The following is a 54,545-nucleotide window of genomic DNA, read 5'->3' as shown; positions in this document are numbered from 1 at the left end:
CTCGAAAGCCTCGAAGGCAAAAAGGGCCAGCCTCGCCTGAAGCCGCCTTTCCCGGCCGGCGCGGGGCTTTATGGTTGCCCCACGACGGTGAACAATGTCGAAAGCATCGCGGTCGTTCCGACGATCCTGCGGCGCGGCGCGGCATGGTTTGCCGGGATCGGCAATCCGAAGAACGAAGGCACCAAGCTTTTCCAGATTTCGGGCCATGTGAACAAGCCCTGCGTTGTCGAGGACGCGATGGGCATCCCGTTCCGTGAACTCATCGACAAGCATTGCGGTGGTATTCGCGGCGGCTGGGAGAACCTGCTGGCCGTCATCCCCGGCGGATCGTCGGTGCCGCTCGTGCCCGCCGCCATGATCATGGACGCGCCAATGGACTTCGACGGCTTGAAAGCGGTCGGCTCGGGGCTTGGAACGGCGGCGGTCATCGTCATGGACAAGTCCACCGACATCGTTCGCGCCATCTCGCGCCTGTCGTATTTCTACAAGCATGAAAGCTGCGGCCAGTGCACACCTTGCCGCGAAGGCACCGGCTGGATGTGGCGCGTCATGGAGCGCCTGCGCACAGGTGACGCCGACATCAGCGAAATCGACCTGCTTCAGGAAGTCACCAAACAAGTCGAAGGCCACACGATCTGCGCGCTCGGTGATGCAGCCGCCTGGCCGATCCAAGGGCTGATCAAGCACTTCCGTCCCGAAATCGAGCGCCGCATCATCGAGCGTGGCGGCCCGGCTTTGCTGGAGGCGGCCGAATAACATGGGCATTCTCGCCGATATCGAACTTGCCAACGCGCGGGAGGACGACCTGCTGCCGATGACAGTAGACGCGCTGGTCGACACCGGAGCGACCCATTTGTGCATTCCGCAGCATGTCGCGCATCAGCTTCGGCTCCCGGTACTTGACCGCCGGGAAGTCACTGTGGCTAACGGCGCGACCGCGATGGTCGATTATGTCGGGCCGATCAACGTCAGGTTCGCAAACCGTCCGCGCCTGGTTGGGGCGTTGGTCCTTGGCGATCAGGCATTACTTGGTGCAATTCCGATTGAAGATATGGATTTGGTCATCAGCCCTTCGCGGCAGACTGTCACGGTCAACCCAAACAACCTCAATATGGCCATGTCGCTTGCGATGGGCGTCCGCTATCCGACGACGGCCGGGTGATGCTGCGCTTGATCAATCTTTTCAGGCCAGCAGGGCTCGCGATTGCGGCAACTCTTGCGCTCGTATTGTTACCCATCAGTCATGCGGGGGCGACCAATGCGGCTGACAAGGAAAAAGAAGTGCGCAGCATAATGTACGATTTCGCTACTTGCGTGATCAAGAAAAACCATCGCCGTGCTGCTGACGCTATCATTTCGAATGTTAACAATACCGAGATGCTGAAACGCTATTCTGATCTGGCTGATGGTAAATGCCTCGGCGCTGTGGCTGGCAATGTGCAATTGTCCTTCGTGGGCGACCAGTTCAGCTATGCGCTCGCAGATGCCTTGGTCAATGCCGATTTCGCGGTTAGCGGGCCTGTGGACTTTGCAAACAAATTGCCACTTGCGCCACTTTCTCGAACGATGAAGGCCGAATTCGAGGCATCGTTGGAAAAAGAAAAAAGCAAACGGATGCGCGTCAAGATGGAGGAGAATTTCAGGAAGAATCAAACCTTGACATGGCTCTCCAGTTACGGCGAATGCGTCGCGCGTCAGAACCCCCCTGCAGTTCGACTTTGGTTGCTTACCAAGCCAAGTGGTCCCGAAGAACTCAGCAGGATCAACGTGCTACGACCGGCCTTCGCGGCCTGCATGGACAAGGGCACCGTCAGTTTTGGTAGAGTCGTTATGCGTGGGACTGTGGCTATCAATTATTACCGACTGGCGATGGCGACGCCGCAGCCGGTATCGGGGAGCGCCCACTAATGCCTAAACTCACAGTCGACGGCATCGAAGTCGAAGTCCCTGCTGGCGCAACCGTGCTTCAGGCTTGCGAAATCGCGGGCAAGGAAATCCCGCGTTTTTGCTACCATGAACGGCTCAGCATTGCGGGCAATTGCCGCATGTGCCTCGTCGAGGTGAAGCCGGGCCCGCCAAAGCCGCAGGCATCCTGTGCACTGCCCGCCGCCGAGGGACAGGACATCCGGACCGACTCCGCGATGGTCAAGAAGGCGCGCGAAGGGGTGATGGAGTTCCTCCTCATCAACCATCCGCTCGATTGTCCGATTTGCGTCCAGGGCGGCGAATGCGACTTGCAGGATCAGTCGCTCGCCTATGGCAAGGGCAATTCGCGCTATATCGAGAACAAGCGCGCCATCACCGAGAAATACATGGGTCCTATCGTCAAGACCGCCATGACCCGCTGCATCCAGTGCACACGCTGCATCCGCTTTGCCGAGGAAGTTGCCGGCATCGAGGAAATCGGTGCCATAGGCCGCGGCGAGTCGATGCAGATCACAACCTATCTGGAACACGCAATCCAGTCCGAACTGTCAGGTAACGTGGTCGATTTGTGTCCCGTTGGTGCTCTAACAAGCAAACCATATGCATTCGAAGCGCGTCCATGGGAATTGAAGAAGACCCCCGCGATCGATGTAATGGATGCTGTCGGCACCAACATCCGGCTGGATTCGCGTGGTCGCCAGGTGTTGCGTTCATTGCCCCGGATCAACGAAGACGTGAACGAGGAATGGTCGTCAGACAAGACGCGTCATGCCATCGATGGCCTGGTCCGCAAGCGGCTCGATCGTCCGTTCGTGCGCGTCGATGGCAAGCTGGTAGAGGCGACGTGGGAGCAGGCTTTCACAGCGATTGCCGCGGTTGATGCCGGTGCCAGCGTCGCTGCCGTCGCCGGCGACCTGGTCGATTGCGAGACCATGTTTGCCGCAAAGGCATTGCTGCTTTCGATGGGGTCTTCGCTCCTGGAGGGCCGTCAGACTGGCCTGGCGTATGACACGTCTTCGCTCAGTGCGGTCAATTTCAACACCACGATCGCCGGAATAGAACGCGCCGACGTGATCCTGCTGGTCGGCACCAATCTGCGCTGGGAAGCGCCGCTGGTGAACACGCGCATTCGCAAGGCGATAAAGCGCGGGGCAAAGGTTTTTGCAATCGGCGCACCGACCGATCTTACTTATAAGGTGAACTGGATTGGCACCGACGCGGGTATCTTGTCCAAACTTCCGCAAGGGTTGGCCGATGCTTTGACCAATGCCGAACGTCCTGCAATAATCGTCGGCGGCGGCGCGTTGAAAATTGCCGGAGTCCACGGGGCGGCGCTTGCCCTGGCCGCTGACTTCAACCTTGTCCGCGACGGTTGGAACGGCTTCAATGTCATTCATTTCTCGGCGGCGCGCATGGGCGGGTTGATGCTCGGTTACGCACAACCCGGCGGCATTTCAGCGTTGACCACGGCAAAGCTCGTGTTCGCGCTTGGTGCCGATGAAACCAACTGGAGCCAGTTCGCGTCGTCGTTCAAAGTGTATATCGGCCATCATGGCGATGCTGGCGCAGCGGCAGCGGACGTTGTCCTGCCCGGTGCCAGCTTTGCTGAAAAGCCTGGCACCTATGTAAACTTGGAAGGTCGTGTGCAGCGTGGCGAACGGGCGGTATTCCCGCCTGGCGACGCACGCGAGGACTGGGCGATCCTGCGTGCCCTGTCGGATGTCCTTGGCCACAAGCTGCCATTCGACACTTATGACGCCCTGCGCGCGGCGATGTTTGCCGATGTGCCGGCGTTGGCGACCGAGGGGCGGGTGAACTATGGCTGGACCGTTCCGACATTACCGGCCGATCCAAAGGGAGCGATCACGGGCTATCCGATCAAGGATTTCTACCTGACCAACGCGATTTGCCGCGCCAGCCCGACGATGCAGCAATGTTCGACTGAAATCATCCACGGTGGCGCGATGCTGGAGGCGGCCGAGTGACCCTTTGGCTTCAATCACGCCTCGGCTTCGAGTTTGGTTGGCTGGTCGCCAATGTCGCCTATGTCCTGGTGATCGCGTTGCCGCTGATGCTGGCGGTCGCCATGATCATCTATGCCGATCGCAAGATCTGGGCCGCGATGGCGTTGCGCAAGGGGCCCAATGTCGTCGGCCCGTTCGGACTGCTGCAGTCGTTTGCCGATGGCCTGAAAGTTTTCCTTCAGGAAACAATCATCCCGACCTCGGCCAATCGCGGCCTGTTCCTGCTCGCACCGATCCTGACCTTCACTGTCGCGTTGATCGTGTGGGCGGTGATCCCGTGGCAAGCGGGCGTCGTGCTGGCCGACATTAACGTCGGGCTGCTGTACATTCTCGCGGCGTCGTCGCTCGGGGTTTACGGTGTTATCATCGCGGGCTGGTCATCGAACTCGAAATACCCGTTCTACTCGGCGCTTCGTGCGGCGGCACAAATGGTCAGCTATGAGGTCAGCATCGGCTTCGTCCTGATCTCGGTCGTACTCTGGTCGGGAACGTTCAATCTTTCAGGAATCGTCGAAGCGCAGCGGCATCATCTCTGGATCACCAACGGCTTTGGCTTCAACCCGCTGTTCCTGCCGATGGCGGTGGTGTTCCTGATCTCGTCGCTCGCCGAAACCGCGCGTGCTCCGTTCGACCTGACCGAGGCCGAATCCGAACTCGTCGCCGGTTATCAGACCGAATATTCGTCGATGAGCTTCGCGCTGTTCTGGCTTGGTGAATATGCCAACGTCCTGTTGATGTGTGCGTTGAACGCGATCCTGTTCTGGGGCGGCTATTTGCCTCCGATCGACTGGGCACCGCTCTATTACGTTCCCGGCATCGTCTGGCTGTTTGCGAAAATCCTGCTGTTTTTCTTCATCTTCAGCTGGATAAAGGCGACCGTTCCCCGTTACCGCTATGACCAGCTCATGCGGCTTGGCTGGAAAATCTTCTTGCCGCTCTCGCTGCTCTGGGTTGTCATTATCTCAGGGTATCTCATGATTTTCAGGTATTCCGCATGATCGCGCACCTCATCAAATCGTTCACGCTTTGGGAATTCCTGAAGGCGCACTGGCTGACCTTGCAGTATTTCTTCAAGCCCAAGGCGACGATCAATTACCCTTATGAAAAAAACCCGCTGTCGGTGCGGTTCCGGGGTGAACATGCGCTGCGCCGCTATCCCAATGGCGAGGAACGCTGCATCGCGTGCAAGCTGTGCGAGGCTGTCTGCCCTGCGCAGGCCATCACGATCGAGGCCGAACCCCGCGAGGATGGCAGCCGCCGCACCACGCGCTACGACATCGACATGACCAAGTGCATCTTTTGCGGCCTGTGCCAGGAAGCCTGTCCGGTCGATGCCATCGTCGAGGGGCCGAACTTCGAATATGCGACCGAAACGCGTGAGGAACTGATCTACGACAAGTCCAAGCTGCTCGATAACGGCGACCGATGGGAACGCGTCCTCGCCGCGAACCTTGCCGCCGATGCCCCGTATCGATAGGGGCGCGGGCGTTATGATCCAGGTCTTCACATTCTATTTGTTTGCGGTCGTCGTCGTGCTGTCGGCCCTGCTGACGATCACGGCTCGCAACCCGGTGCATTCGGTGCTGTGGCTGATTCTCGCTTTCTTCAATGCCGCGGGTTTGATGCTGATTGTCGGGGCAGAGTTCGTCGCGATGCTGCTGGTCATCGTCTATGTCGGCGCGGTCGCGGTGCTGTTCCTTTTCGTCGTCATGATGCTCGACATCGACTTTTCCGAAATGCGGACGGGGTTCACCAAATACCTGCCGTTCGGCCTATTGATTGCGGTCGCGCTGATCGCCGAAATCCTGATTGCGACATTTGCGTGGCAGGCCGGCGGGATCGTCATGGCGAACCGCGCAGCGCCAATTATTGCAGAGGTTCCCAATACCGAAGCCATCGGCCTGCTGCTCTATACGCGCTATCTATATATTTTCGAGGGCGCTGGCCTGGTCCTGCTGGTTGCCATGATCGGCGCCATCGTCCTGACGCACCGTGCGCGCGGCGGGACAAAGCCGCAGAACATTTCGTCGCAGGTCCGCCGCCGGCCGCAGGATGCCGTGCGGATCGTCAAGGGGCAGGGCGTCGGATCAGGGGTGGAATTGTGATCGGACTGCATCATTACATCGCGGTCAGTGCGATCCTGTTCGTGCTGGGGGTGCTTGGCATCTTTATCAACCGTAAGAATCTGATCATCATTCTGATGTCAATCGAACTGATCCTGCTGGCAGTGAACATCAATTTTGTCGCTTTCAGCGCGTATCTGAACGACCTCGTCGGCCAGATTTTTGCAATGTTCGTGCTGACGGTCGCCGCGGGAGAGGCGGCCATCGGGCTTGCCATCCTCGTCATTTATTTCCGCAGTCGCGCGACGATCGCGGTCGATGATGTCAATCGGATGCACGGCTGATGGTCATCAACCTCATGGTTTTCCTGCCGCTGCTGACTGCGCTCGTCGGGGGGCTTGGCAATCGTTATATCGGCAATTTCGCCGCCAAGCTGGTGACGACGGCGGGCCTGTTCGTGTCGTGCCTGATCGCCTGGTTCATTTTTGCGCTCTACTTCACCGGCCTCGGGGTAGCGCAGGTCGTGCCGGTGCTCGACTGGATCCACTCAGGCAATCTCAACGTCGAATGGAGCTTGCGGATCGACACGCTGACTGCGGTCATGCTGGTCGTCATCACCACCGTCTCGGCGCTGGTCCATCTATATAGCTGGGGCTATATGGCAGAGGACAACAGCCAGCCGCGCTTTTTCGCCTATCTGTCGTTGTTCACCTTCGCGATGCTGATGCTGGTGACAGCCAACAACCTCGTCCAGATGTTTTTTGGTTGGGAAGGGGTTGGCCTCGCTTCCTATCTGCTCATCGGTTTCTGGTATCAAAAGCCCTCGGCCAACGCCGCGGCGATCAAGGCGTTCGTTGTCAATCGGGTCGGCGACTTTGGTTTTTCGCTGGGCATCTTCGGCACCTTCCTGGTGTTCGGAACCGTCTCGATCCCCGAAATTCTCGCCGCTGCGCCGGGCATGGCCGGTACGACCATCGGCTTTCTTGGGCATCGCGTCGACACGATGACCTTGCTCTGCTTGCTTCTGTTCGTCGGCGCGATGGGCAAGTCGGCGCAGCTCGGCCTGCACACATGGCTGCCCGACGCCATGGAGGGACCGACCCCGGTGTCCGCGCTGATCCACGCTGCAACAATGGTCACGGCGGGCGTGTTCATGGTGTGTCGCCTGTCGCCGATGTTCGTCGTCAGCCCAACCGCGATGACCGTCGTCACCCTCGTCGGGGCCGCGACCGCCTTCTTTGCCGCAACGGTCGGCACGACCCAGACCGACATCAAGCGCGTCATCGCCTATTCGACCTGCTCGCAACTCGGCTATATGTTCTTTGCAGCGGGCGTCGGCGCATTCAACGCCGCAATGTTCCACCTGTTCACCCATGCCTTCTTCAAGGCGTTGTTGTTCCTTGGTGCTGGTTCAGTCATCCACGCGATGCACCACGAACAGGATATGCGTTTCTATGGTGGTTTGCGCAAACACATCCCGCTAACCTTCTATGCGATGCTCGCAGGGACGCTCGCGATCACCGGCTTCGGCTTCATCGAAGTCTTTGGTTTCGCCGGTTTCTACTCAAAGGATGCGATCATCGAAGCCGCCTACGCGCACGGCGGCGAAGCGGGCGGTATCGCCTATGCGGTCGGCGTGTTCGCAGCGTTGCTGACCAGCTTTTATTCGTGGCGACTGATGTTTCTGACGTTCTGGGGCAAACCCCGTTGGGCGGGCAGCGAGCACATCCAACACGCGGTCCACGATAGCCATTGGGATGCAGAAGCGGAAGGCGCCGGTTCCGACCCACATCAAGTCAAAATCGTCGATGGCACTGCAGGCTATCACCCACACGAAAGCCCGTGGACGATGCTGGTCCCGCTGGGCGTCCTCAGCCTGGGTGCGATCTTTGCCGGATTCCTGTTCCATGACGCGTTCCTCGGCGTCGAGCGCGGCGCGGCATTCTGGAACAACAGCCTCGCGTTCAACGCGCATCTGATGGAAGAAATGCACCACGTCCCGTTGCTGGTAAAATTGTCGGCCAGCATCGTCATGGTCGCAGGCTTCGGCATGGCGTACTGGGCCTATATTTCGAACACGGGCATCCCGGCCAAGTTTACCGAGACATTCCGCGGCCTGTACAAATTCCTGCTGAACAAATGGTATTTCGACGAGCTCTATCACGCGCTGTTCGTCGTTCCTGCCTTCGCGCTCGGCCGATTCTTCTGGCATCGCGGCGACGAAAAAACGATCGACCGGTTTGGCCCTGACGGTGCTGCCGCAGTGATCCTTTCGGGCGGCAGGCTCGCCGCGAAGCTTCAGTCGGGCTATCTCTACACTTACGCACTGGTCATGCTGCTCGGCCTTGCCGCTGCCGCGACTTGGGCGATGACACGATGAACGGGTTTCCTATCCTAACCCTCATGATCGCCCTCCCGCTGTTTGCCGCCGTCGCGTGTCTTTACGCGACGGCCAGCACCGCGCGCTGGATCGCGCTGGTCGCGACGCTTGCCGATCTCGTCCTCGGCATCGGCCTGTGGGCCAACTATGATCTGGCCGGTTCACAGTGGCAATTCATTGAGAACGTCCCGCTGTTCGGCCGCTTTGCATGGGCGCTCGGGATCGACGGCATCGCGCTGATGCTCATCATGCTCAGCGTTTTCCTGATGCCGGTCTGCATCGCCGCCTCATGGGAGGCGATTACCGACCGGGTACCCGAATATATGGCAGCATTCCTGCTTATGGAGGCGCTGATGATCGGCGTCTTCGTGAGCCAGGATCTGTTCCTGTTCTATATTTTCTTCGAAGCCGGCCTCATCCCGATGTACCTGATTATCGGCATCTGGGGCGGGGCGAACCGGATTTACGCCAGCTATAAATTCTTTCTCTACACGCTGCTCGGGTCGGTCCTGATGCTGATCGCGATGTTGTGGATGGCGCGCGAGGCCGGGACCACCAGCATCCCCGTGCTGATGGAGTTCAATTTCTCGCCCGAAACGCAGGTCTGGCTGTGGATCGCCTTTTTTGCATCGTTCGCGGTCAAGATGCCGATGTGGCCGGTTCACACCTGGCTGCCCGACGCGCACGTCCAGGCACCCACCGCCGGTTCGGTGATCCTTGCCGGAGTGCTGCTCAAAATGGGGGGCTATGGCTTCATCCGGTTCCTGCTGCCGATGTTTCCTGAAGGGTCGGCTTATTGGTTCTGGCTCGTCATGGGCCTGTCGATGATCGCAATCGTCTATGCCTCGCTGGTCGCGCTGGTGCAGACCGACATGAAAAAGCTGATTGCCTATTCGTCCGTCGCGCACATGGCGTTCGTCACCATCGGCCTGCTCACCTTCAACCGGCAGGGTATTGAGGGCGCGATGATGATGATGCTCAGCCACGGCTTGATCTCGGCGGCGCTTTTCCTGTGCGTCGGCGTGATTTACGACCGGCTCCATACCAGAGAGATCGCGCGTTACGGCGGCCTTGCCAACAATATGCCTGGCTATGCGCTGTTCTTCATGCTGTTCACCATGGGATCGGTCGGGCTGCCCGGTACCAGCGGTTTCGTTGCTGAATTCCTCAGCCTGATCGGTGCTTACCAGATTTCGAGCTGGGTCGCGTTCGTGGCCACCACCGGGATCATCCTTGGTGCGGCATATATGCTCTATCTGTATCGCCGAATCATCTATGGCACCGCCGCCGGTCCCGATGCCGCCGCTATGCCCGATCTGTCGAAACGAGAGATTGCCATCCTGCTCCCTATCGCCCTCGCCGTGTTGTGGATGGGCATTTATCCTGAGAGTTTCATGGCCCCGATGCGTCGTGATGTCGGCACACTGGTCGCCCGCATGGAGCGCGCTAATCCGGGTAGCGACGCCAAACTTGTGATGTCGGGTCAGCAAATCCGCGCAACCCATGTTTCGGTCGCGGAGCACGCCAAATGAATACGCTCCTTTTTACAGCCCCCGAACTTATCCTGTCGGTCGGGGCGATGGTCCTGATGCTCGTCGCGGCGTGGCAGGGTGACAAGGCCATCGGCGCGATTAGCTGGGGGGCGGTTGGCCTGCTTCTCCTGGCGGGCCTGTCGCTGATCGGACCCGCGGGCAATGGGGGCGTTGCCTTCGACGGACTGTATCGCGCCGATGCCTTCGGGACGTTTGCCAAGGTCCTGATCTACGCCACCACGGCGGTTTGCATTGTCGTCGCCCCACGCTTTTTCGGCGGTAACGGCATCGTCCACGAACAGTTGCGCGCCGAATACCCGGTGCTGATCCTGCTGGCGACGGCCGGCGCGGGCATGATGGTTTCGGCAACCGACTTGCTGACGCTCTACATCGGCCTCGAATTGCAAAGCCTCGCGTCCTACGTTCTGGCCAGCTTCATGCGCCGTGACACGCGCTCTGCCGAAGCGGGCCTGAAGTACTTTGTGCTGGGCGCATTGGCGAGCGGTATCCTGCTTTACGGCATCTCGCTCGTTTACGGCTTTACCGGCACCACCGGCTATGACGGCATTGCCCGCGCATTTGGTGCTGGTCTGAATACCGGCCAGTTGTTCGGGCTGGTATTCGTGTTTGCCGGCATCGCGTTCAAGATCGCCGCGGTCCCATTCCATATGTGGACCCCCGACGTTTACGAAGGCGCGCCAACGCCTGTGACCATGTTGTTCGCCACCGCACAGAAAGTGGCGGCAATCGCCCTGCTTGTGCGGGTCTCGATGGAGGCCATGGGTTCGGCAACCGGCGACTGGCGCCAGATTGTCATTTTCGCCTCGCTCGCCTCGATAGTGCTGGGCGCGGTGGGTGCGATCGGCCAGACTAACATCAAGCGATTGCTGGCCTATTCTTCGATCAACAACGTCGGTTTCGCGCTGGTCGGACTTGCTGCCGGAACTCGCGAAGGGGCCGCTTCCGTGCTGACGTACATGGCGATCTACGTTGTCATGACGCTCGGATCTTTCCTGTGTGTGCTCCAGATGCGCGATACTGATGGCAACCATGTCGAGAGCATCGTCAGCCTGTCGGGCCTGTCGCAAAGCCGCAAGGGACTGGCCGCGGCACTTGCCATCTTCATGTTTTCGCTGGCCGGTATCCCGCCGCTGTTCGGTTTCTGGGCCAAATTCGTCGTGTTCGACGCCGCAGTCGGGGCCGGGCTGACACCGCTCGCGGCCATCGGTATCGCCTCGTCGGTTATTGGGGCGTTCTATTATCTGAAGATCATCAAGACGATGTATTTTGACAAACCCGCCGTCGCCTACGCGCCTGCTACCAGCGCACTCGAAAACGGCCTGATCGCGGTGTTCGCGGCGTTCATTGTCCTCGGCTACCTCGCGATTCCCTGGCTTGGCGCGTGGTCGAACGCCGCTGCCGGAGCGCTATTCTGACGATCATTCACGTCGCGCAGACCGGTTCAACCAACGCCGACATGCTCGATCTGGCGCGCAACGGTGCGGTGACCGAGGGCGACTGGCTCCACGCCGACCAGCAGACTTCAGGACGCGGTCGTCTGGGCCGCGACTGGATTTCGCCACCGGGCAATGTCCATGCGAGCAGCCTCGTCACCCTTCGCGCAGGCGATCCGGCTGCCCCCACGCTGGCACTCGTCGCGGCGTTGGCGGTGTTCGATACGCTGAAGCTATGGGCTCCGGCACAACCGCTGGTGATAAAATGGCCCAACGACCTACTCGTCGACGGTGCCAAGATTTCCGGTATCCTGCTCGAAAGCATTGGCAGCGCGATTGTCGTTGGCGTCGGCATCAATCTGGTCCCGCTGGCGGCAGACCCGGGCCGTCCCGCCACCAGCCTGGCAACGCTTGGCATTGCCCCGCCCGATGCCGCGACGATGGTCGCCGCGCTGGCCGAAATACTTGCCGACTGGCTAGCGCGCTGGCGGGGGGAGGGACTTGCCGCCATCCGCGCCGTCTGGCTCGCCCGTGCCCACCCAACCGGCACTGCGCTTTCCGCCACAACCGCGGACGGCGACCGCGTCGAGGGGCTGTTCGACGGCCTGACCGATGGCTGTGCGCTGCGCTTGCGCTTGGCGGATGGCGCGACCCGTGTCATTCACGCGGGCGACGTATTCCTGATCTAAAAGGCCAATTATGCTGCTTGCCATCGACGCCGGTAACACCAATGTGGTCTTCGCGCTTGTCGACGGCGAAGCCATCGTCGCGCGGTGGAGGATCGCGACCGACCCGCGCCGCACCGCCGATGAATATGCCGTCTGGCTCTCGCAATTGATGCAACTCACGGGTCACAAGACGGAGGTCGTCGAAGCGGTCGTCATCGCGACCGTCGTGCCCCGCGCCCTCCACAACCTCGTGGTTCTGTCGGAAAAATACTTCAGAACAACCCCGCTGGTTGCCGGTCGCGCGCCGCTCGAATGGGGCATCCATCTCGATGTTGTCGAACCTTCGACCGTCGGTGCCGATCGGGTCGTCAACACCATTGCCGCCCATGCGTTGCACGAAGGCGACCTGATCGTCATCGATTTCGGCACCGCGACCACCTTCGACGTCATCGATTATACCGGCGCTTACAAGGGCGGGATCATCGCCCCCGGAATCAACCTGTCGCTGGACGCGCTCGTCGCCGCCGCCGCCAAGCTGCCGCGCATTGCCATCGAAACCCCGGACAGCACGTCGGTCATCGGCCGCACGACTGAGGAGCAGATGGTGATCGGCATTTACTGGGGCTATATCGGCCTGATCGAGGGGTTGACCGCGCGCATCAAGGCAGAGGTCGGGCGTCCGGTAAGGGTCATCGCGACGGGCGGGCTGGCGACCTTGTTCGAACGCCACAGCCAGGTCTTCGATATGATCGAACCCGACCTGACGATCCGCGGACTGGCAATCATGTGGAAATCCCTCGCAAAACGATAAACCCGACCCTATTTCATCATTTCGCCCCAACCGTCGATCTTCGTGCTAAGGCGCGCAATGACCTGCGGCGCTGGCCGATAAATTCTCAGAAAGAACCCAATAATTTTGACAAAACCCGGCAAAGAACTGCTTTTCCTCGCGCTTGGCGGGTCGGACGAAATCGGCATGAACGTCAACCTGTACGGTTGCGACGGCAAATGGCTGATGATCGACCTCGGCCTGACGTTTGCGGGCGCCGACTATCCCGGCATCGACCTCGTCCTGCCTGATCTCGAATTCATCGAAGCACGGCGCAAGGACCTGGTGGGCATCGTCCTGACCCACGCGCATGAGGACCATATCGGCGCGATCCCGTATCTCGCCGCCGACCTTGGCGTGCCGCTTTATGCCAATCCGTTCACCGCCACGCTCATCAAGGGCAAGCTGGAGGAGGAGGGAATCGCCAAGCAGGTCAAGCTGAACATCATGAAGCCCGGCGCCAAACTGAACCTCGGGCCGTTCGAGATCGAACTTGTCCGCCTGTCGCATTCGATTCCCGACATGGACGCGGTCATCGTCAACACGCCCTATGGCCGGGTTTTCCACACCGGCGACTGGAAGCTGGACGACGACCCGGTCATGGGGACGCCCGCCAATGCAGACGAGATGAAGGCGATCGGCGATCGCGGCATCCTCGCGCTCGTCTGCGATTCCACGAACGCCTTCAACGACGAGGCATCGGGCACCGAAGGCAGCGTCCGCGAGGGCCTGTTGAAGGCCGTTGCCGCGGCCAAGGGTCGCGTCGTCGTCACCAGTTTTGCCTCGAACGCGGCGCGCCTCGCCACGCTGGGCCAGGTCGCCAAGGCCAGTGGCCGGACCCTGACCGTCGCGGGCCGTTCGCTCGACAAGATCATCGGAGCCGCACGCGCCAACGGCTATTTGAAGGATTTCCCCGAGACCGTCGATTTCGACTCCGCGATGAAGCTGCCCGGCCACAAATCGCTGATCATCGCGACGGGCGGACAGGGTGAAACGCGCGCCGCGCTCGCCCGCATCGCCTTCGACCAGCATCAGATCAAGATGAGCGAAGGCGACACCGTCATCTTTTCGTCAAAGCAGATTCCCGGCAACGAAGTTCAGATCGGCCGCATCCAGAATGCGCTCGCGCGCAAGGACATCCTCATGGTCACCGAGAAGCAGGCGCACGTCCATGTGTCGGGCCATCCCGGTCGTCCCGAACTGGCGGTCATGTATGACTGGATTCGCCCGGAAATGCTGATCCCCGTCCACGGTGAACGGCGTCACATGTCCGAACAGGCACGCTTCGGGCTAGAGCAGGGCATCCCCAAATCGATCGTCCAGTCCAATGGCGACGTCGTGCGGCTTGCTCCCAATGGTCCGAAGATCATCGGTCATGAACGCACCGGTCGCCTGTTGCTCGATGGCGATGTCATCCTGGCGGCAGAGGGTATCACGATCAACGAGCGCCGCCGGATTTCGGTCAACGGCGTGGTTTCGGTCGCGGTCGCCATCGGTGCTGACGGCCAGTTGCGCGGCACCCCCGAAGTCCGCATCCAGGGCCTGCCCGTCGAGGAAGACCGCGAGGCTTTCACGCTGGAGGCCTGCGACGATGCCGCAGCCGCCGCGCGCAAGGAACGCGAGCCCGATCGTGTGCGCGAAGCCGTGCGCCTGGCGGTCCGTAAGACCGCAACGCGCTGGACCGGAAAAAAGCCGGTGATCGAGGTATTGGTGGTCAAGGTCTGAGGCGAGGGCAAGGCATATGAACTGGAAGTCCGCGCTCGCCATCTACGTCCTGTTCTGGGTGATGAGCGCGTTCGTCATCCTGCCGTTCGGGGTGAAGACGCCCGACGAACTCGGCATCGAGAAAACGCCGGGGCAGGTGGAGAGTGCACCCGCCAATTTCCGCCCGAAGCGCGTGCTGGTCGGCATGACGATCCTGGCGACGTTCCTGTTTGGGTTGTTCTATGCGAACTATACCTATGGCTGGCTGGGTATCGACCAGCTTACCCTGTTCAAGCCGGCATGAGTTGAGTGGAAGTGCCGTTTGGAATTGTCCTTGAGTGAACGAGGAGGCGGCTGACCCTTCAGCCCCACGAAACCGGCCAGTCCGCCTACGCCAGATATCGGCCGTTGGAAGCTGCCCCCTTTTCCTGTCAGCAGCAGGCTTCAGTGGCCGATCGGTATCACATCATCTTCGGCAGCAACGATCTGCCATTTGCCATTTCGTCGGATCCACGTGTCTGTCCATACAAAACGACCGCGGCGGGCTGGACTTTTCTTCGTCCAGGTCTCGCTCCCCTGTGCGACTGCGGTGTCGGGACCGAAGAACCGGACATTCACATAATCGGGATGATTGGATACGAAATCTCCCGGGCCTTCCTTTGCAAACTGTACAGCCTGAGCCTTGTTCAGCACCTTACCATCCAGAACCCAGACGAAATCTTCGGCAAGAATGCGCTTGACGACAAACGCATCGTTTGTTGCGACTGATTCCGCCCACTGGTGTTCACTTTCGATGATATAACGCTCGGCTCGCGCCTGGACAGCCGTCGGACGCTCGGCCTGTCCTTGTGCGGATGCGCCGAGCAGCAGTGCTGCCAATATATAAGCTTTCTGCATTGTCAGCCCCGTCCACCAGTTGAACTTACAGCGTCCGCTATTTGAATGCTCCTCACAAGAGCGGTCGGACCGAGATCGACTATAAGCCGTTCTTAGCGACGACCTAAGCCCGCAACCGCTCGATCGCCTGCGCCAGCGACACATACAGCTTGCCCATGTCCGACGACAGCAGGGTCACGCCCAGCGCCGACCCGTCGCGGGTTGCCAGCACGTTGCGCAACATCGCCTCGAAATCGTGGATGTAGCGGTTGACCTGCTCGCGGAATTCGGCCTCGCCGTCATAATGGCGCACGATCTCGCGGACTTCGCCCGCATCCAGCAACCGGACGGCTCGCCGGGTGAAAACCCCGCGGTCGCCACGCAAATAGGCCGCCCAGGCCGCGTCGGTCGTCTCGTTCGACAGGATCTTGGTGACATCGATGGCGGTCGAGTTCAACGATTCGATCAGCAGGGCGACACGACGCGCGAAATTGTCGCGATCGCTGTCCTGAACTTCGGCCCGCGCCTCGGCAATGCGCGTTTCGACGGCGGCGCTGGTGTCGGCGATCGTCAGCATCTGGCGCATCAGCCGGTCGCTGGCTTTGTGCGCGGTTTCCAGCGCACGTTCGGCGGTCGTGCCGAGCTGGGCAATGTGAATTTCGACCTGTTCGGTGATCGTGGTGGCGAGCGCTTCGCGGCTCGCGTTCGCCATTTTCTCCGCGGATTCGGGAATGACGCGACCGATGGCATCGCGCGCGCGGTCGGCGGCAGCCTGCGCGGTTTCGCGGACCCGGACGAGTGCCTCGACCAACTGCCCGCTTGCCCCGTTGGCCAGTTCGCGTGCGGCTTCGTCGGTCTTCTCGATTTCACCCAGCAGCGCCCGGGCAGTATCCGTCGTCGTGCCCAACCGGCTGTCGGTGTGCGCGACGAAATCATCGAGCATCGCGCGTTGCTTGGCGAGCAGCGCTTCTGCCTCCATCAGGCGGTCGAGCGCGGACCCGGCATTGCGTTCCAGTGCCTCGACCTCGGGCGCGGTTCGCGCTACGACATCACGGCTGGCCGATGCCCGCTGGTCCAGACGATCGAACGCGGCGGGCAGGGTCTCGTCGATCTCCCGCGTGGTGGCATCCAGCGCGGTCATCAGCGTCTCGGTCCGCCCGATCAGCCCATCAGCGGTGCTGGTGCCCCGCTCCAGCGCCCCGGTCAGCGTGCCCGCATGATCCGACAGTGCGGCCAGCGTAGCCGCCAGCCGTTCGCTGCGCGCCGTGCCGGTTTCATCAAGCGCGGCGAACCGGCCATCGAGTCCGTCGAGCCCCTCTCGCAGGGCGGACAGCAAGTGCCCGGTGGCGTCGGCCTGACTCGCCAGCAGCGCACCCATCGCCTCGACCCGCTCGCCTGCGTCGTCGATCCGCGTGGCGATGGCGTGCGCTGCATTGGTGCCGGTGCGGGCCAGCGCCGCCTGCGCCTGGTCAGCCAGTGCGATCATCGCCGCGCCCTGGGCTTCCATGCTCTGTCGCGCGGCGTCGCCCGCGCGCGCGGCATGGTCGAGCGCGACGTCGACGGCATCGGTCATCGTCGTCGCGGCTGCGGCAAGTCGGGCACCGGCGGTGGTGCTGACGCCTTCAATCCGGCCGAGGTGCGCTGCCAGTTTCTGCGCGGCCCCCCCGGCGATCTCATCGGCTTCGCGCCCGCGTGCGGCCAGCGCCGACAGTTGCGCGTCCAGCCGCCCGACCTGTTCATGCGCCGCAAGCCCGGCGCGTTCCAGCGACACGACCATCTCGCGCGTCTCGACCTGCGCCTTCGGCAAGTCGCTCAGCAGCACCGCGACGTCGGCGCGCGCGGTCGATGCCGAATGGCGCAGCGCCTGCGTATGGCGCGCGATCATGTCGACGTCGCTGTTCATCGCCTGACCCAGGTCGCGGATCCGGTGGGTGGCATCCTCGCCCATCGACAACAGTTGTTCGTTGGTTTCGCTCAGCGTCTCGCGCTGTTGCATCAGGTTGTGCATGACCCGCGACAGGGTCGCCTCCAGCCGTTCGTTCTCGATCCGCAGCCCGGCGGAGATTTTCTCGAACCGGCTCCCCTCGGCCCGGCTGCCACGCATGATCAGGCCATAGAGGATCGCGATCAACGCGAGCGGTGCGGAGCCGAGCGCAACGAAGGTCGCCAGTGCCTCAGCGCCCGGCGTTGCCGCCAGCCAGCCCGGAACGTGCGTTACGACCAAGAACAACACCCACGTCAGCGCCGCGATGACGCAAAGAACGGCACCGATGCTGCGCCCCCAGTCGCGCGGCGGGGCCACCAGATCGTCCTCGAAAATATCGGTGGGCGACAGGTCCAGCACGTCCTGTTCGACCGGTCCCTCGGATTTTCGATGGGGCCAAAGCCCGACCACTTGCGATCCTCCGTTCATGGTCCCCCCGTTCATGAATCGGCGTTTACCATATGATTTCAGAATTGCGAAAGGGCGATGTGGCGTTTCGGGCGGGCGCACCCTAGATACCGTTCGATGACACGTTCTTCACGCAATCTCGACTGGGGTTTTCCACGCTGGCGCGGCTATGGCACGTCGAGCGAAGCGACCGCGGTCAAGCTGTGCGACCGGCATAATTGCGAGAACAAGGGCGACAGACCCGCCCCGAAATCGCCGAACAGCCCCGAACGCTGGTATTTCTGCGAGGCGCATGCCGCTGAATACAACCGCGGATGGAATTATTTCGAAGGGTTGAGCGCCGAGGATGCCGCCGCGCGCGAGGCCGAGGAAACGCGCGACGCCACCGCCTACCAGGCCGCGTCGCATTATGGCTGGGGCGGCCCGGGCGACGGCACCCGGTCACGCGACGAGATGCGCGCGCTCGGTATCCTGGAACTCGACAATGATGCGACGTTTGAGGATGCGCGTGGGGCGTGGCGGCGGCTGGCCAAGGCCAACCACCCTGATATCAAGCAGAACGACCCCGTCGCCGCCGACAGGTTTCGCAGCATTCAGGCGGCATGGGACGTCCTGCGCACCGCCGAAGATCGCCGCGCCACAGCCGGTTGATGCTGCTGACCGAATGGCTACTCGTCGGTGCTTTCGGGCAGTGGGTCCTTGCCCGAAATGCGTTTTGCCATCGCAACCGCCGCCGCGAAATTGCCGACGCCCGAAATCTCGATCGCGCCACCGGTGATCACCTCGCGCACGACCGGGTTGACCAGCACCGCGCCACCGACCGCGATCGGGATCGGCTTGCCGAGGTTTGCTGAACTGAGCGCCGCCAGCCGCGCGGCCGCCGTGGGAGTCATGGTCACATAGATGTTGGGCATGCCCGCGCCGTCGGCAATCGCGCGCGCGTCCAGTATGTCGGCCTGCGGAAACGCCTGCCCCGCGATCGTCAGCAGGTCGGCGGGTGCCGCAGCGACGGCCAGGACAGCGGCGAGGGCGGCGGGTGTGCGCATCGCCCCGCTATGCCACCAATCGCTCGGCAGTGGAACGGATCAGGGCGATCATGTTGGGAATTCCCTGCGTCCGGTTTGAACTCAACTGCGCCTTCAGGTTAAAGGGGGCCAGCGCGTCCTGGATGTCGATTGCGACGATGGCCTCGGGGGTCTCGTTCTGCACCGTCGCCAGCACCAGCGCGATGATTCCCTTGGTGATCGCAGCATTCGAATCGGCCAGGAAATGCAGCCGCCCATCGTCGCTCCGCGTCGGATAGACCCAGACGCTGGCCGAACACCCGCGCACCAGCGTCGCATCGGTTTTCAACGGATCGGGCATCGGTTCCAGGTCGCGACCCAGGTCGATCAGCAGGCGATAACGATCGTCACCGTCGAGAAATTCATATTCGGCCAGAATGTCGGAGAGCTGGGGCACGGGCATGGCCCGCGCCTTAGACCTTTGATATCAAATATCCACCCCTGCCGCGATTGCTTCCAGCTTGCGGAGGCGTTCCTTCATGTCGGCAATGTCGATCCGGGCAAAGGTGCTGGCGGTCGCTCCCCCCGCACCCCGGTCCTGCCCGATCGCCAGTTCCGCGCGCTTGTAGTCGAGCCATCCGGCAAAGGCGCGCAGCCCGACCAGTGACAGGATCGCCAGCCCAGCCAACGCCGTCAGCGCCATTCCGAAATACAGCATAAGGTTATCCATCTGCCTGTCTCCTCAACGCAGCCGGTCGATTTCACGATCCAGATCGACGGCGCGGTTGTTGTCAGTGGCGATCCGTTCCAGCACGGCCAGGCGCTCCTTCAACGCGCGGACCTCCTCGCGCAGCCGGTCCGCATCGGGGTCGCTATGCAGCGCGATCCGGTTGCCGTGGCGATCCTCGGTAATGCCATGGCGGGCCAGATACATCTTCACGATGGCCCCGATCACCACGACGACGACAATCATTTCCCAAAGGTTCATCGGTAGATTCCCTGTTTTGACTATGGCAACATTTCGTCACCCCGGCGCAGGCCGGGGTGACGGAGGCGTCAGCGCAGGCTGTCGATCTCGTTGGCCAGGCTCGAATTGCGGCTGGTATAGTGCGTTTCGACATCGGCCAGCCGGCGGTCGATATCGCGGAATTTGGCGCGAACATCACGGGTCGATCGTGCTGGCGACTGGCGCACGCCCTGCCAGAACTTGGCATCCTCGGCGTTGTCGTACAGCCCCATTGGTTTCGGCTTGGCGACCCAGGCGGTGACCAGATACGCGATCAGCGTCCATGGAAAGCCACCCATGATCGTCAGCAGGACCGCGCCGACCCGGACCCAGGTCCGTTCCAGTCCGGTATATTCGGCAATTCCCGAACAGACGCCCAGCCATTTGGCGTTCTGTTTGTCGAGGTAGAATGAAGTACGACGTGCAGTCATGACAGGTCTCCTGATGAGGATGTGGCGTTAGCCGTGCATTTTCCAGTTGGGGTTCTCGGCGGTCAGGATCCGTTCGATCGTGATCACCCGCTCCTCCAGTCGGCGTGCGGTATCGTGCATGTCGTCGAGCAGATTTTCATCGTCGATGGTCAGCGTTTTCGCCTGCTTCCACTTGGTGATGTAGTGGAAAACCAGCCAGGGCAGCCCGATGAACAGCATCCCAACAACGAGTATGGGAACAAGTACGTCTTCCATGTCAGACTTCCTTGGTTGCGGATTTGGCCTTCATCGCGGCAAGCGCGGCGTCGACCTTTTCGGCGGATTTCAGTTCGGCGATTTCTTCGTCCAACGATTTTGGCTCCCCGGCCAGGGCGGCGGCATCGGCACGTCCCTCGGCAAGGTCGGCACGTCGTTCCAGCAGTTCGAAGCGGGAAAAGGCGTCCTGTGCGCGTTCGCCGGCATAGGCCTCTCGAACCCGCAACTTGGTGTTGGCGGTTTCGATGCGGGTGGCGATGGCGTTCTGGCGTGCCCGGGCCTCGCGCAGCTTGGTCTGCAGCTTGGCGATATCCTGTTCGGACGACCGCAGCGATTCATCCAGCGTGGCGATTTCACCGGTCAGCTGATCGGCCAAATCGGTCGCCTTCTGCCGCTCGACAAGTGCTGCCTTGGCAAGGTCCTCGCGGCCTTTCGACAAGGCCAACTCGGCCTTTTCTTCCCAATTGGCTTCCAGCGCGGACAATTTGGTGATGTGCCGCCGCATTTCCTTTTGGTCGGCGATCAGGCGAGCGGCGGACGCGCGGGTCTCGACCAGCGTTTCCTCCATCTCGATGATGATCATGCGAATCATCTTGGCGGGGTCTTCGGCCTTGTCCAGCATGTCGGTCATGTTGGCGGCGAAGATGTCCAGCGTGCGGGAAAAAATACCCATGCTCATAACTCCTGTGTGCGTGCTTCCCGAAGGCTTGTTCTTGTTGGTCGTCATTGTCGTTGGCCGGGGCGGGCTGGGCAAGGGGATTAGCCTTTCCGCCCCGGACCCGATAGCTCAGCCAGCCGGCTGAGCCGTCGTCTTGTCTGCAAGCAACTGGCGGCGGTCGGTGCGATAGGCTTCGACCAGCCGTTTGCCTTGCGAAATCTGGATGGCACTCGCGGGCTGGTTAAAGCCCAGGACCATGGCAATCGTGCGCGACTTGCCAGTGGCAGGATAGCTGACGGCGCGGGCGGTGCGGACGGCTTCACGGTCGAAACTGGCAACCCCGCTCGAATTTACCAGATTGGCGTCGTTCACCATGCCGTTGGCATCGATCGAGATGGCGACGGTGGCGACACCCTGGCCGCGAGTGGCGGGCAGGCGCATCGTGTTGTCGATACTGGCCTGGACCGACTGCCGGAAACCAGCGGGGGCGGCGTGCGCCGATGGCACGGCGATGCCCGCGACGGCGATGCTGAAGAATGCGGCTCCAACGAGTGCGGTAGCGGCGTTTCCGAGTGTTGCTGTGTTGATCATTGTAAGTCTCCCTGAATTTGGCTTGATCTGGCTTCCGGCGAACCCTTCGTCGGAATGTGAATGACTTTGCACGGACCGTGCCAGTTTCGAAAATGGCTGAAACCTGCGGTTTTCCTCATCTCATCACTTAAATGGTTTGCTAAACAATGGTGAATATCGCTATTTATTGAAAATGGAACGGAACGAATCCTTCGTCGGTGAATCGGGAGCCTTTCTCGACAGTATCGAACGTGCCAGTCGCGCCGCCGCGCTGAACCGGCCCGTACTGATCATCGGCGAACGCGGCACGGGCAAGGAGCTGGTCGCAGAGCGGCTTCATCGCCTCAGTCCGCGCTGGGCAGGGCCGCTCGTCACGATGAACTGCGCGGCGCTGACCGAAAGCCTGATCGAGGCTGAATTGTTCGGGCATGAGGCCGGGGCGTTTACCGGCGCGACGCGGGCGCGGGCCGGGCGCTTTGAAGAGGCCGACGGGGGCACGCTGTTCCTCGACGAACTGGCCACGCTGTCCGCCGCCGCCCAGGAGCGCCTGTTGCGTGCGGTCGAATATGGCGAGGTCACGCGGATCGGTGCCAACAACCCCGTGCGGGTCGACGTCCGGATCGTCGCGGCAACCAACGAACATCTACCCGCCCTGGTCGACAAGGGGCGTTTTCGGGCCGATTTGCTCGACCGGCTGGCGTTCGAAGTGCTGACCCTGCCGCCGTTGCGCGCGCGCGAAGGCGACGTGCGCGTGCTGACCGATCATTTCGGGCGGCGGATGGCGTCGGAAATCGGTTGGGAGCGCTGGCCCGGATTCTCGAACGACGCGCATCGCGAATTACAGGGGCATGGCTGGCCCGGCAACGTCCGCGAACTGCGCAACGTCGTGGAACGCGCGGTTTATCGCTGGGACACGCCCGACCTGCCCGTCGACCGCATCGAATTCGATCCGTTCGCCTCGCCGTGGCGTCCTCTTGACGCTGCTGCTGCCGCTGGCTCCGACCCCCCGGGTGCGCCGCTACGCCTGGTTGCCGAAACGGTGCCCGGATCGGCCACAGCGACAACGCTCGCCAGCGTCAGCGACCTGCGCGCCGCCGTCGATGCCCATGAACGCGCGATCCTGGAAGCGACGCTGGCGCGTTGCCGGTTCAACCAGCGCGACGCCGCCCGGGCTTTGTCGTTGAGTTACGATCAGTTACGCCATTGCCTGCGACGACACGGACTCCTGGAGAAAAAATCGGCGAATTAACGCGTCGATCTGTCCAATCTGCGCGTTATTACCGCGTTATTCACTTTAGTTTTCGGAGATTTTATGTCGTTCGTCCTGCCAGAGCTTCCGTTTGACCGTGATGCCCTCAACCCGCATATGTCGGGCGAGACGCTCGATTATCATCACGGCAAGCATCACAAGGCCTATGTCGACAAGGCCAATTCACTGATCGCTGAAAAGGGCGGGGCGCAAATTTCGCTGATCGAAACGATCGCCGCCGCGCGTGCCGCCGGTGACAAGGGCCTGTTCAACAATGCCGCGCAAATCTGGAACCACAGCTTTTTCTGGCAATGCCTGGCCCCCTCCGGCCAGCAGCCAGGCGGCAAGCTCGCCGCATTGATCGACGCGAAGTTCGGCTCGACCGACGCGCTGGTCGAATCATTGGTGAAAGAAGCCGTCGGCCATTTCGCGAGCGGATGGGCGTGGTTGGTTCTGGACGGCGACGAACTGGCGATCACCTCGCTCCACGACGCCGACACGCCGGCCGATGCGGGACCAAAGCCGCTGCTGGTCCTCGATGTGTGGGAACACGCCTATTACATCGACTATCGCAACGCCCGCCCGAAATATGCCGAGACGGTGCTTGGCAACATCATCAACTGGGACTTCGTCGCCCAGAACCTCGACGGCCAGGGCGCCTCACGCGCGGACCAATAAACCTTACCCCGGCCCTCTCCCCTTCGAGGGAGAGGGCCGGGGTAAGGGGAAAACGCTGTCCTACAGCAACCCGTCGCCCTATTCCCGCTCCCGGTTCCTTGACCTCACCCTGCGTCCACGCAATTTTATTGCCCATTTACTGCGATTTCTGTGACTCTAACCTTCGGGCGGCACCACGGTCGGTGTGTCGCCGAACCCGTGTTTGGTCATAACGGGGACGTTGGCCAGTGCGAACAGGAAAGAAAGGGCGATTCCGCCCCAGACTTTTACAGTGATCCACATTTCAGGCGTGAGGTAAAATACCAGAATTTCGTTGATTGCGGCCATTGCAATGAAAAACCAGGCCCAGTTCCGCGACAGGATCATCCACCCCTTGTCGGTCAGTCCATCATAGCCTGCTTCAAGAACATATTTCAGTAATGGCCGTCCCATCAGCCAACCCGCCATTAGCAGTCCGCCAAGGAGCAAGTATATCACGGTCGGCTTGTGCTGGATAAAGCGGATGTCGTGAAAGTATAAAGTCAGCCCACCGAACCCGACGACCAATATCGCCGAAAGCCCCAGCATCGGCGAAACCCGGCCCAGCTTGAACTTCGAAATTAAGAGGGCCAGTACGATCGCGATCATAAAAAGTCCGGTTGCAGCAAAGACGCCGCCGAACTTCACGCCCAGGAAAAATACGACCAGCGGGCCATAGTCGATCGCCAGCGTCCAGCCGGGATGCGGTTTAGTCTCGGTCAACTTGTTACTCCGGCAATGGCCCGCGCCAGTTCATCGGCATCGAACGGGCGCAGGTCGTCGATGGTCTCGCCGACTCCGACGGCATGGATCGGCAGTCCGAATTTTTCCGCCGCCGCCACTAGCACGCCACCGCGGGCGCTGCCGTCCAGCTTGGTCATGACCAGGCCGGTCACGCCCGCGACCTGCCTGAAAATCTCTATCTGCGACAAGGCGTTCTGCCCGGTCGTCGCGTCCAGCACCAGCACCACGTCATGCGGCGCGGCGGGGTTCAGGCGGCCCAACACACGGCGGACCTTGGCCAGTTCGTCCATCAGTTCACGCTTGTTCTGCAACCGCCCGGCGGTGTCGACGATCAGCACGTCGATGCCCGTCGCAGTCGCCTGCTTCACCGCGTCGAACACCACCCCCGCCGCGTCGCCGCCCTCTGGCCCCGTGACGATCGGCACGCCCAGCCGCTCCGCCCAGACGCGCAGCTGACCGATGGCGGCGGCGCGGAACGTATCGCCTGCCGCCAGCATCACGCCGTAATCCTGTTCGAGGAACAGGTGCGCCAGCTTGGCGATGGTGGTCGTCTTGCCCGACCCGTTCACCCCGATGACCAGGATCACCTGCGGCCTTGGAAAAGCGTCGATCCGCAGCGGCTTGGCGACCGGCCTCAGCACCCGGGCAATCTCGTCGGCCATCACCGCGCGCACCGCTTTTTCATCAACGCCTCGGTCAAAGCGGGCATCGGTCAGGCGGTCGCGGATCCGTCCGGCGGTTGCGGGGCCGAGGTCGGATGCGATCAGTGCATCCTCGACGTCGTCCAGGGTTGCCTTGTCCAGCCGGTCACTTCCGAGCAGCCCGCCAAGGTTGTCGGTCAGCCTGGACGACGTCCGCTTTAGCCCGTTGGCCAGCTTCTGCGTCCACGAAATTTCGGTCATCGTGCAGTTTCCATGAGCCGTTCACCATCGCTCGCGGCAATACGCACGGTGACGATACTACCGGGTGCAGCGGGGGACAGCACTACCGGCGCGAAGTTTTCGGCATGGCCACTGATGCCGTCGCGCTCGACCAGCACGTGCTGCTCGGTGCCGACCAACCCCGCCAGCCACGCCGCCCTGCGAACGCCCACTGCCCCGCGCAACGCCGCCGACCGGCCCCGCGCGACGCCCGGCAAGATCTGCGGCATCCGCGCGGCAGGCGTTTCCTGACGCGGCGAGAACGGGAAGATGTGGCCAAACACGATGTCACACTCCTCGACCATCGCAAGGCTGTTGGCGAACATCGCATCGTCCTCGGTCGGGAAGCCAGCGATAATGTCGGCCCCGATCGCGATCGCGGGCCGTGCTGCCTTCAGCCGCTGCACCAATTCGATCGCCTGCCCATGCGAATGTCGGCGCTTCATCCGCTTCAGGATCATGTCATCGCCAGCCTGTAACGAGAGATGAACATGCGGCATCATCCGGGGTTCGGTCGTCAGCAGTTCGAACAGCAGCGGGTCGATTTCGACCGGGTCGAGCGACGATAGCCGTAGGCGGGCGAGCTTGGGAACCTCGTCCAGGATGTGTCGGACCAGCGATCCGAGACCCCCCTGATAGCTGGTCAAGTCCACCCCGGTCAGCACCGCCTCACGCTGGCCCCGATCGACCGCCGCGCGAACCGCCGCGACCACAGCTGCCGCCGGAGCCGAGGCGCTGTTGCCGCGTCCGAACGGGATGATGCAGAATGTGCAGCGATGGTCGCACCCGGTCTGGACCTCGACGAAGGCCCGCGCATGATCCCGGCCACTGACGACGGGGGCGAGCAGGGGAGCGGGGGCAAAGATGTCGCCGACCACGCCCGGCCCCACATAGGCAGCAGGCGACCGTTTTCCCGGTTGCCGATCACAGCGGAAACCTCGGGCATAGCTGTAAAACGCGCCGGTTCAATCTGCGCCGCACAGCCGGTCACCACGATCCGCGCATCGGGTCGTAACCGGGCCGCACGCCGCACGGCAGCTCGCGCCTTGTGGACGGCTTCGTTGGTCACCGCACAGCTGTTGATGATCGTCATCTGCCCGGCGCCGGCCGCCGCCAGCCGGATCGCTTCGCCCTCGGCAATGTTCAGCCGACAGCCGAAATTGTGAATCTCCACCCCCATCAGCCGAACCGCGCCCAGTCGGTTTCGCCTATGAAGACATGGGTCGCGGGGCCGGTCATGACGATCTGCTCACCCGGCGCCCATGCGACCGTCAGGACACCGCCGGGCAATGTTACGGCGACTGGTGAGACAACGCGCTTGCCGCGGATCCCAGCGACCGCGGTTGCACAGGCCCCGGTGCCGCAGGCACGGGTAATTCCTGCCCCACGCTCCCAGACGCGCAGCTTCAGCGTATTCGGTCCGGTGACCGACGCGATATTGACGTTGATCCGATGGGGGAAAAGCGGGTCGTGTTCAATCAATGGTCCTAGCCGTTCGAGTGCGACAGCATCGCAGTCCTCCACGAAGAAAATTACGTGCGGGTTACCTACATTAACCGCGATGGGGTCGTGCAAATCCTCCCACCCTACGGGCATGGCGGCGGTGTCCATCGCATAGGCCAACGGAATGTCGCTCCATTCAAAATGCGGAAATCCCATCTCGACAGTCGCCCCGCCAGCAGAAGGTTCGACTACAATGCGCCCGCCGACCGTCAGCAGTTCGGCGCGTTTCCCGATCAGCAGTGCCACCGCCCGCGAGGCATTGCCGCACGCCTCGGCCTCGCTGCCATCGGCGTTGAAAATTTGCATGCTGGCGTCGGCGTTGTCGGCAGGTCCCAGAAGGATGAGCTGGTCACAGCCGATCCCATGTCGCCGGTCGGCAATCGACCGGGCGCGGGCAGGGGTCATCGCCACCGCGTTTTCACGCGCGTCGATCACTACGAAGTCGTTGCCGAGGCCGTGCATCTTGTGAAATCGGTCGGTCATAGGCAGCGCGATTTAGGGACGCGCGGCCCGCAAGTCCACTTAGCCGACGCGGCGAACGGGCTGGACGATGGTTTCGCCCGCCATTTTCGGCTCGGCCAGCGAGGCGCGGGCGCTGGGCAGCAGGTTCCTTTCGGCGAGCAGCGCGCGCGCCTGCGGGATGGGCAGCGGGCGGCCATAAAGCCAGCCCTGCCCCTTGTGGCACCCCAATTGGCGCAAGCGTTCCTCGATGGCGGCATCCTCGATGCCCTCGGCGGTGACGGGCAGGCCAAGGCTATCGCCAAGTCGCGTGATCGCGTTAACGATGGCCGCGCTTTCGGGATTGTCGATGATCGATGTGATGAAACTCTTGTCGATCTTGATGCGATCGAACGGCAGCGCTCGAAGATGGGCGAGCGACGAATAGCCGGTGCCGAAATCGTCGAGCGCCAGCTTGATGCCCTGGTTTTTAAGGCTTCCCACAATTGACTGGGCGAGGGCCAGATTTTCGAACAGCGATGTCTCGGTGATCTCGACTTCGAGCCGAGTGGGCGGAAATCCGGTTTCGGTCAGCAGCTTCACCAGCTTTTGCGCAAGCCAGGGGTCCTTCAGCTGGGTCGGCGAGATGTTTACCGAGATCGAGATTGACGGGTCCCAGTTGCGCGCCTCGACTAGCGCCTGTCGCATGACCGACATCGACAGATCGGCGATCATGCCGGTATCTTCGGCGACGCAGATGAACTGGTCTGGCAGAATTAGCCCTTTGGTCGGATGGTCCCAGCGTGCCAGCATCTCAAAACCGTGTAGCCGCCCTGTCGTCAGGTCGATCTGCTGTTCGAAATAGGGCACGAATTCGCCCTTTGGAATACCGATCCGCAGCCCCATTTCGGCATCGTTCCGCGCCTGCATCTCGCGTTCCATCGAAACATCGAACCAAGCGTAGCGATTACGACCCTGATGCTTGGCCGCATACATGGCGATGTCGGCGCGGCGGGTCATGGCATCGATGGTCTCGCAGCCGCTGTCCGAAAAACTGATGCCGAGCGATACCGAGATGTGGACGTGCGCACCGTCGGCATCGAAGGGCAGCGCAAGCCGCGACACGATGGCCTGCGCCACATGTTCGACGATTTCCGGATTGCCGCCGTCATAGGCGAACATGCACGCGAATTCATCGCCGCCGAGGCGGGCGGCAATGGCCGATGGCGGCATCAGCTTGGCGACTTCGGCAGCCACGCATTTCAGCAGGGCATCGCCGATGGCGTGGCCGTGGACGTCGTTGACGTTTTTAAAATGGTCGAGGTCGAGCATCAGCATGGCTAGCGACTTCTGGCGCCTGAGCGTTTTCGCGAGCAGTTCTGCGCCCTGTTCGGCCAGCGCGCGGCGGTTGTAGAATCCGGTAAGGGGGTCGCGCAGGGCCAGCGTCGTGGCGCGCAGTTCGGCGGTGGCGCGTTCGGATATTTCGTCCGACAGGTCGCGGTAACGTCGCCATCCAAACATGATCAGCGCAATGTTCAAGATCAGGGCGATCGACAACATCCGGTCGACGCCGCCCCCGACGCCCGATATCGCATCGAGGATGCTGGAGACGACCTGGCTGCCCGTACCGACGAACATGATGAGCGCGGCGACCACAAATCCGCCCGTAAGCACATCGTTACGCGCATTGATGGTGCGCGACTTCGAGTTCGCGGTATAGGCAATCGCCTTGGTCACTTCGTTCGGCCCCCCAGGTAAATTCCGAACGTCGTCCTTAACCAAGACCGGTGAAGAACATATTAAACGGCGGGCATGGCGTTGACCAGAAAGGCCGTTTCGCCTAGTGGCATCGTATTGAACGGCATCCGAGGATGCGCGCCAGCCGACGAGGTTTCGTCCGCTGGCGTTTTTTGCGTTGGAGTTTGAACGGTTTATGTTTGATTCGCTGAGCGATCGCCTGGGCGGTGTCTTTGCCGCATTGCGTGGTCGCGGCGCGCTGAACGAAGCCGATGTTCGCGCCGCGATGCGCGAGGTGCGGATTGCCCTGCTAGAGGCCGATGTTGCGCTCCCGGTAGTGCGCTCGTTTGTTGATAGCGTGACCGAAAAGGCGGTCGGACAGAATGTCCTGCGCTCGATCACGCCCGGCCAGCAGGTCGTCAAGATCGTCAACGATGCGCTGGTCGACATGCTGGGCAGCGATACGGTCGATCTGGAACTCGGCGTAACCCCGCCAGCGATCATCATGATGGTCGGCTTGCAGGGATCGGGCAAGACGACGACAACTGCCAAGATTGCCAAGCGCCTGACCGAAAAGGACCGCAAAAAGGTTCTGATGGCATCGCTCGACGTCAATCGTCCGGCGGCGCAAGAGCAGTTGGCGATCCTCGGCACGCAGATCAGCGTGGCGACATTGCCCGTGGTCATGGGCCAGCAGCCGGTCGAGATTGCACGTCGCGCGCTGAACGCAGCCAAGTTGCAAGGCTATGACGTTCTGATGCTCGATACCGCGGGCCGTCTGCACGTCGACCAGGCGCTCATGGATGAAATGCGGGCCGTGTCGGACGTGGCTTCGCCTGCCGAGACTTTGCTCGTTGTCGATGCGCTGACCGGGCAGGACGCCGTCAACGTTGCGAAAAGCTTTACCGATCAGGTTCCGCTGACCGGCGTTATTCTGACCCGCATGGACGGCGATGCGCGCGGTGGTGCGGCGCTATCGATGCGGGCCGTTACCGGCAAGCCGATCAAATTTGTCGGTACAGGCGAGAAGCTTGACGGGTTGGAGTTGTTCCACCCGAGCCGGGTCGCGGGCCGTATTCTTGGCATGGGCGACGTCGTCTCCCTGGTCGAGCGCGCCGCCGAGAGCATTGAGGTCGAAGATGCCGAGGCGATGGCTGCCAAGATGGCAAAGGGTCAGTTCGACCTAAATGACCTTCGCCAGCAGCTCGCTCAGATGCAGAAAATGGGCGGTCTAGGTGCGTTGGCGGGCATGATACCCGGCATGAAGAAGGCGCAGCAAGCAATGGCCTCGGGCGCGGTCAACGACAAGATGCTGGTTCATATGGATGCCATGATCGGGTCGATGACGGCAAAGGAACGCGCGCGGCCCGAACTGCTTCAGGCCAAGCGGAAAATCCGGATCGCAAAGGGGTCGGGCACCACGGTGCAGGACGTTAACAAACTCCTGAAAATGCATCAGGAAATGGCGACCGCGATGAAAAAGCTTAGGAAGATGGGCGGCATGAAGGCGCTGATGGGCATGATGGGCGGCGGTGGCGCTGGCGGTGGTGGCCTGGGCGGGCTGGCCGGGATGCTCGGCGGCGGCGGGATGCCCCCCGGCTTTCCGCGCAAGTAGTTTTTAGATATCAATGTAATTTAACCAAGGAAATACAGATGGCAGTTGCAATTCGTTTGTCGCGCGGTGGTTCGAAGAAGCGCCCTTATTACCGCATCATCGTTGCCGATGTCCGTTCGCCACGCGACGGTAATTTTATCGAGCGGATCGGCAGCTATAACCCGCTGCTCGCCAAGGACGACGAAAAGCGCGTGGTGCTCGACACCGAGCGTGCGAAGCATTGGCTGAGCGTCGGCGCGCAGCCAACCGATCGCGTTGCCCGTTTCCTTGATGCGGCGGGCGTTCTGGAACGTGCTGCCCGCAACAACCCGAACAAGGGCAAGCCCGGCGAGAAGGCCGTCGAGCGCAAGGAAGAGAACGAAAAGCGCATCGCCGATGCCGCTGAAGCCGCCGCTGCTGCCGCTGCGGTACCTGCTCCTGAGCCAGAAGTCGTCGCTGAAGAGCCGGTTGCCGAAGTCGAAGCGGTTCCGGTCACCAAAGCTGTCGTCGAAGGAGCGCCGGTTGCAGAGGCCGCTCCTGCTGTCGAAGAAACACCGGCTGCTGAAGTCGCAGCGCCGGTCGCCGACGAAGCTTCAGTTGCCGAAGCTGCGCCGGTCGACGAAGCTCCGGTTGTTGAGGCGACGCCTGACGTTGAGCCAGTCAACGCGGGTGTTTCGGCCGAAGCTCCTGCAGAGGGTGCCGTCGATGCCGCACCCGCAGCGCCGATCGGTGAGAGCGCGACCGCTCCTGCCGAGGGTGAGGCCGAAGTCGAACCAACCCCGACCCAAGCCTGATCTTGACCGCCCCCCGCTCCGTCACCCTCGCCGCGATTATCGGCGCGCATGGCGTGGGCGGGGAGGTCCGGTTGAAGATCTTTGCCGAAGACGAAACCAGCCTGAAGGCGCACGCCAGTTTCAATGGCGGTGCCTTCACGCTGAAATCGCTTCGCCACGGCAGTAATGGCGCGATCGCCCGCTTTGCCGAAATTCCCGACCGCACGGCGGCTGAACGCCTGCGCGGAACCGAGCTGACCGTGCCCCGCGACTCGCTGCCGCCGCTGCCCGAGGGTGAATATTACCACACCGACCTGATCGGCTTACCCTGCGTTAGCGGCGACGGCGAAGACCTCGGCCGCGTGATCGCCATCGAAAACTTCGGCGCGGGCGACGTGCTGGAAATCGAGCATCCCAACGGTAAACGCTTCATGGTCCCCATGAACCTGGAAGCGGTGCCCGAATGGGGGGAGCACGTGGTGATTGACACAGACTTTGCTGTCTAGTATATACATCGCGTGTATACGGACGATGTGATGAACGACGAATATCTCGGCAAAACATTCAAGTCCGGTAATTCAGTTGCCCTGCGCCTCCCGAAAGGTCTTGGCATTCCCGAAGGCACCGAAGTTCGCATGGTGATGGAGGCTCCGATGTCGTTCAGGGTGCAACCCGCTGTCGCTCCGAAGCGCAAGATTGATGTCAGTGGGTTCGCCGGAAAAATGCCTGGTTTCAAGGCTGCGCCTCGCGAAGACTTCGAGGAGCGCCCAAGCGCCATTGCCCGACGCAAGGCGCTGTTGGGCAATTGACGCGGTATCTGATCGATTCCGGTCTTGCGATCTACTCAATGGGGGGCGAGGCTGACTCGCTCCTCAACCAGCGTCTTGCCTCCTGTTATCCGGACGATGTCGCGATCTCGGCAATCAGCTTTGCCGAGGTCGCTCTTGGCACCTGGAATGGCAAGCCTCCGCGCCAGGATGTGCTGGATGCTTTTGTGAGCGTCATCCCGATCATTGAGTTCGACGAAGCCGCCGCACGCGAATACGCGCGCTTGCCATTCAAACGCGCACGGTTCGACCGGTTGCTCGCGGCCCACGCGTTGAGCGTTGGGGCAATTGTCGTGACGAACAATGAGGCGGACTTCGCCGATGTGCCGGGTTTAGAGGTGGAAAATTGGGCGCTCTGATGTTGGCGGCCCTTGGCGTTGTCGGTGTCGTTTCAGGGCTTGTCTGCTATGTGGCGGTCGGTCGGCCATGACTTTCGCGGCGCAAATCCTGACCCTTTATCCAGAAATGTTTCCCGGCCTACTTGGCACGTCGCTCGCCGGGCGCGCACTTTCCGAAAACATTTGGTCCTGCACACCTGTGCAGATCCGCGATTTCGCTACCGACAAACACCGTTCAGTGGACGACACGCCGGCGGGCGGCGGGGCTGGTATGGTGTTGCGGGTCGATGTTCTCGCCAGCGCAATCGATCATGCCTGCATGGCTCACCCGGACGCTCCTGTGGTCGCAATGACCCCGCGCGGGGCTCCGCTCACTCAGGCTCGCGTTCGGGCGCTCGCAAGCAGCCCCGGAGTGATCATTCTGTGCGGGCGGTTCGAAGGTTTCGACGAGCGCATCTTTGAGGCGCGTGACGTTGAAGAGGTCTCGATCGGCGACTTTGTCCTGTCGGGTGGCGAACTCGGCGCGATGGTGCTGCTCGATGCTTGCATCCGACTGCTTCCCGGCGTAATGGGCGCGGCTTCCAGTGGGGATGAAGAGAGCTTTGAAACAGGGCTTTTGGAATACCCGCAGTACACCCGCCCTGCGATATGGGAGGAACGGATGATCCCGCAAGTGTTGCGATCGGGGGATCATGCGGCGATTTTGGCGTGGCGAAAGTCGATGTCCGAAACCGATACACGGTCACGGCGGCCGGATCTTTGGGAGCGTCATATCGACGCTCGGGTCCAGTCGCCCTCTGGCGCGCACGAAAAGAAGAAGGGACCGAGGGCATGAACCTCCTCCAGACGATCGAAGCCGAAAACATTGCCAAGCACGTTGCAAAGCGCGCCATTCCTGAATTCCGGCCCGGCGACACACTTAAAGTCGGCGTCCGCGTCGTCGAAGGTGAGCGCACTCGTGTCCAGAATTACGAAGGCGTCTGCATCGCCCGTTCAAACCGCGGCATGGGATCGAGCTTCACTGTTCGCAAGATTTCATTCGGTGAAGGCGTAGAGCGCGTATTCCCGCTCTATTCGCCGAACATCGATTCGATCGAGGTCGTCCGCAAGGGTGCCGTTCGTCGTGCGAAACTTTACTATCTGCGCGGTCGTCGCGGCAAATCGGCACGGATTGCCGAGCGTCGCGATACGCGTGGTGATGTCAAAGCCAGCAGCTAAACCAACAGTTCGTCATGCCGGCGCAGGCTGGCATCTCCATCCGCCGGAGACCCTAGCCTGTGCTCGGGTGACGCGCGCGGTGGAACACGTCTGTGCGCATAATCGTCGCATTGCTGGCACTGGCGGCTATCGGGACTCCCGCCATGGCTGACAAAGCCACGCCTCAAAAGCTCACATTAGAGCGCCTGTTCGCCAGCCCGGCGCTGGGCGGTGCGGCTCCGCGCGCGTTGAAGCTGTCGCCGGACGGGACGTTGCTCACCAGCTTGCGCCCACGCGCCGATGACCGTGAGCGCTATGATTTATGGGCCGTCGACACCAGGACCGGCGTTGCCCGTATGCTGGTCGATTCAGCGAAAATCGGTAACGGCGCGCAACTGTCCGAAGCCGAAAAGATGCAACGCGAACGGGCTCGCATCGGCGGCACGAAGGGCATCGTCGCCTACGACTGGGCACCCGATGGCAAATCCTTGCTCGTGCCGCTCGATGGCGACCTGTTCATCGCGACGCTCGATGGCAAGGTCCGGCGCATCACCGCGACACAATCAACGGAACTCGACGCAACGATCAGCCCGCGCGGCGGCTTTGTTTCGTTCGTACGCGATCAGAACCTGTTCGTGGCCGATCTTGCAACAGGGTCCGAACGACGCCTGACCCGTGGTGGAGGTGACGCGCTGAGTTGGGGGCTGGCCGAATTCGTCGCACAAGAGGAAATGGATCGCACGAAGGGGGCATGGTGGGCTCCCGACGACAAGCGGCTCGCCGTTGCCCGCGTCGATGAGAGCAAGGTCGCTATTGTCAGTCGCGCCGCCATCGGAGCCGACGGCACGAAAGTGTACGACCAGCGCTACCCTCGCGCAGGGGCGGCCAATGCGGTGGTTGACCTCTTCGTGATCAACGTTGACGGGTCGGGGCAGGTCAGGGTCGATCTCGGCACGAACCCGGACATCTATCTGGCACGTGTGAACTGGTCGCCCGATGGTAAGACACTGTATGTTCAGCGCGAATCCCGAGACCAGAAGACGCTGGACCTTTTGAAGGTCGACCCGGCGACGGGCAAATCGACTGTGGTGTTCAGCGAGCATTCGAAAACATGGCTGAACCTACACGATGACTTTCACGCGCTGAGGGATGGCAGCATCCTGTGGTCGTCAGAGCGCGATGGTTTCAGCCATCTGTATCGCTGGCATGCGGGCAAATGGGCTCAACTCACGCGCGGTCCGTGGATGGTCAAGACCGTCGTTGGCGTGGATGAGACCAAGGGGCTGGTCTATTTCACCGGTAACCGCGACACGCCCATCGACCAGAACCTGTATTCGGTGCCGTTGCAGGGCGGGGCAGTGACGCTGCTGACCGAAAATGGCTGGTGGAACAACGCCGTGATGAGCCGCGACGCGAGCCGGATCATCGTCACGCGCTCCAATCCCAACCAGCCCGAACAAACCTATCTCGCCGATGCAACGGGCCAGCGCCTGTCGTGGGTCGAGGAAAACCGCGTTGACGGGTTGCACCCCTATGCGCCCTACCTGGCGGAACATGTTCCGACCGTGTTCGGCTCACTGAAGGCGGCAGATGGGTCGGTGCTCCACTATAAATTGCTGAAGCCGCGACTTGCCACGGGCCAGCGCGCGCCGGTGTTCATGCAGGTTTACGGCGGACCGGGGGCCGGGCGTCAGGTAACCGACGCGTGGGGCGGGGTAGTCCAGCAATATCTGGTGCAGCAGGGGTGGGTGGTGTTCTCGATCGATGGTCGCGGGACGCCCGACCGGGGTGCCGCGTTCGAAGGGCAGATTTATCGCGCAATGTCGTCGGTCGAGGTCGATGACCAGATTGCAGGGGTCAACTGGCTGAAAAAACAGGATTTCGTCAATCCTGCGAAGATCGCTGTCTATGGCTGGTCCTATGGCGGTTACATGGCACTACGCCTACTCGAACGCGCGCCCGGCGTCTTTGCCGCCGGTGTCTCGGGCGCTCCGGTGACGCGATGGGAATTGTACGACACGCATTATACCGAACGCTACATGGGCAATCCGACGACCGAGGCCGCCGCATATCAGCGATCGGATGCCCTGCCCAATGCCGGCGCGATTGCCGACCCGCTGCTGCTGGTTCACGGCATGGCGGACGACAATGTGGTGTTCGAAAATTCGACTGCGCTGATGGCAAGATTGCAGGAAAGCGCACATCCGTTCGAAACGATGGTCTATCCGGGGCAAACGCACCGGGTTGCCGGACCGGGCATTTCTGCCCATTTATGGAAGACGATACTGGGGTTCCTGGACCGCCAGGTTGTAAACAAGGAACAGAAGTAATGGGTTACCGGATCGTCGTCGCAGGTGCCACGGGCAATGTCGGGCGTGAAATGCTCAACATCCTTGCCGAGCGTGAATTTCCTGCGGACGAAATCGCAGTCGTCGCTTCGTCGCGGAGCCAGGGTCTGGAAGTTGACTTTGGCGAGACCGGACGCAAGCTGAAGGTCCAGAACATCGAAAACTTCGATCCCGTCGGGTGGGACATGGCGCTGTTCGCAATTGGCTCCGAAGCCACCAAGATCCACGCGCCGCGCTTTGCGGCAGCGGGTTGCACGGTTATCGACAACTCGTCGCTGTACCGCATGGACCCCGATGTGCCGCTGATCGTGCCAGAGGTCAATCCGGACGCAATTTCGGGCTATACCAAGAAAAACATCATCGCGAACCCGAACTGTTCGACCGCGCAGCTTGTTGTCGCTTTGAAGCCGCTGCATGATTTTGCGAAAATACTGCGCGTCGTCGTCGCGACTTACCAATCGGTTTCGGGTGCGGGCAAAGAGGGCATGGACGAGCTGTTCGAGCAGTCGCGCAACATCTTTGTCGGTGACAGTGCGGAGGCCAAGAAGTTTACCAAGCAGATCGCCTTCAACGTCATCCCGCACATCGACGATTTCCTGGATGACGGTTCGACCAAGGAAGAGTGGAAGATGGTTGTCGAGACCAAAAAGATACTCGACCCGAAGATCAAGCTGACCGCAACCTGCGTGCGCGTGCCGGTGTTCGTCGGCCATTCGGAAGCGGTGAACATCGAGTTCGAACGCGAAATCTCGGCGAAAAAAGCCCAGTCGATCCTACGCGAAAGCCCCGGCATCATGCTGGTCGACAAGCGCGAGAACGGTGGATACGTCACGCCCGTGGAATGCGTCGGCGATTATGCCACCTTCGTCAGCCGTGTCCGCGAGGACCCGACGGTCGACAGCGGGCTGTCGCTGTGGTGCGTGTCGGACAACCTCCGCAAGGGCGCGGCGCTGAACGCGGTGCAGATCGCGGAATTGCTCGGACGGCGGTACCTGAAGAAAGCGGCCTAGGAACGTCGTGACGTCCGTTCCCGACCTGCCGTTCAGTCATTTCGCTTCGTTCGACGGCGTTGAACTGGCGTGGCGAGAGACGGGAGCGGGGCGGCCCGTCATCCTGTTGCACGGCCTATTTTCTAGCGCCTATGTGAACTGGATAAAATTCGGGACGGCGGCGTTGATTGCCGAGGCGGGCTTCCGCGTCATCATGCCCGACCTGCGCTGCCATGGGAACAGCGACGCGCCGCATGACCCAGCGCTCTATTCAGCGCACGTCCTGGCCCGCGATGCCGAAGCGCTGGTTGCACGGCTCGGTCTGGCCGAGTTCGACCTTGGCGGGTTTTCGCTGGGATCACGAACGACGGTGCGGACCGTGTTGCGCGGGATGACGCCGCGTCGCATCGTGCTGGGGGGGATGGGGCTGGAGGGACTGGCGGGATGGCGCAACCGAAAGCGCTTTTTCCTCGATGCGATTGCGCTGGCCGATACGGCAACGCGCGGCGACCCGCACTGGCTGTCGATCCAGTTCATGAAGACGATGAAGATCGATCCGGTTGCGGCAACGCTGTTACTGGCGACGTTTGCCGATACCGATCCCGCCGAACTGACAGGGATAACGATGCCGACGCTGCTGGTGTGCGGCGTGGATGACCACGACAATGGTTCGGCCCCAGCACTGCAAGCCGCGCTGCCCGATGCGCGACTGGCGACAGTCCCAGGAACCCATATGTCATCGGTTACAAGTCCGCTGATGGGTGCGGCAATCGCGTCATTTCTTAGCGCTTGACCCGCTGAGAACCGGGTTGCAATCTGCGACTTAATAGATGTCGCAAGGGGTTGGACCAATCATGAAACTGTTCGTTTCCGCGTTCGCAATGGCGATCGCCATGCCCGCTCTCGCGCAAACTGCCGGGACGGCGGAGCCCGCTGCTATGATTGAAAATGCCGATGCGTTCATCGTCGCCACGGAAAAAGAGCTGGCGGATTTTAGCGTATTCAATGCGCAGGTTTCGTGGATCAACAACACCTATATCACCGACGACACCGATGCCGTCGCCGCACGCGTCGGTGCCGAGGGCACTGAGATGGGCGTCCGTCTTGCCAAGGAAGCCGCACGCTTTCAGAAAGTGCCGGGGTTGTCGTTCGACACGAAGCGCAAGCTCGACTTTCTGCGTAACGGGTTGACGATCCCGGCACCCTCCACGCCGGGTTCGGCGAGCGAGCTGAACGTCATCACAACCCGGCTCAACTCTGCCTATGGCAGAGGCAAGGGCATGCTGAATGGCCAACCGATCAACGGCTCCGATATCGAGGCCAAAATGGGTAGCGACCGCAACCCCGCAGAACTGCAGGAAATGTGGACGAGCTGGCATACGCAGGTCGGTGCGCCGATGCGGAACGACTATGCCAGGATGGTCGAGATCGCAAACAAGGGTGCGGTGGAACTTGGCTATTCCGATGTCGGTGCGATGTGGCAGTCGGGATATGATATGCCCGCCGACGATTTTGCAGCGCTAACAGATAAGTTATGGGGTGAGGTTAAGCCGCTGTACGACCAGTTGCATTGCTACACACGCGCGCAGTTGAACGTGAAATACGGTGACCAGGTGCAAAAGCCGACGGGCCCGATCCGTGCCGACCTGCTGGGTAACATGTGGGCACAGGAATGGGGCAACATCTACGACGTCGTCGCGCCGAAGGGGGCAGGCGACCTGGGGTTCGACACGGGCGAATTGCTGGTCGAGAAGGGCTATGATCCGCTAAAGATGGTTCATGCGGGCGTCAATTTTTATTCATCGCTCGGCTATGCGGAGCCGCCCGCAACATTTTGGGAACGCTCGCAATTCGTCAAACCCCGCGACCGCGAAGTCGTGTGTCACGCAAGCGCGTGGGACATCGATAATCTGAACGACGTTCGCATCAAGATGTGCACGAAGGTCAACGGCGACGACTTTGTCACGATCCACCACGAACTCGGCCATAACTATTATCAGCGGGCCTATAACAAACAGTCGCCGCTCTATCAAAACGGCGCGAACGATGGTTTCCACGAGGCGATCGGCGACACGATCGCGCTTTCCATCACGCCGCAATATCTGGTGCAGATCGGGTTGCTGGACAAGTCCCGAATGCCAAGTGCGGACAAGGACATTGGGCTGTTGTTAAAACAGGCGATGGACAAGGTTGCCTTCCTGCCGTTCGGCCTGCTGGTCGACAAGTGGCGGTGGGGCGTATTCTCGGGCAAGATCACTCCCGCCAATTACAACAAGGCATGGACCGATCTTCGCCTCGAGTATCAGGGAATTACGCCGCCCGTAATGCGGACGGAAGCCGATTTTGACCCCGGCGCCAAATATCACATCCCGGGCAATACCCCGTACATGCGTTACTTTCTGGCGCGTCTGTACCAGTTCCAGTTTTATGAAGCGGCGTGCAAGCAGGCGGGCTGGAGGGGGCCGCTGCATCGCTGCTCGTTCTACGGCAATAAGGCGGTCGGTGCGAAGTTCAACGCAATGCTGGCGATGGGCCAGTCAAAGCCATGGCCCGACGCGTTGCAGGCGTTCACTGGCACGCGCGAACTGAGTGGCAAGTCGATGATCGCCTATTTCAAGCCATTGATGAGCTGGCTTCAGGCGCAGAACAAGGGACGGACGTGCGGCTGGTAAGCCGACCGGCCAGACCTGGATTGCAGACCGGGTCGCCACCGCCCATATGACGGACATGAGCCAGAACTATCCCGTCCTTCCATTGCGCGACATTGTCGTGTTCCCGCATATGATCGTGCCGCTATTCGTCGGTCGCGATAAATCCGTTGCTGCCCTTGAGGCGGCGATGGAGGCCGACAAGGAAATCTTCCTCGTGGCGCAACTCGATCCGTCGAATGACGACCCGGGCCGAGACGATGTTTATGACTTGGGCGTTGTGGCGACGGTCATGCAGTTGCTGAAACTGCCCGACGGTACGGTCCGTGTACTGGTGGAGGGTGGTGCGCGCGCGACTCTTGATGCCCTCGACGAGGGTGGGGAGTTTCTGACCGCGACCGTTAACATTGTCGAGGAGCAGGAAACGACGAACGTCGAGACCGCGGCGCTGATGCGTTCGGTGGTTGACCAGTTCGATAACTACGCCAAGCTCAACAAAAAGCTGCCTGCCGAAACATCGGTGCAACTAGGCGAAATCGAGGATGCGAGCCGATTGGCCGATGCGGTCGCGGGCAATATCTCCGTCAAGGTTGCGGACAAGCAGGCGTTGCTGGCCGAGGGCGATCCCGCAAAGCGTCTCGAAATGGTGTTTGCCTTCATGGAAGGCGAATTGGGCGTATTGCAGGTTGAGAAAAAAATCCGCAGCCGCGTCAAGCGACAGATGGAGAAGACCCAGCGCGAATATTATCTCAACGAACAGTTGAAGGCGATCCAGCGCGAACTCGGCAACGAGGGCGAGGATGGCGAAGGTGATGAGATTGCCGAATACACGCAGAAAATCGCGACCCTGAAACTGAGCAAGGAAGCGCGCACCAAGGCCACGACCGAGCTGAAGAAACTGAAGACGATGCAGCCGATGTCAGCGGAATCGACTGTCGTGCGCAACTATCTCGACGTGCTGCTTGGCCTGCCATGGGGCAAGAAGTCGAAGCTGAAGCGCGATATGGCGGCGGCGCAGGCGGTGCTGGATGACGATCATTACGCCTTAGAAAAGGTGAAGGACCGGATCGTCGAATATCTCGCGGTTCAGGCGCGCACCAACAAGCTGAAGGGGCCCATCCTTTGTCTCGTCGGACCTCCGGGCGTTGGCAAGACTTCGTTGGGACGTTCAATCGCAAAGGCTTGTGGACGGGAGTTCGTGCGCCAATCACTGGGTGGCGTGCGTGACGAAGCCGAAATTCGCGGCCACCGGAGGACTTATATCGGGTCGCTACCGGGCAAGATCGTCACCAATCTGAAAAAAGCAGGGAGCAGCAATCCGCTTTTTCTGCTCGATGAAATCGACAAGCTGGGGCAGGATTTTCGCGGCGACCCGGCGTCGGCGCTGCTCGAGGTTCTCGATCCCGAACAGAACGGCAAGTTTCAGGACCATTATCTGGAGGTCGATATCGACTTGTCGGACGTAATGTTTGTGACGACTGCGAACACGCTGAACCTGCCGCAGGCGCTGCTGGACAGAATGGAAATTATCCGTCTCGATGGGTATACCGAGGACGAGAAAGTCGAGATCGCCAAGCGCCACCTGATCGAAAAGCAGATCGAGGCGCATGGCCTGAAGCCGACCGAGTTCGTGCTGACCGATGAGGGACTGCGCGCGCTGATCCAGAATTACACGCGCGAGGCCGGGGTCCGGACGCTTGAACGTGAGATCGCCAAGCTGGCGCGCAAGGTTTTGCGCCAGATCCTGGAAAAGAAGGTCACGACGGTCACGATCACCCCGGACAATTTGCCCGAATTCGCGGGCGTGTTGAAATACCGGCACGGTCTGGGCGAAGAGGAGAACCAGATCGGGGCGGTTACCGGGCTTGCGTGGACTGAAGTTGGCGGCGAACTTCTGACGATCGAAGCGGTCACTGTGCCAGGCAAGGGGCAGGTAAGGACGACCGGCAAATTGGGCGAGGTCATGACCGAATCGATCCAGGCTGCGCTCAGCTACGTGAAGGCGCGGGCGCCGTCCTATGGCATCAAGCCGAGCCTGTTTGCGCGCAAGGATATCCATATCCATCTGCCCGAGGGCGCGGTGCCCAAGGACGGTCCTTCGGCAGGCATTGGCATGGTCACGGCAATGATCTCCACGCTGACCGGTATCGCAGTGCGGCGCGATGTCGCAATGACAGGCGAGGTTACATTACGGGGCCGGGTGCTGCCGATCGGCGGACTTAAGGAAAAGCTGCTGGCGGCGCTGCGTGGGGGGATCACGACCGTCCTGATTCCGCATGAAAACGAAAAGGATCTTGTGGAAATCCCGGCAAACATCCGCGAGGGGCTAAAGATTATTCCGGTGCGTCATGTCGATGAGGTGCTGGCGCTGGCTTTGACTGAGCCATTGCTGGCAATCGAGTGGAGCGAAGCAGACGAACTGGCCGCTTTGCCACCCCACAGTCATGTCGTGAACGAGGAAGCTGTCCGCCATTAGATAATGTTACGAATTGGAACGAACGCACGGACGTATGGCCGTTCCGGTTTTTTGCTTTGACAAGGCCCGGCGGAGAAGCGTTACTACGCGCCGGTTTAAATCGATAGCGTGTCGATGCAGAGAAACCTTTTTGGGGGCTTGGATGAATAAGCAGGAACTTATCACGACGATTGCCGACATCGCGGGTTTGTCGAAAGGCGATGCAGTCAAGGCCGTGGAAGCCGTTTTCGACACCATCTCGTCTTCCTTGAAACGCGGCGATGAAGTGCGGCTGGTTGGGTTCGGTACCTTTTCGGTGACGAAGCGCAAGGCATCGACGGGGCGCAATCCCCGCACCGGTGAACCGATGACGATAAAGGCGTCGACCCAGCCGAAGTTCAAGGCTGGCAAAGGCTTGAAAGACGCCTGCAACTAAGGTTTCCAGCACGAAGCGGCTTTACATTTGGCACAGGTCGCGGGTAGCGGCTTGGGCCCCGGCGTGGGGCGCGTAGCTCAGTGGTAGAGCACACCCTTCACACGGGTGGGGTCGCAGGTTCAATCCCTGCCGCGCCCACCACGCCGGTCAGACCAAACTTCAGCGATCAGACGAAGCCCAGGTTGCGCGAACTGGGCGAATAATTGTTGATGTTGGGCAGCACCGTCGACATGTCGCTGTCCGAAACGCCAAACCACGTCGCCAGCGTCGAGGCATATTGATCGACCGCGATCGTCGGCACCAGGCGTCCCTGTCCAAGATCGTCGGGACCGTTGTCCGCAACGACCGGGGGCGTCCCATAGAAGCGTTGCCCGCGGACCGCGCCGCCCAGGACGAAGTGCATCGACCCCCAGCCATGATCCGAGCCGTCATTGTTCGGTACGAGCGTTCGCCCAAAATCCGACGCTGTGAAGCTGGTTACCTTGTCCGAAACGCCAAGTTCCACCGTGGCATCGTAAAACGCTTTCATCGCGCTCGACAGCTTGGCCAGCAAAATCGGCTGGTTGGCCGCCAGATTATCGTGAAGATCGAAACCGCCCATCGAAACAAAAAACACCTGCCGTTTCGCACCCAGCTGGCTGCTGACCGAGATCATGCGCGCGACCAGTTTCAGTTGGTCGGCAAGCGCGTTGCTTGACGGGAACGCCGTTGCGAGCGGGGTCGCAGCATTCAGTGCCCCGGCAACCTGCGCATAGGTATCAAGCGAACGCTTGCCGATCCGGCCATGTTCGTTTTCCAGCATATTCGTATGCGTCGCCGACATGATGGATTTCAGCGCCGCGCTCGCCGAAGCCGAACCAAACAGCGAGGAATTGGCGGTTAGCTGGATGGGACCACCGGTGCCCATCGAATACTGGACCGCGGCCTTGCCCGTCAGGAACACGGCGTTGTTGGTCGGATTGATGCACGTCAGCGTCGCCGATCCGTTGCCGCTCTGAAACAGATCGCCCATCCGGCCGCCCCATCCCGACTGCGCGCCTTCTGGACTGGAGGCTTGCCAATAGCTCTGCTGGTCATTGTGGGAAAACAGCTTGGGCGGCAGGACCGCGCCGTTCGATCGATATTGGGTCTTTGTCGTCGGCTGCGCGAGTGTGCCGACGTTCAGGACGACTGCCAGCTTGCCGGCGTCGAACGCTGGCAGCAACGGCAGCATTGCTGGGCCCAGCGCATATTGACGCCCGCCCGGCAGTGCCACTGATGGCCTGAGCAAGGTCCCCGTCAGGCTGTCGCGCCGATACGCCAGTTCGGGCCGCAGTTTTTGATAAAGGTCATAACTGGCCTGGTCATAGGGCGTGACAGTGTTGGCATAGTCGTTGCCACCATTCAGGAAAACACAGACGAGCGCCTTATAATCGCTGGACACGGCGGCTGCTGCTTCGCCAGCAGCCGCGAGGTTCAGGACGAATGGCGAAGCAGCGCCTGCCAGCCCGAAGGCGGCGGAGCGCTGGAGAAAAGCGCGGCGTGATTGGTCGGTGGACATAATGGTGTCCCTATTTCTGTGTGATGTATTCGGGCGACGCCATGGCTAGCAAAATCGCGGTATAGACGCGGTTCGCAGGTCCACTCGTGCCCGTTGCTGAGATGCTTTCGATGGCGGACTTGATCGTCGCAAGCGACGTCGCGCTGATCTGCCCGGCCGCCAGGATCAGGTTTATTTCGTCGAGAAGCTTCTGCGAATCGCTGGCTAGCGCCATTACCGCGGCGTAATTGGCCTGCGCTTCGCCAGACCCGCTCGAAATCAGCTCCTGCATGTAGTTTACATAGGCGATAACACTGGGTTCGTTGGTGATCTGAAATTCGGGAGCAACCATCGCGCCTGCCGAAATTGGCGTGTTTGGCGGGGAATAGCCGGGCCGAAAAAAGTTGAAGACGCTCGGCGAACGCCCCGGCGCTTGGGCGAGGCGGTTGGATGAACTGCTGGTATCGCCAAACGGCCATAAGTCGGTCGGCGATGTCACTCCGAATGCGCGCGCCCATCCCGTCAGCCGCATAACGGGCTCACGCAGCTTGCCGGCATTAGCGTTGCTTAAGCCGCTCGCGCTTCGTGCTTCGGTGTCGAGCAGTATGGCACGAATGACGGCCTTCATGTCGCCGGGCACACCCGAACCGTTATTGGCGAACACAGCCGAAACCCGACCCACATAGGCAGTCGACGGGTTGCTGGTGACAAGACGCTGGATCAACTGCCTGGAAACGAAGGGAGGCATGTTCGAATGAGCAAACACCGTGTCCAGTGCAATCCGCAAGCTGGCAAAGCCATCGGTTCCGGCAGGAATGGTCGTCCCGAGGAATGTCTTGACGCCGGGTTCGTGATCGGAAGCCTTTTGGGTCATCGGGCGACGCATCCGGTCGGCTGTCGAACTGTCTGCGGAGTCCAGATTGAACCCTGTGAATACGCGCGCCAAGCCCGACACATCGTCCTGCGTGTAGATCTCGACAGGCTTGCCATTGGTGGTCTGGACCGACCCGTCGGCGTTCAGTTTTTGTAGCCCGAGCGTAAACAACTGCATCATCTCACGCGCGTAGTTTTCGTCGGGTTCGGACCCGGTGCTCGCATTGGCTTTCCGGTTTCCGGCGAAGGACAAAAACAGGCCCATCGCGGGGCTGGTCGAAATCTTGTCGAGCAGATCGCGATAGTTGCCGAACGCGCCGTCGAGCAGCAGATCGAGATAGGCGGCGGTGGCCATGCCGCTCCATGAAACATTCAAGCCGTCGACGCCGACGACGAGGAAGTCCAGCAATGCCATGCCGACGCGCTGGCGCAATTGATCCTGGCTGACGATCAGTTGCCGCCACACGCTGGGGTTGAAACCGTTCGATGTAAATATGTTGGTGGCAGCGCCATATCCCGCGCCGATCATCCAATCCCAATGCGAAGTCGCGCGCGGGATGGCAAATTGTGCGGTAATCCAGCTTTCGTAGCCCTGCGCCTGGACTTCGGCGATATCGGCTCTGGTCGACCCCATGGTCGACTGCGCCAGAAAACGGCTGGCCTCGATGGACGTGGGTGGAGCGGCGGCAGCGGGCGTCGCCGGGGCGGGAGGGGTAGCGGGCGAGGCGCTGGTGCCTTCGCCACCACCGCCACCACAGGCTGCCAACACGAGGGTGGGCAGGGTCGCCGTCACGATGTTTGCCAGCTTTTTTGGAATAGCCGGTAAGGCAGAACCGCGTTGAGGCCCCGCCGATACGGTGTCTTCACAAACTGTCAGGGCTTCCTCAAGCAATGCCCGTTCCCCAATTCAATACGCGCAGCGGTCGAAACCGGCCGGTGCTGTGGAACGAGACTAAAGACTTAAATTGGTTAACAAATCATTTGGAAACGGATGAATTTGAATGGTTTTGAGGGGGTTATAGCGATCCGCGACGCGCGATCCTTGCTGAACTATTTATCGTCGCGATGTCGGCGCTGTTCTTTTTCCCGCTGGCGCCTTTCCTTTTCTTCGCGTTGCTCCGCCTTGCGTTCGGCCCGACCGCGATTGCGATCCGATTCATCCTGGCTTGTTGTCGTCCAGTCGACGGCCTTGCCCGCCACCTTGAACGGGGCTGTAACGATCGACTTTGCCGTGCTGACGCATCCGGTCAGCGCCATGACAAGAATCAGAGGCGGTAAACGTGTGTTCATGGCAATCGTCCTAGGCCAGCTTATCGCAGTTATCGAGACAGAGGGCCGCATGGCAGCGCGAAACCAGTGCGATTTGCGGTGCATGGTTGGTCGGGCAAGGTGAGTGGCGGCCAGGGATGATTGCAGGCATAGCGCCCGGATGACGCGCCCATCTCCCATTGCTCCGGTTGCAGACCTTTACGGTGATCTGCTGGACACCACGCCGCCTGCGGTCGGGATCGGCGCGTATCTGCCTGGCCTGGCGATTACGATCGTCACCGCGCTTGCAGCAGCTTATTTATCCGAACACTACGGCGCGCCGCTGATGCTGATGGGGCTGCTGATCGGGTTGGCTTTCAACTTTGCCAATGGCGATGTGCGGCTTCGTGCCGGGCTCGGCTTTGCATCGAAGACTTTATTGCGCTGGGGCATCGTGCTGGTCGGGTTCCAGATTACTTTTGCCCAGATCGCCAGCCTCGGCTGGGTTGCTTTGGGAGCCATCGTCTTGCTCGTCGCCATCGTGACGCTGTCGGGGACTGTTGCCGGGCGTCTCGTCGGGCGCGGCGCGGCGTTCGGGACGCTGGCAGGGGGAGCCGTAGCGATATGCGGAGCATCGGCCGCGCTGGCACTGGCGTCTGTGCTCGGTGAAAAGCGCGCGGGCCAGGCCCAGCTTACGCTCGTCCTGGTGGCGGTTTCGGCGGCAAGTGCCGTGGCGATGTCGCTGTATCCCGCGCTCGCCCACACGCTGCATTTGACCGATCGACAGGCAGGTTTCCTGATGGGGGCATCGATCCACGACGTCGCCCAGGCTCTGGGCGCGGGATATTCCTATTCACCCGAAGCGGGTCAGACCGCCGCGATCGTGAAGCTGACCCGGGTTGCCCTGCTCGCCCCGGCACTCGCGGCGGTGGCGTATGCCTTCCGTGCGGACGGCGAGGCGAAGCGCGGGCTGGTCGGGATTCCGTGGTTCGTCGCGGGTTTCCTCATCCTGTGTGGCATCCATTCGCTGGTCGCCATACCCGAACCTGCTCTCGCGCTGGCCAAGCCCGCGACGACGACACTGTTGCTGCTGGCGGTAACGGCAACGGGAATTCGTTCGCCGATGAATCTGCTGCTGGAACAGGGCTGGCGCGCTTCGATTCCGGTGATCGTCGCGACATTCGTGTCTTTCGGATTGGCCCTGCTGGTGGCTTTGTTGCTGATTTAAATTGTCCGTTCGGGATTTCGGTCTCGCGCGATGGGCACTTCCGTCATAAACGGTCCAAAGCGACGGGAACGGAGCGGCACGACCGATGCAGTATCGATGCAGTTGAAACTTGATCCCTGGCGAGCGCGACTGGTGCGCGCGATGCCGCGGCGTTTTCCCTACGCGTGGACAGAGGTTGCGCTGGCTGTCGTGCTTGCAGTTCAATGCAGTCGCCTGATCTGGACCGCCCTTGCGCCGCTGGGACCGGTCGGAAACTGGCGGGGAGGACCGGTCCGGGAATTGGGCAGCAGCGTCGTGACGTTAAAGGCGTTCGATCCGTTCTTTCGGATGTCGGCCCCGTCGGGCGCGGCGGTGGTCACCAGCCTGCCCCTGAAACTGTTCGGGGTCCGCGTCGACCAGGCGACTGGGCGGGGATCGGCAATCATTGCGACCCCTGATGGCGTGCAACAAAGTTTTGCGGTCGGTGACGAAGTAATGCCGGGTATCCGCTTAAAGGCGGTGGCTAATGACAGCGTCACCATCGACCGCGGTGGCGTCGCCGAACAACTGTATCTCGATCAGTCGGTGTCGGCAGCGGTAGCGGATACCGACACTGCCGGAGCAACGTCACCTGCAATCCCCAGTGTGGCAGAGCTCCGGGTGGGCATTTCTTTTGCGCCCAAGCTGGAAAAAGGGGTTGTGACCGGCTTCACAATCGAGCCAAGAGGTGCAGGCGAAGCCTTTCGCGCCGCAGGGTTTCTTCCGGGGGATATCGTGACGCAAATCAACGGCACCGGGTTCGGGTCGGTTCAAGAGGCGTCGGCTGCGGTCGCCAGCCTGCCGGTCGGGACACCAGTAAGTTTTGCGGTCGAGCGCGCAGGCCGGACAACGACCCTGAGCACGAGGTTCGGCCAATGAGGCGGTTTGCTGTGCTGTTGACAATCGCGCTCGCCACGGCTGCGCCAGCGCAACAGGTATTGAACCTGCGCGATGCCGATATCCGTGCCTTCATTCAGGACGCAGCGCGGGTTACTGGGCGAACCTTCATCATCGAAAGCCGAGTCGCGGGCAAGGTATCGGTCGTCACCGACCGGCCGCTCAGCAAATCCGAATATTTTGAAGTTTTTCTTTCAACATTGCGGGCCAATGGGCTGGTTGCTGTGGCCACCGGCAACGGTGCGTTCCGGATCCAACCGATCGACACCGCATCGGCCCAACCCGGCCGAGTCGGGTCGCTGGGGGCGTCGCGCAACAGCTTTGTTACTGAAGTCTTTCGCTTGCGGTCGGTCGACAGCGCGAGCGTCGTCGAAACGATCCGCCCGCTGGTCAGCAAAGAGGGATCGGTCACCGCCAACAAGTCGGGCAACAGTCTGGTCGTGGCCGATTATGCGGACAATATCCGCCGCATACGCAGCGTGATCGGGCGGCTGGACACCGACAGCGCCGCGACGCGGGTGGTATTACTGAGGAACGCCGGCGCGCGCGAGATCGCCTCGTCGTTGCAAACGCTCGCTGGCGGTGGTGCCGATGGACGCGGCAATGTCACTGTCGTCGCAATCGACAGTTCGAATTCGATCGCGCTCCGTGGTGATCCCCAAAGCGTCGCGCGGTTCGGGGCCATTGCCGCCGACCTTGACCGCAATGCCGCGACGGGGTCCGAAATCCGCGTCGTCTTCCTCGAATATGCGGACGCGGAAAAGCTGCTGCCGGTGCTTCAGACCCTGGTCGGGCAGGCCGCTTCAGTCACGCCACAGATCGTGTCGACCAATGCGCGCTCGCTGCCGGGAACAGTGGCGCAACCCGGCGTGGCCCAGCCTGCAGGAGGGTCGTCCGTTCCGGGCGGCGGTGGCGGCGGCAACGGTCGTTCGTCCGCCATCATCGCCCGCTACGAAGGCGCGAATGCGATCATCATCTCGGCTTCAAAAGACACCCAACGCACGTTGGGCGAAGTCATTCGCCAGCTCGACTCCCGCCGCGAACAGGTGCTGGTCGAGGCGATCATCGTCGAGATTTCCGACACCACCGCGCGCAAGCTGGGTATCCAATTATTGTCGGGCGGCCCGAGCGGTGGCGCGTTCACGACCTATTCGAATGTGGTGCCGAGTATCCTTTCGGTCGGGTCCGCGCTGCTTTCAAACAGGTTGAGCGGCGGAAGCACGACAACGACCACGGTTAACGGCACGACCACGACGACCTCGACCGGCAATACCAACAGCCAGGCGCTCGTTACCAACGGCCTTGGCGCGCTGGCGGGCGCGACGGGGGGGACGGGCGGGTTCGCCCTGCCGCTGGGTAACGGCAACTATTTCGGTGCGATCATCAATGCGGTTTCGCAGGACAGCACGTCCAACCTGCTGTCCACGCCTTCGGTCGTGACGCTCGACAATCAGGAGGCAAAGATTCTGGTCGGTCAGGAAATACCTGTCACGACGGGAGAGGCGCTGTCGGGCAATTTCGACAATGCCTTCCGGACCGTGCAGCGCCAGAATGTCGGCATCCAGCTGGAGGTCAAGCCGCAGATCGGGGCGGGGGGGGCGATCAAGCTGTTCCTGCGGCAGGAGGTGAGCTCGATCTCGGGACCGGTGACGACCAACTCGTCCGACCTGATCCTGAACAAGCGCGAAATCCAGACGACGATGACGGTCGACGACGGCCAGATCATGGCGATCGGAGGCTTGCTCGACGACAATGAGCGTCGGACCATCGAGAAAGTCCCGTTGCTTGGTGACATACCGGTGCTGGGCGAGCTGTTCCGGTCGCGCACGAAATCGCGCGGGAAGACCAATTTGATGGTTTTCATCCGTCCTACGATCCTGAAAACCGCCGGTGACGCCCAGGCCCTGGCGGCGCGGCGCTATGCCACGATCCGCACCCAGCAGATCGACCAGAACCCAGAGCTGGAACCGTCCATCGACGCGCTGTTGCGGGACTATATGGGTGTCGAGCCCCCGGTCGCGCCGATTTATCCGCCGGTGGCTGCTAACCCGGCCGGGCCTGTATTCATCCAGCCGTCCACCACGACGACGACCATCCGCCCGCTTCCCATTCCGCCGGTGCGCCGCAAGCGATGACCGAACCGCTCGCCTTGCCCGTCACGGCCATTCCCTATGGCTTTGCGCGCAAGTTCGGCGTCGTCCTGCAACCCAGGACCGACGGTCATATGGCGGTCGCGCTGAGGGAAGGGGCCGACCCGCGCGCGCTGCTCGAAATCCGACGGTATCTCGCCCGGTCGTTCGACGTGACCTTCGCCGATGCCTCCGCGTTCGACCGGCTGTTGTCCGACAGCTACAAGATGGATGGCGAGGCCGCGGCGATGGCGATGGGATCGCAAGACATCGATGCGTTGGCGAGCGGCATCCCAAGCGCTGACGACCTGCTGGACACCGCCAACGATGCGCCCGCAATCCGGCTGATCAACGGCATCATCGCCGATGCCGTGCGGCAGGGCGTCTCTGACATCCATGTCGAGCCGTACGAGACCGAACTGGTCGTGCGGATGCGGATCGATGGCCTCCTGCGCGAAACCTTGCGGATGCCCGCCCATGTCGCACCCGTGATCGTTAGCCGGATCAAGGTGATGGCGCGGCTCGACATCGCTGAACGTCGTATCCCACAGGACGGGCGTATTTCACTAACGCTGGGTGGCAAGCTGCTCGACGTGCGCGTGTCAACCTTGCCGAGCCGCGCAGGCGAACGTGTCGTGCTGCGTATCCTGGACAAGGAAAATGCCGGGATCAACCTTGATGTGCTTGGCATGGCGCCCGACCTGAACGCGCTGCTGCGCGATGCCTTTACCGAACCGAACGGCATCATCCTTGTCACTGGGCCAACCGGGTCGGGCAAGACCACCACGCTTTATGCCGGGCTGCGGCTGCTGAACGACGGCACGCGCAATATACTGACGGTCGAGGACCCGGTCGAATATGCCGTCAACGGCATCGGGCAGACGCAGGTCAACCCCAAGGTTGGGCTGACCTTTGCCGCCGGACTGCGCGCGATCCTGCGCCAGGATCCTGATGTCGTGATGGTCGGCGAAATCCGCGACCGCGAGACCGCCGAGATTGCGGTCCAGGCGTCGCTGACCGGGCATCTGGTGCTGTCTACGGTCCATACCAACGACGCGGTCGGCGCGATTACGCGGATGCGCGACATGAAGATCGAACCGTTCCTGCTGGCATCGACATTGCGTGCCGTGATTGCCCAGCGGCTGGTGCGCCGCCTCTGCCCCGCCTGTCAGAAACCGGTCGAGGCCAGCGAGGCGGTCGCCAAGTTGCTTGGCTTTACGGTAGGCACGATCATATCCGAACCCGTCGGCTGCGATCAGTGTAGCGGCAGCGGCTTCAAGGGGCGCATCGGCGTGTTCGAGGCCATCCGGATCGACGACAAGATCCGCCGTCTGATCAACGACGGCGGGGACGAGGTGGTCATCGCCCGCCACGCCTTTGCCAACGCGCCGAGCCTGGCCACCGCCGCGCGCGACCTGGTGCTGCAGGGACTGACGACCCCTGAGGAGGCCGTGCGAATTTCACGCAGCGGGTCGGACGATGGCTGATTTTGAATATATCGTGCTTGACGGCGCCGGGCGCGAACGCAACGGGTCGATCAGCGCCGATAACGTCGACGACGCCCGCCTTCGCCTCGATCGCAAGCGCCTGTATGTCGTCCGCCTTGAACCCGCCACTTCCGGCCAGTCCCGCAACAGCCCGTTGGTTTCGACCGGAAATCTGGGTCACAAGCGCCTGAGCAACAAGGATTTGACGTTGTTCACGCGTCAACTCGCGACGCTGGCGCTGGTTACCCCCCTCGAGGAGGCTTTGCGCACCATTTCCCGCCAGAGCGAGGACGACACGCATCGGATGGTCCTCGACCGCGTCCATGCCGGAGTTCTCGAGGGGCGACGCATGTCGGACGCCATGGCCCGCGAACCGCGCAGCTTTCCACCGCTCTATCGGGCCATGATTGCGGCGGGCGAGAGCGCTGGCACATTGCCGCAAATCCTGGAGCGGCTGGCCGATTTGCAGGAACGCCAGTCGGCCATCCGCGCCAAAATACTGACGACGCTGGCCTATCCGATCGTCCTGGCAGTTGTCGCCGGGTTCGTTGTCATGGCGCTGATGATCTTCGTCGTGCCCAAAGTCGTCGAGCAGTTCGATACCGTCGGCCAGCAACTGCCGTTGCTGACCCGCATCGTCATGGGCATTTCGGCCTTCCTCGGCAGTTATTGGTGGGCGCTGCTGATCGGAATGGCGGCGGCATTGGCGCTTGCTTGGCGTGCTTTGCAGGACGAGGCGTTCCGTTTGCGCTTCGATACCGCGTGGTTGCGGCTGCCGCTGATCGGCCGCCTGACACGCGACCTGCACGCCGCCCGCATGGCGCGCACCCTGTCGACGATGGTCGCCAGTCGCCTGCCGCTGCTGGAGGGATTGGTGCTGACCGGCCAGACGATCCACAACCGCCGCCTGCGCAAGGCTTCGGACGACATCATTGAGGGCGTTCGGGGCGGAGACAGCCTGTCGGCCGCGTTGAAACGGACAGCGCTGTTTCCGCCGTTGCTGGTGTACCTGACGGCATCGGGAGAGGCATCTGGGCAGCTCGACACCATGCTGGAACGCGCGGCGGACTATCTGGAACGCGAATTCGACGGTTTCACGGCGACCGCGCTGTCGTTGCTCGAACCCGCGATCATCATCATCATGGGCGCGGTCGTTGCGCTGATCGTGCTATCGATCCTGCTCCCCATCCTGCAACTCGAAACACTGGCTGGCACATGACGCGGAACCACCGATCTCTCGAAAACGGGTTTACACCCCTTCGGCGTTCCGCCGAAAACGGCTTCACACTAGTGGAACTGATGGTCGTCATCGTCATCATCGGCCTGCTGACGACGATCGTCGCGATCAACGTGCTCCCCAGTCTGGGTAAGGCCAATGCCCAGGTTGCCCGGACCGACATCGCAACGCTGGACCAGGCGGTCGAACATTATCGCATCGACAATGCGACCTATCCATCGGCCGCTGACGGCCTTCGGGCGCTGGTCGTGCCACCAACTCCAACCGGGGGCGGAGGCTATATCAAAAAACTGCCAAAAGATCCGTGGAAGCGGCCTTATCTCTACGTCGTCCCGGGGCAGCATGGACCCTTCGACATAACCACGCTTGGCGCCGACGGCGTGCCGGGAGGGACGGGAGAAAATGCCGACATTGGCAACTGGCAATAGGCTGCGCTCCGCCGAACACGGCTTCACGCTGATCGAACTGATGGTCGTCGTGGCGATAATCGGCATCGCGACGGGGGCGGTGGTCCTGGGGATGCCGAGACCGGGCGGTCGTGTCCGCGCTGAGGCAGAAACTTTCGCCGCCCGCGCGATCGCCGCCCGCGACAAGGCGATCATCGAATCACGCGACATCAGTGTCTGGGTAACGGCGGGCGGCTACGGTGCCTCGCAAAGGCGGCACGGCGTCTGGCAGCCGATCAACCTGCGGCCGTTCGAACCGGAAAACTGGAAACCGGGCACGACGGCCATCGTCGATGGGACGGGAACCGGGCGCGCTGTGTTCGACACGACCGGCACCATCGCCAGTCCTGTCATTTTCACCCTGGTCCGCGATTCTGACCACGCCACCGTGGCGATCAGCGGTGATGGGACGGTCCGTGTCGGACCGTGAACGGGGTTTCACGCTGATCGAGATGCTGGTAGCGCTGGCGATCTTCAGCCTCGCCTCGCTCGCATTGCTCAGGCTTGAAAGCGCGACCCTGACATCCACCGCCGCGCTCGCTGTTCGTGAAATTGGGCAGACCGTGGCGCGCAACCTGGCGGTCGCTGTGTTGAGCGATCCTTCGGCCCCCGGTTTCGGCACCGTCAGCGGGTCGGTCGTCAACGGCGGACGGACGTGGGGTTGGACCCGCGTCGTGACGCGCACCGACGACAGCCGCTTGGCGCGCATCGACTTTGCCGTCGTCGACGATGTTGGACGCCCAAGCGGCGCGCTCTCACTGGCAAGGCCCGTCCAGTGAGTCTCGACCACTCCGCCGAA

General features: G+C 61.5%; 55 protein-coding genes, 1 tRNA gene and 2 pseudogenes. 40 read left to right on the top strand and 18 right to left on the bottom strand.

All coding sequences use genetic code 11. From position 1 onward, the window contains the following. The 15 genes from nuoF to Q0R02_RS10900 form a co-directional block, all read left to right on the top strand. Positions 1–756, top strand: a 756-nt coding sequence (nuoF, locus tag Q0R02_RS10970) for an NADH-quinone oxidoreductase subunit NuoF (RefSeq protein ID WP_293883466.1), incomplete at its 5' end; no start/stop codon positions are given. 1 nt (position 757) lies between these two features. Then, positions 758–1,162 (top strand): clan AA aspartic protease, encoded by a 405-nt coding sequence (locus Q0R02_RS10965; RefSeq protein ID WP_293883464.1) that lies wholly within the window; start codon positions 758–760, stop codon positions 1,160–1,162. Continuing rightward, the gene (locus Q0R02_RS10960; protein ID WP_293883463.1) at positions 1,162–1,908 is read left to right on the top strand and encodes a hypothetical protein; all 747 of its coding nucleotides are present in this window, start codon (positions 1,162–1,164) and stop codon (positions 1,906–1,908) included. The genes Q0R02_RS10965 and Q0R02_RS10960 overlap by 1 nt, the downstream gene beginning before the upstream one ends. Then, a complete protein-coding gene (gene nuoG, locus Q0R02_RS10955) occupies positions 1,908–3,911 on the top strand; it encodes an NADH-quinone oxidoreductase subunit NuoG (RefSeq protein WP_293883462.1) in 2,004 nt (667 codons plus the stop codon). The genes Q0R02_RS10960 and nuoG overlap by 1 nt, the downstream gene beginning before the upstream one ends. Then, entirely contained in the window at positions 3,908–4,948 is a 1,041-nt protein-coding gene (nuoH, locus tag Q0R02_RS10950; protein ID WP_293883460.1) for an NADH-quinone oxidoreductase subunit NuoH, read from the top strand. Before nuoG ends, nuoH begins: the two co-directional genes overlap by 4 nt. Beyond that, positions 4,945–5,427: an NADH-quinone oxidoreductase subunit NuoI gene (gene nuoI / locus Q0R02_RS10945; protein ID WP_293883458.1), complete on the top strand. Its 483-nt coding sequence runs from the start codon at positions 4,945–4,947 to the stop codon at positions 5,425–5,427. The genes nuoH and nuoI overlap by 4 nt, the downstream gene beginning before the upstream one ends. Before the next feature lie 13 nt (positions 5,428–5,440). Further along, on the top strand, positions 5,441–6,055 hold the full coding sequence (locus Q0R02_RS10940) for an NADH-quinone oxidoreductase subunit J (RefSeq protein WP_293883456.1): 615 nt from the start codon (positions 5,441–5,443) through the stop codon (positions 6,053–6,055). Beyond that, complete coding sequence (nuoK, locus tag Q0R02_RS10935) at positions 6,052–6,357, top strand: NADH-quinone oxidoreductase subunit NuoK (protein ID WP_293883454.1); 306 nt, start codon at positions 6,052–6,054, stop codon at positions 6,355–6,357. The genes Q0R02_RS10940 and nuoK overlap by 4 nt, the downstream gene beginning before the upstream one ends. Then, the gene (nuoL, locus tag Q0R02_RS10930) at positions 6,357–8,393 is read left to right on the top strand and encodes an NADH-quinone oxidoreductase subunit L (RefSeq protein ID WP_293883452.1); all 2,037 of its coding nucleotides are present in this window, start codon (positions 6,357–6,359) and stop codon (positions 8,391–8,393) included. Before nuoK ends, nuoL begins: the two co-directional genes overlap by 1 nt. Further along, positions 8,390–9,925 carry an NADH-quinone oxidoreductase subunit M gene (locus Q0R02_RS10925; protein ID WP_293883450.1) on the top strand — a complete coding sequence of 512 codons (1,536 nt, stop codon included), beginning with the start codon at positions 8,390–8,392 and terminating at the stop codon, positions 9,923–9,925. Before nuoL ends, Q0R02_RS10925 begins: the two co-directional genes overlap by 4 nt. Continuing rightward, entirely contained in the window at positions 9,922–11,361 is a 1,440-nt protein-coding gene (gene nuoN, locus Q0R02_RS10920) for an NADH-quinone oxidoreductase subunit NuoN (RefSeq protein ID WP_293883448.1), read from the top strand. Before Q0R02_RS10925 ends, nuoN begins: the two co-directional genes overlap by 4 nt. After that, positions 11,328–12,068, top strand: a complete 741-nt coding sequence (locus tag Q0R02_RS10915) for a biotin--[acetyl-CoA-carboxylase] ligase (RefSeq protein WP_293883446.1) — start codon at positions 11,328–11,330, stop codon at positions 12,066–12,068. Before nuoN ends, Q0R02_RS10915 begins: the two co-directional genes overlap by 34 nt. Before the next feature lie 10 nt (positions 12,069–12,078). Further along, positions 12,079–12,858, top strand: coding sequence for a type III pantothenate kinase (locus tag Q0R02_RS10910; protein ID WP_293883444.1), 780 nt, complete (start codon positions 12,079–12,081; stop codon positions 12,856–12,858). A gap of 165 nt (positions 12,859–13,023) precedes the next feature. After that, a complete protein-coding gene (locus Q0R02_RS10905) occupies positions 13,024–14,601 on the top strand; it encodes a ribonuclease J (protein ID WP_293883470.1) in 1,578 nt (525 codons plus the stop codon). 16 nt (positions 14,602–14,617) lie between these two features. Next, positions 14,618–14,884 carry a DUF1467 family protein gene (locus Q0R02_RS10900; protein WP_293883442.1) on the top strand — a complete coding sequence of 89 codons (267 nt, stop codon included), beginning with the start codon at positions 14,618–14,620 and terminating at the stop codon, positions 14,882–14,884. 140 nt (positions 14,885–15,024) lie between these two features. Here Q0R02_RS10900 and Q0R02_RS10895 read toward each other — a convergent pair whose 3' ends face one another. Further along, a complete protein-coding gene (locus Q0R02_RS10895; protein ID WP_293883440.1) occupies positions 15,025–15,477 on the bottom strand; it encodes a nuclear transport factor 2 family protein in 453 nt (150 codons plus the stop codon). A 103-nt stretch (positions 15,478–15,580) separates the two neighbouring features. Further along, on the bottom strand, positions 15,581–17,869 hold the full coding sequence (locus tag Q0R02_RS10890) for a hypothetical protein (protein ID WP_293883438.1): 2,289 nt from the start codon (positions 17,867–17,869) through the stop codon (positions 15,581–15,583). 96 nt (positions 17,870–17,965) lie between these two features. Here Q0R02_RS10890 and Q0R02_RS10885 point away from each other — a divergent pair, with 96 nt between their 5' ends. Next, positions 17,966–18,499 carry a J domain-containing protein gene (locus Q0R02_RS10885; RefSeq protein WP_293883436.1) on the top strand — a complete coding sequence of 178 codons (534 nt, stop codon included), beginning with the start codon at positions 17,966–17,968 and terminating at the stop codon, positions 18,497–18,499. A 17-nt stretch (positions 18,500–18,516) separates the two neighbouring features. On the opposite strand, the gene Q0R02_RS10880 is transcribed toward Q0R02_RS10885, so the two are convergent. The 8 genes from Q0R02_RS10880 to Q0R02_RS10845 form a co-directional block, all read right to left on the bottom strand. Next, positions 18,517–18,894 (bottom strand): hypothetical protein, encoded by a 378-nt coding sequence (locus tag Q0R02_RS10880; RefSeq protein WP_293883434.1) that lies wholly within the window; start codon positions 18,892–18,894, stop codon positions 18,517–18,519. 7 nt (positions 18,895–18,901) lie between these two features. After that, positions 18,902–19,315 carry a SufE family protein gene (locus Q0R02_RS10875; RefSeq protein ID WP_293883432.1) on the bottom strand — a complete coding sequence of 138 codons (414 nt, stop codon included), beginning with the start codon at positions 19,313–19,315 and terminating at the stop codon, positions 18,902–18,904. A 24-nt stretch (positions 19,316–19,339) separates the two neighbouring features. Then, the gene (locus tag Q0R02_RS10870) at positions 19,340–19,582 is read right to left on the bottom strand and encodes a hypothetical protein (RefSeq protein ID WP_293883430.1); all 243 of its coding nucleotides are present in this window, start codon (positions 19,580–19,582) and stop codon (positions 19,340–19,342) included. A 12-nt stretch (positions 19,583–19,594) separates the two neighbouring features. Continuing rightward, on the bottom strand, positions 19,595–19,840 hold the full coding sequence (locus tag Q0R02_RS10865; protein WP_293883428.1) for a hypothetical protein: 246 nt from the start codon (positions 19,838–19,840) through the stop codon (positions 19,595–19,597). Positions 19,841–19,908: 68 nt separating this feature from the next. Continuing rightward, positions 19,909–20,289, bottom strand: a complete 381-nt coding sequence (gene pspC, locus Q0R02_RS10860; protein WP_293883425.1) for an envelope stress response membrane protein PspC — start codon at positions 20,287–20,289, stop codon at positions 19,909–19,911. Between the two features lie 27 nt (positions 20,290–20,316). Next, positions 20,317–20,544 carry an envelope stress response membrane protein PspB gene (gene pspB / locus Q0R02_RS10855; RefSeq protein WP_293883422.1) on the bottom strand — a complete coding sequence of 76 codons (228 nt, stop codon included), beginning with the start codon at positions 20,542–20,544 and terminating at the stop codon, positions 20,317–20,319. Position 20,545: 1 nt separating this feature from the next. Then, positions 20,546–21,217 (bottom strand): phage shock protein PspA, encoded by a 672-nt coding sequence (gene pspA / locus Q0R02_RS10850; RefSeq protein ID WP_293883419.1) that lies wholly within the window; start codon positions 21,215–21,217, stop codon positions 20,546–20,548. A gap of 114 nt (positions 21,218–21,331) precedes the next feature. After that, complete coding sequence (locus tag Q0R02_RS10845) at positions 21,332–21,793, bottom strand: energy transducer TonB (RefSeq protein ID WP_293883416.1); 462 nt, start codon at positions 21,791–21,793, stop codon at positions 21,332–21,334. A 172-nt stretch (positions 21,794–21,965) separates the two neighbouring features. On the opposite strand from Q0R02_RS10845, the gene pspF reads away from it, so the two are divergent. Both pspF and Q0R02_RS10835 read left to right on the top strand, forming a co-directional pair. Beyond that, complete coding sequence (gene pspF / locus Q0R02_RS10840; RefSeq protein WP_293883413.1) at positions 21,966–23,021, top strand: phage shock protein operon transcriptional activator; 1,056 nt, start codon at positions 21,966–21,968, stop codon at positions 23,019–23,021. Positions 23,022–23,084: 63 nt separating this feature from the next. Further along, on the top strand, positions 23,085–23,699 hold the full coding sequence (locus Q0R02_RS10835) for a superoxide dismutase (RefSeq protein WP_293883410.1): 615 nt from the start codon (positions 23,085–23,087) through the stop codon (positions 23,697–23,699). A gap of 156 nt (positions 23,700–23,855) precedes the next feature. On the opposite strand, the gene Q0R02_RS10830 is transcribed toward Q0R02_RS10835, so the two are convergent. The 5 genes and pseudogenes from Q0R02_RS10830 to Q0R02_RS10810 all read right to left on the bottom strand — a co-directional run bounded on the left by Q0R02_RS10830 (position 23,856) and on the right by Q0R02_RS10810 (position 29,059). After that, positions 23,856–24,440 carry an inner membrane-spanning protein YciB gene (locus tag Q0R02_RS10830; RefSeq protein WP_293883407.1) on the bottom strand — a complete coding sequence of 195 codons (585 nt, stop codon included), beginning with the start codon at positions 24,438–24,440 and terminating at the stop codon, positions 23,856–23,858. Beyond that, on the bottom strand, positions 24,437–25,363 hold the full coding sequence (gene ftsY / locus Q0R02_RS10825) for a signal recognition particle-docking protein FtsY (protein ID WP_293883404.1): 927 nt from the start codon (positions 25,361–25,363) through the stop codon (positions 24,437–24,439). Before ftsY ends, Q0R02_RS10830 begins: the two co-directional genes overlap by 4 nt. Further along, positions 25,360–26,561, bottom strand: a pseudogene (locus tag Q0R02_RS10820) (MiaB/RimO family radical SAM methylthiotransferase). Before Q0R02_RS10820 ends, ftsY begins: the two are co-directional and overlap by 4 nt. Further along, the gene (gene dapF, locus Q0R02_RS10815; RefSeq protein ID WP_293883402.1) at positions 26,561–27,367 is read right to left on the bottom strand and encodes a diaminopimelate epimerase; all 807 of its coding nucleotides are present in this window, start codon (positions 27,365–27,367) and stop codon (positions 26,561–26,563) included. The pseudogene Q0R02_RS10820 and the gene dapF overlap by 1 nt, the downstream one beginning before the upstream one ends. Positions 27,368–27,406: 39 nt before the next feature. Next, the gene (locus tag Q0R02_RS10810) at positions 27,407–29,059 is read right to left on the bottom strand and encodes an EAL domain-containing protein (protein WP_293883399.1); all 1,653 of its coding nucleotides are present in this window, start codon (positions 29,057–29,059) and stop codon (positions 27,407–27,409) included. Between the two features lie 196 nt (positions 29,060–29,255). Here Q0R02_RS10810 and ffh point away from each other — a divergent pair, with 196 nt between their 5' ends. The 14 genes and pseudogenes from ffh to Q0R02_RS10740 all read left to right on the top strand — a co-directional run bounded on the left by ffh (position 29,256) and on the right by Q0R02_RS10740 (position 42,805). Further along, on the top strand, positions 29,256–30,674 hold the full coding sequence (ffh, locus tag Q0R02_RS10805; RefSeq protein ID WP_293883397.1) for a signal recognition particle protein: 1,419 nt from the start codon (positions 29,256–29,258) through the stop codon (positions 30,672–30,674). A gap of 38 nt (positions 30,675–30,712) precedes the next feature. Then, positions 30,713–31,099: pseudogene (gene rpsP, locus Q0R02_RS10800) on the top strand (30S ribosomal protein S16); the annotation flags it as partial. A 350-nt stretch (positions 31,100–31,449) separates the two neighbouring features. Beyond that, a complete protein-coding gene (gene rimM, locus Q0R02_RS10795) occupies positions 31,450–31,932 on the top strand; it encodes a ribosome maturation factor RimM (RefSeq protein WP_293883395.1) in 483 nt (160 codons plus the stop codon). A gap of 30 nt (positions 31,933–31,962) precedes the next feature. Further along, the gene (locus Q0R02_RS10790; RefSeq protein WP_293883392.1) at positions 31,963–32,235 is read left to right on the top strand and encodes an AbrB/MazE/SpoVT family DNA-binding domain-containing protein; all 273 of its coding nucleotides are present in this window, start codon (positions 31,963–31,965) and stop codon (positions 32,233–32,235) included. Further along, positions 32,232–32,612, top strand: a complete 381-nt coding sequence (locus Q0R02_RS10785; RefSeq protein ID WP_293883390.1) for a type II toxin-antitoxin system VapC family toxin — start codon at positions 32,232–32,234, stop codon at positions 32,610–32,612. Before Q0R02_RS10790 ends, Q0R02_RS10785 begins: the two co-directional genes overlap by 4 nt. A gap of 67 nt (positions 32,613–32,679) precedes the next feature. Beyond that, a complete protein-coding gene (trmD, locus tag Q0R02_RS10780) occupies positions 32,680–33,426 on the top strand; it encodes a tRNA (guanosine(37)-N1)-methyltransferase TrmD (RefSeq protein ID WP_293883387.1) in 747 nt (248 codons plus the stop codon). Continuing rightward, positions 33,423–33,809: a 50S ribosomal protein L19 gene (gene rplS / locus Q0R02_RS10775; protein ID WP_293883384.1), complete on the top strand. Its 387-nt coding sequence runs from the start codon at positions 33,423–33,425 to the stop codon at positions 33,807–33,809. Before trmD ends, rplS begins: the two co-directional genes overlap by 4 nt. A 143-nt stretch (positions 33,810–33,952) precedes the next feature. Further along, entirely contained in the window at positions 33,953–36,118 is a 2,166-nt protein-coding gene (locus Q0R02_RS10770; RefSeq protein ID WP_293883468.1) for a S9 family peptidase, read from the top strand. Then, positions 36,118–37,146, top strand: coding sequence for an aspartate-semialdehyde dehydrogenase (locus Q0R02_RS10765; RefSeq protein ID WP_293883381.1), 1,029 nt, complete (start codon positions 36,118–36,120; stop codon positions 37,144–37,146). The genes Q0R02_RS10770 and Q0R02_RS10765 overlap by 1 nt, the downstream gene beginning before the upstream one ends. Positions 37,147–37,153: 7 nt before the next feature. Next, entirely contained in the window at positions 37,154–37,918 is a 765-nt protein-coding gene (locus tag Q0R02_RS10760; protein WP_293883378.1) for an alpha/beta fold hydrolase, read from the top strand. A gap of 61 nt (positions 37,919–37,979) precedes the next feature. Continuing rightward, complete coding sequence (locus Q0R02_RS10755; RefSeq protein ID WP_293883375.1) at positions 37,980–39,797, top strand: M2 family metallopeptidase; 1,818 nt, start codon at positions 37,980–37,982, stop codon at positions 39,795–39,797. 55 nt (positions 39,798–39,852) lie between these two features. Beyond that, positions 39,853–42,249, top strand: a complete 2,397-nt coding sequence (lon, locus tag Q0R02_RS10750; protein WP_293883372.1) for an endopeptidase La — start codon at positions 39,853–39,855, stop codon at positions 42,247–42,249. A gap of 142 nt (positions 42,250–42,391) precedes the next feature. Further along, complete coding sequence (locus tag Q0R02_RS10745) at positions 42,392–42,664, top strand: HU family DNA-binding protein (RefSeq protein ID WP_293883467.1); 273 nt, start codon at positions 42,392–42,394, stop codon at positions 42,662–42,664. A gap of 66 nt (positions 42,665–42,730) precedes the next feature. After that, positions 42,731–42,805 (top strand) — tRNA-Val (locus Q0R02_RS10740). A gap of 25 nt (positions 42,806–42,830) precedes the next feature. Here the strand turns inward: Q0R02_RS10740 and Q0R02_RS10735 are convergent. The 3 genes from Q0R02_RS10735 to Q0R02_RS10725 all read right to left on the bottom strand — a co-directional run bounded on the left by Q0R02_RS10735 (position 42,831) and on the right by Q0R02_RS10725 (position 46,313). Continuing rightward, the gene (locus Q0R02_RS10735) at positions 42,831–44,204 is read right to left on the bottom strand and encodes a DUF1501 domain-containing protein (protein ID WP_293883369.1); all 1,374 of its coding nucleotides are present in this window, start codon (positions 44,202–44,204) and stop codon (positions 42,831–42,833) included. 10 nt (positions 44,205–44,214) lie between these two features. Beyond that, the gene (locus Q0R02_RS10730) at positions 44,215–45,849 is read right to left on the bottom strand and encodes a DUF1800 domain-containing protein (RefSeq protein WP_293883367.1); all 1,635 of its coding nucleotides are present in this window, start codon (positions 45,847–45,849) and stop codon (positions 44,215–44,217) included. Positions 45,850–46,106: 257 nt separating this feature from the next. Further along, on the bottom strand, positions 46,107–46,313 hold the full coding sequence (locus Q0R02_RS10725) for a hypothetical protein (RefSeq protein WP_367271461.1): 207 nt from the start codon (positions 46,311–46,313) through the stop codon (positions 46,107–46,109). Between the two features lie 172 nt (positions 46,314–46,485). Between Q0R02_RS10725 and Q0R02_RS10720 the strand changes: the two genes are divergently transcribed. The 8 genes from Q0R02_RS10720 (at position 46,486) to gspI (ending at position 54,525) form a co-directional block, all read left to right on the top strand. Continuing rightward, complete coding sequence (locus Q0R02_RS10720) at positions 46,486–47,532, top strand: putative sulfate exporter family transporter (protein WP_293883362.1); 1,047 nt, start codon at positions 46,486–46,488, stop codon at positions 47,530–47,532. A 96-nt stretch (positions 47,533–47,628) separates the two neighbouring features. Continuing rightward, a complete protein-coding gene (locus Q0R02_RS10715; protein ID WP_293883359.1) occupies positions 47,629–48,429 on the top strand; it encodes a type II secretion system protein N in 801 nt (266 codons plus the stop codon). Then, positions 48,426–50,582, top strand: coding sequence for a type II secretion system secretin GspD (gene gspD, locus Q0R02_RS10710; protein ID WP_293883356.1), 2,157 nt, complete (start codon positions 48,426–48,428; stop codon positions 50,580–50,582). Before Q0R02_RS10715 ends, gspD begins: the two co-directional genes overlap by 4 nt. Then, on the top strand, positions 50,579–52,063 hold the full coding sequence (locus tag Q0R02_RS10705) for a GspE/PulE family protein (protein ID WP_293883353.1): 1,485 nt from the start codon (positions 50,579–50,581) through the stop codon (positions 52,061–52,063). The genes gspD and Q0R02_RS10705 overlap by 4 nt, the downstream gene beginning before the upstream one ends. Continuing rightward, positions 52,056–53,282, top strand: a complete 1,227-nt coding sequence (gspF, locus tag Q0R02_RS10700; protein WP_293883350.1) for a type II secretion system inner membrane protein GspF — start codon at positions 52,056–52,058, stop codon at positions 53,280–53,282. Before Q0R02_RS10705 ends, gspF begins: the two co-directional genes overlap by 8 nt. Next, a complete protein-coding gene (gene gspG, locus Q0R02_RS10695) occupies positions 53,279–53,728 on the top strand; it encodes a type II secretion system major pseudopilin GspG (protein ID WP_293883348.1) in 450 nt (149 codons plus the stop codon). The genes gspF and gspG overlap by 4 nt, the downstream gene beginning before the upstream one ends. Further along, positions 53,703–54,176 carry a GspH/FimT family pseudopilin gene (locus tag Q0R02_RS10690; protein ID WP_293883345.1) on the top strand — a complete coding sequence of 158 codons (474 nt, stop codon included), beginning with the start codon at positions 53,703–53,705 and terminating at the stop codon, positions 54,174–54,176. Before gspG ends, Q0R02_RS10690 begins: the two co-directional genes overlap by 26 nt. Further along, complete coding sequence (gene gspI / locus Q0R02_RS10685; RefSeq protein ID WP_293883344.1) at positions 54,163–54,525, top strand: type II secretion system minor pseudopilin GspI; 363 nt, start codon at positions 54,163–54,165, stop codon at positions 54,523–54,525. The genes Q0R02_RS10690 and gspI overlap by 14 nt, the downstream gene beginning before the upstream one ends. Positions 54,526–54,545: the final 20 nt, after the last annotated feature.

It is taken from the genome of Sphingomonas sp. (assembly GCF_025353885.1).
Lineage (GTDB): Bacteria > Pseudomonadota > Alphaproteobacteria > Sphingomonadales > Sphingomonadaceae > Sphingomonas_O.
This window is presented reverse-complemented; position numbering and strand designations above follow the sequence as displayed.

Coding starts and splice junctions, on each gene's coding strand:
- Q0R02_RS10965 (WP_293883464.1), top strand. CDS start 758: ATGGGCATTCTCGCCGATATCGAACTTGCCAACGCGCGGGAGGACGAC.
- Q0R02_RS10960 (WP_293883463.1), top strand. CDS start 1,162: ATGCTGCGCTTGATCAATCTTTTCAGGCCAGCAGGGCTCGCGATTGCG.
- nuoG (WP_293883462.1), top strand. CDS start 1,908: ATGCCTAAACTCACAGTCGACGGCATCGAAGTCGAAGTCCCTGCTGGC.
- nuoI (WP_293883458.1), top strand. CDS start 4,945: ATGATCGCGCACCTCATCAAATCGTTCACGCTTTGGGAATTCCTGAAG.
- Q0R02_RS10940 (WP_293883456.1), top strand. CDS start 5,441: ATGATCCAGGTCTTCACATTCTATTTGTTTGCGGTCGTCGTCGTGCTG.
- nuoL (WP_293883452.1), top strand. CDS start 6,357: ATGGTCATCAACCTCATGGTTTTCCTGCCGCTGCTGACTGCGCTCGTC.
- Q0R02_RS10925 (WP_293883450.1), top strand. CDS start 8,390: ATGAACGGGTTTCCTATCCTAACCCTCATGATCGCCCTCCCGCTGTTT.
- nuoN (WP_293883448.1), top strand. CDS start 9,922: ATGAATACGCTCCTTTTTACAGCCCCCGAACTTATCCTGTCGGTCGGG.
- Q0R02_RS10910 (WP_293883444.1), top strand. CDS start 12,079: ATGCTGCTTGCCATCGACGCCGGTAACACCAATGTGGTCTTCGCGCTT.
- Q0R02_RS10905 (WP_293883470.1), top strand. CDS start 13,024: ATGAACGTCAACCTGTACGGTTGCGACGGCAAATGGCTGATGATCGAC.
- Q0R02_RS10900 (WP_293883442.1), top strand. CDS start 14,618: ATGAACTGGAAGTCCGCGCTCGCCATCTACGTCCTGTTCTGGGTGATG.
- Q0R02_RS10895 (WP_293883440.1), bottom strand. CDS start 15,477: ATGCAGAAAGCTTATATATTGGCAGCACTGCTGCTCGGCGCATCCGCA.
- Q0R02_RS10890 (WP_293883438.1), bottom strand. CDS start 17,869: ATGAACGGAGGATCGCAAGTGGTCGGGCTTTGGCCCCATCGAAAATCC.
- Q0R02_RS10885 (WP_293883436.1), top strand. CDS start 17,966: ATGACACGTTCTTCACGCAATCTCGACTGGGGTTTTCCACGCTGGCGC.
- Q0R02_RS10880 (WP_293883434.1), bottom strand. CDS start 18,894: ATGCGCACACCCGCCGCCCTCGCCGCTGTCCTGGCCGTCGCTGCGGCA.
- Q0R02_RS10875 (WP_293883432.1), bottom strand. CDS start 19,315: ATGCCCGTGCCCCAGCTCTCCGACATTCTGGCCGAATATGAATTTCTC.
- Q0R02_RS10870 (WP_293883430.1), bottom strand. CDS start 19,582: ATGGATAACCTTATGCTGTATTTCGGAATGGCGCTGACGGCGTTGGCT.
- Q0R02_RS10865 (WP_293883428.1), bottom strand. CDS start 19,840: ATGAACCTTTGGGAAATGATTGTCGTCGTCGTGGTGATCGGGGCCATC.
- pspC (WP_293883425.1), bottom strand. CDS start 20,289: ATGACTGCACGTCGTACTTCATTCTACCTCGACAAACAGAACGCCAAA.
- pspB (WP_293883422.1), bottom strand. CDS start 20,544: ATGGAAGACGTACTTGTTCCCATACTCGTTGTTGGGATGCTGTTCATC.
- pspA (WP_293883419.1), bottom strand. CDS start 21,217: ATGGGTATTTTTTCCCGCACGCTGGACATCTTCGCCGCCAACATGACC.
- Q0R02_RS10845 (WP_293883416.1), bottom strand. CDS start 21,793: ATGATCAACACAGCAACACTCGGAAACGCCGCTACCGCACTCGTTGGA.
- pspF (WP_293883413.1), top strand. CDS start 21,966: ATGGAACGGAACGAATCCTTCGTCGGTGAATCGGGAGCCTTTCTCGAC.
- Q0R02_RS10835 (WP_293883410.1), top strand. CDS start 23,085: ATGTCGTTCGTCCTGCCAGAGCTTCCGTTTGACCGTGATGCCCTCAAC.
- ftsY (WP_293883404.1), bottom strand. CDS start 25,363: ATGACCGAAATTTCGTGGACGCAGAAGCTGGCCAACGGGCTAAAGCGG.
- dapF (WP_293883402.1), bottom strand. CDS start 27,367: ATGACCGACCGATTTCACAAGATGCACGGCCTCGGCAACGACTTCGTA.
- ffh (WP_293883397.1), top strand. CDS start 29,256: ATGTTTGATTCGCTGAGCGATCGCCTGGGCGGTGTCTTTGCCGCATTG.
- Q0R02_RS10790 (WP_293883392.1), top strand. CDS start 31,963: ATGAACGACGAATATCTCGGCAAAACATTCAAGTCCGGTAATTCAGTT.
- trmD (WP_293883387.1), top strand. CDS start 32,680: ATGACTTTCGCGGCGCAAATCCTGACCCTTTATCCAGAAATGTTTCCC.
- rplS (WP_293883384.1), top strand. CDS start 33,423: ATGAACCTCCTCCAGACGATCGAAGCCGAAAACATTGCCAAGCACGTT.
- Q0R02_RS10770 (WP_293883468.1), top strand. CDS start 33,953: ATGGCTGACAAAGCCACGCCTCAAAAGCTCACATTAGAGCGCCTGTTC.
- Q0R02_RS10765 (WP_293883381.1), top strand. CDS start 36,118: ATGGGTTACCGGATCGTCGTCGCAGGTGCCACGGGCAATGTCGGGCGT.
- Q0R02_RS10755 (WP_293883375.1), top strand. CDS start 37,980: ATGAAACTGTTCGTTTCCGCGTTCGCAATGGCGATCGCCATGCCCGCT.
- lon (WP_293883372.1), top strand. CDS start 39,853: ATGAGCCAGAACTATCCCGTCCTTCCATTGCGCGACATTGTCGTGTTC.
- Q0R02_RS10745 (WP_293883467.1), top strand. CDS start 42,392: ATGAATAAGCAGGAACTTATCACGACGATTGCCGACATCGCGGGTTTG.
- Q0R02_RS10735 (WP_293883369.1), bottom strand. CDS start 44,204: ATGTCCACCGACCAATCACGCCGCGCTTTTCTCCAGCGCTCCGCCGCC.
- Q0R02_RS10725 (WP_367271461.1), bottom strand. CDS start 46,313: ATGGCGCTGACCGGATGCGTCAGCACGGCAAAGTCGATCGTTACAGCC.
- Q0R02_RS10720 (WP_293883362.1), top strand. CDS start 46,486: ATGACGCGCCCATCTCCCATTGCTCCGGTTGCAGACCTTTACGGTGAT.
- Q0R02_RS10715 (WP_293883359.1), top strand. CDS start 47,629: ATGCAGTTGAAACTTGATCCCTGGCGAGCGCGACTGGTGCGCGCGATG.
- gspD (WP_293883356.1), top strand. CDS start 48,426: ATGAGGCGGTTTGCTGTGCTGTTGACAATCGCGCTCGCCACGGCTGCG.
- Q0R02_RS10705 (WP_293883353.1), top strand. CDS start 50,579: ATGACCGAACCGCTCGCCTTGCCCGTCACGGCCATTCCCTATGGCTTT.
- gspF (WP_293883350.1), top strand. CDS start 52,056: ATGGCTGATTTTGAATATATCGTGCTTGACGGCGCCGGGCGCGAACGC.
- gspG (WP_293883348.1), top strand. CDS start 53,279: ATGACGCGGAACCACCGATCTCTCGAAAACGGGTTTACACCCCTTCGG.
- Q0R02_RS10690 (WP_293883345.1), top strand. CDS start 53,703: ATGCCGACATTGGCAACTGGCAATAGGCTGCGCTCCGCCGAACACGGC.